General features: G+C 48.7%; 47 protein-coding genes (1 of these 47 running past the window's edge). 21 read left to right on the forward strand and 26 right to left on the reverse strand.

Annotated features, from left to right (window positions below):
• Positions 1–217: 217 nt before the first annotated feature.
• Positions 218–484, forward strand: a complete 267-nt coding sequence (locus G451_RS0100750) for a hypothetical protein (protein ID WP_027182765.1) — start codon at positions 218–220, stop codon at positions 482–484.
• 84 nt (positions 485–568) lie between these two features.
• Here G451_RS0100750 and G451_RS0100755 read toward each other — a convergent pair whose 3' ends face one another.
• The 3 genes from G451_RS0100755 to purM form a co-directional block, all read right to left on the reverse strand.
• On the reverse strand, positions 569–862 hold the full coding sequence (locus tag G451_RS0100755; RefSeq protein WP_027182766.1) for a hypothetical protein: 294 nt from the start codon (positions 860–862) through the stop codon (positions 569–571).
• Between the two features lie 34 nt (positions 863–896).
• Positions 897–1,391: an acyl-CoA thioesterase gene (locus tag G451_RS0100760; RefSeq protein WP_027182767.1), complete on the reverse strand. Its 495-nt coding sequence runs from the start codon at positions 1,389–1,391 to the stop codon at positions 897–899.
• 233 nt (positions 1,392–1,624) lie between these two features.
• The gene (gene purM, locus G451_RS0100765) at positions 1,625–2,695 is read right to left on the reverse strand and encodes a phosphoribosylformylglycinamidine cyclo-ligase (protein WP_027182768.1); all 1,071 of its coding nucleotides are present in this window, start codon (positions 2,693–2,695) and stop codon (positions 1,625–1,627) included.
• Positions 2,696–2,773: 78 nt separating this feature from the next.
• On the opposite strand from purM, the gene G451_RS0100770 reads away from it, so the two are divergent.
• Positions 2,774–3,079 (forward strand): hypothetical protein, encoded by a 306-nt coding sequence (locus tag G451_RS0100770; protein WP_027182769.1) that lies wholly within the window; start codon positions 2,774–2,776, stop codon positions 3,077–3,079.
• Between the two features lie 40 nt (positions 3,080–3,119).
• Complete coding sequence (amrS, locus tag G451_RS0100775) at positions 3,120–4,133, forward strand: AmmeMemoRadiSam system radical SAM enzyme (protein ID WP_027182770.1); 1,014 nt, start codon at positions 3,120–3,122, stop codon at positions 4,131–4,133.
• A gap of 63 nt (positions 4,134–4,196) precedes the next feature.
• Here the strand turns inward: amrS and G451_RS0100780 are convergent, their stop codons facing one another.
• Both G451_RS0100780 and G451_RS26750 read right to left on the reverse strand, forming a co-directional pair.
• On the reverse strand, positions 4,197–4,616 hold the full coding sequence (locus tag G451_RS0100780) for an FKBP-type peptidyl-prolyl cis-trans isomerase (RefSeq protein WP_027182771.1): 420 nt from the start codon (positions 4,614–4,616) through the stop codon (positions 4,197–4,199).
• Between the two features lie 321 nt (positions 4,617–4,937).
• Positions 4,938–6,665, reverse strand: a complete 1,728-nt coding sequence (locus tag G451_RS26750; RefSeq protein WP_034640119.1) for a methyl-accepting chemotaxis protein — start codon at positions 6,663–6,665, stop codon at positions 4,938–4,940.
• 392 nt (positions 6,666–7,057) lie between these two features.
• Between G451_RS26750 and G451_RS33990 the strand changes: the two genes are divergently transcribed.
• A complete protein-coding gene (locus G451_RS33990; protein ID WP_156921459.1) occupies positions 7,058–7,204 on the forward strand; it encodes a hypothetical protein in 147 nt (48 codons plus the stop codon).
• Positions 7,205–7,322: 118 nt separating this feature from the next.
• On the opposite strand, the gene G451_RS0100795 is transcribed toward G451_RS33990, so the two are convergent.
• The 3 genes from G451_RS0100795 to G451_RS32060 all read right to left on the reverse strand — a co-directional run bounded on the left by G451_RS0100795 (position 7,323) and on the right by G451_RS32060 (position 10,291).
• Positions 7,323–7,964 carry a hypothetical protein gene (locus G451_RS0100795; RefSeq protein ID WP_156921460.1) on the reverse strand — a complete coding sequence of 214 codons (642 nt, stop codon included), beginning with the start codon at positions 7,962–7,964 and terminating at the stop codon, positions 7,323–7,325.
• A 28-nt stretch (positions 7,965–7,992) separates the two neighbouring features.
• Positions 7,993–8,511 carry a FlgO family outer membrane protein gene (locus tag G451_RS0100800; RefSeq protein WP_027182773.1) on the reverse strand — a complete coding sequence of 173 codons (519 nt, stop codon included), beginning with the start codon at positions 8,509–8,511 and terminating at the stop codon, positions 7,993–7,995.
• Between the two features lie 79 nt (positions 8,512–8,590).
• On the reverse strand, positions 8,591–10,291 hold the full coding sequence (locus tag G451_RS32060; protein WP_051260983.1) for a sensor domain-containing diguanylate cyclase: 1,701 nt from the start codon (positions 10,289–10,291) through the stop codon (positions 8,591–8,593).
• A 165-nt stretch (positions 10,292–10,456) separates the two neighbouring features.
• Between G451_RS32060 and G451_RS26760 the strand changes: the two genes are divergently transcribed.
• The 7 genes from G451_RS26760 (at position 10,457) to G451_RS0100845 (ending at position 16,993) form a co-directional block, all read left to right on the forward strand.
• A complete protein-coding gene (locus G451_RS26760; protein WP_051260984.1) occupies positions 10,457–10,999 on the forward strand; it encodes a YaeQ family protein in 543 nt (180 codons plus the stop codon).
• 136 nt (positions 11,000–11,135) lie between these two features.
• On the forward strand, positions 11,136–11,465 hold the full coding sequence (locus G451_RS0100815; protein WP_027182774.1) for a hypothetical protein: 330 nt from the start codon (positions 11,136–11,138) through the stop codon (positions 11,463–11,465).
• Entirely contained in the window at positions 11,462–13,216 is a 1,755-nt protein-coding gene (gene pabB / locus G451_RS0100820; protein WP_051260985.1) for an aminodeoxychorismate synthase component I, read from the forward strand. The genes G451_RS0100815 and pabB overlap by 4 nt, the downstream gene beginning before the upstream one ends.
• Positions 13,217–13,365: 149 nt before the next feature.
• A complete protein-coding gene (locus G451_RS0100825; protein ID WP_051260986.1) occupies positions 13,366–13,758 on the forward strand; it encodes a cupin domain-containing protein in 393 nt (130 codons plus the stop codon).
• Positions 13,759–13,791: 33 nt separating this feature from the next.
• Entirely contained in the window at positions 13,792–14,571 is a 780-nt protein-coding gene (locus G451_RS32065; protein ID WP_027182777.1) for an AraC family transcriptional regulator, read from the forward strand.
• A 213-nt stretch (positions 14,572–14,784) separates the two neighbouring features.
• Positions 14,785–16,200, forward strand: coding sequence for an outer membrane homotrimeric porin (locus G451_RS0100835; RefSeq protein WP_027182778.1), 1,416 nt, complete (start codon positions 14,785–14,787; stop codon positions 16,198–16,200).
• Positions 16,201–16,531: 331 nt separating this feature from the next.
• The gene (locus tag G451_RS0100845) at positions 16,532–16,993 is read left to right on the forward strand and encodes a hypothetical protein (RefSeq protein WP_027182779.1); all 462 of its coding nucleotides are present in this window, start codon (positions 16,532–16,534) and stop codon (positions 16,991–16,993) included.
• A 293-nt stretch (positions 16,994–17,286) separates the two neighbouring features.
• Here G451_RS0100845 and tsaA read toward each other — a convergent pair whose 3' ends face one another.
• On the reverse strand, positions 17,287–17,793 hold the full coding sequence (tsaA, locus tag G451_RS0100850) for a tRNA (N6-threonylcarbamoyladenosine(37)-N6)-methyltransferase TrmO (protein ID WP_027182780.1): 507 nt from the start codon (positions 17,791–17,793) through the stop codon (positions 17,287–17,289).
• On the opposite strand from tsaA, the gene G451_RS33995 reads away from it, so the two are divergent.
• The 3 genes from G451_RS33995 to G451_RS32070 all read left to right on the forward strand — a co-directional run bounded on the left by G451_RS33995 (position 17,771) and on the right by G451_RS32070 (position 24,196).
• Positions 17,771–17,962 (forward strand): hypothetical protein, encoded by a 192-nt coding sequence (locus G451_RS33995; protein WP_156921461.1) that lies wholly within the window; start codon positions 17,771–17,773, stop codon positions 17,960–17,962. The two genes, tsaA and G451_RS33995, sit on opposite strands and share 23 nt — an antisense overlap.
• 440 nt (positions 17,963–18,402) lie before the next feature.
• Complete coding sequence (locus G451_RS0100855; protein ID WP_034640122.1) at positions 18,403–18,972, forward strand: class I SAM-dependent methyltransferase; 570 nt, start codon at positions 18,403–18,405, stop codon at positions 18,970–18,972.
• A gap of 247 nt (positions 18,973–19,219) precedes the next feature.
• A complete protein-coding gene (locus tag G451_RS32070; protein ID WP_051260987.1) occupies positions 19,220–24,196 on the forward strand; it encodes a chemotaxis protein CheB in 4,977 nt (1,658 codons plus the stop codon).
• Between the two features lie 209 nt (positions 24,197–24,405).
• On the opposite strand, the gene G451_RS0100865 is transcribed toward G451_RS32070, so the two are convergent.
• The 5 genes from G451_RS0100865 to G451_RS0100885 all read right to left on the reverse strand — a co-directional run bounded on the left by G451_RS0100865 (position 24,406) and on the right by G451_RS0100885 (position 32,628).
• Entirely contained in the window at positions 24,406–26,586 is a 2,181-nt protein-coding gene (locus G451_RS0100865; protein WP_027182782.1) for a glutamine synthetase III family protein, read from the reverse strand.
• 299 nt (positions 26,587–26,885) lie between these two features.
• Positions 26,886–27,731: a glutamate racemase gene (murI, locus tag G451_RS0100870; RefSeq protein ID WP_051260988.1), complete on the reverse strand. Its 846-nt coding sequence runs from the start codon at positions 27,729–27,731 to the stop codon at positions 26,886–26,888.
• A 94-nt stretch (positions 27,732–27,825) separates the two neighbouring features.
• The gene (locus G451_RS26775; protein ID WP_034640123.1) at positions 27,826–28,929 is read right to left on the reverse strand and encodes a transporter substrate-binding domain-containing protein; all 1,104 of its coding nucleotides are present in this window, start codon (positions 28,927–28,929) and stop codon (positions 27,826–27,828) included.
• 237 nt (positions 28,930–29,166) lie between these two features.
• The gene (locus G451_RS32075) at positions 29,167–31,524 is read right to left on the reverse strand and encodes a PAS domain S-box protein (RefSeq protein ID WP_027182784.1); all 2,358 of its coding nucleotides are present in this window, start codon (positions 31,522–31,524) and stop codon (positions 29,167–29,169) included.
• 249 nt (positions 31,525–31,773) lie between these two features.
• Entirely contained in the window at positions 31,774–32,628 is an 855-nt protein-coding gene (locus G451_RS0100885; RefSeq protein WP_027182785.1) for a PilZ domain-containing protein, read from the reverse strand.
• A gap of 196 nt (positions 32,629–32,824) precedes the next feature.
• Between G451_RS0100885 and G451_RS0100890 the strand changes: the two genes are divergently transcribed.
• From G451_RS0100890 to gspD, 3 genes are all read left to right on the forward strand, one after another.
• A complete protein-coding gene (locus tag G451_RS0100890) occupies positions 32,825–33,829 on the forward strand; it encodes a tetratricopeptide repeat protein (RefSeq protein ID WP_027182786.1) in 1,005 nt (334 codons plus the stop codon).
• The gene (locus G451_RS0100895) at positions 33,820–34,485 is read left to right on the forward strand and encodes a type II secretion system protein N (RefSeq protein ID WP_027182787.1); all 666 of its coding nucleotides are present in this window, start codon (positions 33,820–33,822) and stop codon (positions 34,483–34,485) included. The genes G451_RS0100890 and G451_RS0100895 overlap by 10 nt, the downstream gene beginning before the upstream one ends.
• Positions 34,486–34,662: 177 nt before the next feature.
• Positions 34,663–36,657 carry a type II secretion system secretin GspD gene (gene gspD, locus G451_RS26785; protein ID WP_051260989.1) on the forward strand — a complete coding sequence of 665 codons (1,995 nt, stop codon included), beginning with the start codon at positions 34,663–34,665 and terminating at the stop codon, positions 36,655–36,657.
• Positions 36,658–36,726: 69 nt separating this feature from the next.
• Here gspD and G451_RS0100905 read toward each other — a convergent pair whose 3' ends face one another.
• Together G451_RS0100905 and G451_RS0100910 are read right to left on the reverse strand one after the other, a co-directional pair.
• Entirely contained in the window at positions 36,727–37,530 is an 804-nt protein-coding gene (locus G451_RS0100905) for an SPOR domain-containing protein (protein WP_027182788.1), read from the reverse strand.
• Positions 37,527–38,864, reverse strand: coding sequence for an MFS transporter (locus tag G451_RS0100910; protein ID WP_084448292.1), 1,338 nt, complete (start codon positions 38,862–38,864; stop codon positions 37,527–37,529). Before G451_RS0100910 ends, G451_RS0100905 begins: the two co-directional genes overlap by 4 nt.
• Before the next feature lie 1,169 nt (positions 38,865–40,033).
• On the opposite strand from G451_RS0100910, the gene G451_RS0100915 reads away from it, so the two are divergent.
• The 3 genes from G451_RS0100915 (at position 40,034) to G451_RS26790 (ending at position 43,350) form a co-directional block, all read left to right on the forward strand.
• Complete coding sequence (locus G451_RS0100915; RefSeq protein ID WP_027182790.1) at positions 40,034–40,837, forward strand: ATP-binding protein; 804 nt, start codon at positions 40,034–40,036, stop codon at positions 40,835–40,837.
• A gap of 79 nt (positions 40,838–40,916) precedes the next feature.
• Entirely contained in the window at positions 40,917–41,675 is a 759-nt protein-coding gene (locus G451_RS0100920) for an Hpt domain-containing protein (RefSeq protein ID WP_027182791.1), read from the forward strand.
• Positions 41,665–43,350 (forward strand): chemotaxis protein CheA, encoded by a 1,686-nt coding sequence (locus tag G451_RS26790; protein WP_027182792.1) that lies wholly within the window; start codon positions 41,665–41,667, stop codon positions 43,348–43,350. Before G451_RS0100920 ends, G451_RS26790 begins: the two co-directional genes overlap by 11 nt.
• 27 nt (positions 43,351–43,377) lie before the next feature.
• Here G451_RS26790 and G451_RS0100930 read toward each other — a convergent pair whose 3' ends face one another.
• The 10 genes from G451_RS0100930 to G451_RS0100975 form a co-directional block, all read right to left on the reverse strand.
• Entirely contained in the window at positions 43,378–44,529 is a 1,152-nt protein-coding gene (locus tag G451_RS0100930) for a PP2C family protein-serine/threonine phosphatase (protein WP_027182793.1), read from the reverse strand.
• Positions 44,522–47,479: a PAS domain-containing sensor histidine kinase gene (locus G451_RS0100935; RefSeq protein WP_084448293.1), complete on the reverse strand. Its 2,958-nt coding sequence runs from the start codon at positions 47,477–47,479 to the stop codon at positions 44,522–44,524. The genes G451_RS0100930 and G451_RS0100935 overlap by 8 nt, the downstream gene beginning before the upstream one ends.
• Positions 47,479–48,201, reverse strand: coding sequence for a type 2 periplasmic-binding domain-containing protein (locus G451_RS0100940; RefSeq protein ID WP_027182795.1), 723 nt, complete (start codon positions 48,199–48,201; stop codon positions 47,479–47,481). The genes G451_RS0100935 and G451_RS0100940 overlap by 1 nt, the downstream gene beginning before the upstream one ends.
• Complete coding sequence (locus tag G451_RS0100945; RefSeq protein WP_027182796.1) at positions 48,198–49,319, reverse strand: hybrid sensor histidine kinase/response regulator; 1,122 nt, start codon at positions 49,317–49,319, stop codon at positions 48,198–48,200. Before G451_RS0100945 ends, G451_RS0100940 begins: the two co-directional genes overlap by 4 nt.
• Positions 49,320–49,378: 59 nt before the next feature.
• Positions 49,379–50,404: a response regulator gene (locus G451_RS0100950; protein WP_027182797.1), complete on the reverse strand. Its 1,026-nt coding sequence runs from the start codon at positions 50,402–50,404 to the stop codon at positions 49,379–49,381.
• Positions 50,405–50,799: 395 nt separating this feature from the next.
• Entirely contained in the window at positions 50,800–52,326 is a 1,527-nt protein-coding gene (zwf, locus tag G451_RS26795; RefSeq protein WP_051260991.1) for a glucose-6-phosphate dehydrogenase, read from the reverse strand.
• A 198-nt stretch (positions 52,327–52,524) separates the two neighbouring features.
• Positions 52,525–53,433: a phosphogluconate dehydrogenase (NAD(+)-dependent, decarboxylating) gene (gene gnd, locus G451_RS0100960; RefSeq protein WP_027182798.1), complete on the reverse strand. Its 909-nt coding sequence runs from the start codon at positions 53,431–53,433 to the stop codon at positions 52,525–52,527.
• Between the two features lie 15 nt (positions 53,434–53,448).
• Positions 53,449–54,312, reverse strand: coding sequence for a transaldolase family protein (locus G451_RS0100965; protein ID WP_027182799.1), 864 nt, complete (start codon positions 54,310–54,312; stop codon positions 53,449–53,451).
• The gene (locus G451_RS0100970) at positions 54,309–56,138 is read right to left on the reverse strand and encodes a transketolase (RefSeq protein WP_027182800.1); all 1,830 of its coding nucleotides are present in this window, start codon (positions 56,136–56,138) and stop codon (positions 54,309–54,311) included. The genes G451_RS0100965 and G451_RS0100970 overlap by 4 nt, the downstream gene beginning before the upstream one ends.
• A 200-nt stretch (positions 56,139–56,338) precedes the next feature.
• The gene (locus G451_RS0100975; protein WP_027182801.1) at positions 56,339–56,812 is read right to left on the reverse strand and encodes a hypothetical protein; all 474 of its coding nucleotides are present in this window, start codon (positions 56,810–56,812) and stop codon (positions 56,339–56,341) included.
• A gap of 92 nt (positions 56,813–56,904) precedes the next feature.
• Between G451_RS0100975 and G451_RS0100980 the strand changes: the two genes are divergently transcribed.
• Positions 56,905–57,671 carry the 5' portion of a hypothetical protein gene (locus tag G451_RS0100980; RefSeq protein ID WP_156921462.1) on the forward strand. It continues 328 nt past the right edge of the window, so the window shows 767 of its 1,095 coding nt (coding positions 1–767); its start codon is at positions 56,905–56,907; its stop codon lies off the right edge, out of view.

Consider the following 57,671-nt stretch of genomic DNA (forward strand, 5'->3'; position numbering starts at 1 on the left):
CGGAGTGGATACCGTTTGTTGATCGATGCGGTTTCGCATGGTAGTTTATTTTACGTACCAAAGAGTTCTATGGTTTCGATGTCATAGCGATGTCATCATCCAGAAGGCAAAGCGCCTGGCAATACATGCGACCTCACCATGAATCGGGATAGACGGGGGATGTCTTTTGTGCGTCACCCCGGGCAAACAATTCTCTTGACGAGCGAGGCGTCGGGCAATGCAAAAGAAAGTGAGATCCGTGCGAGTACCGGTCGAATTGGGAAGTATTGACCTCTCGGGCATAATGAAAGAATGCGAACAATATTTGCGTGATCTCGAATCGGCAACATTGTTGAAGTCCCAGGGAAACAAAGAAGCTGCAGAGGCTTTGATCCGCACTCGGGAAACTGAACTTGGGAAGCGTATCGGTCGTCTTGTTTATGAAGCTCGTGTGCGCTATGGCGGAGAGAAACGTCGAATCGAAGACGACATCTCTCCGGCGTAACTCGTCGTGGAGTACGCCTCTATCGCTCGACGTGACGACGTCCTGGCGACGCCATATCGCACCGACCGGTAAGTCCATCGTTGTTTATTCCACCGGTTCTTCAAGCCAGCCATTTAAAGCATCAATTATTTTCTGTGCTTGATCGCGGCTGGAAATATTGAATTTGGATTGGCTCCGATATTCATTATTCATTTTTCTGTAGCGTCGGATAATGAACTTTTCGGGACCATAATCTTCCTTTTTCTTATCCCACTGTTGATAGCGGAATATCAACGTCGCCCACGCGCCTTTGGTGAGAACGACTTTGTCGAGTTCTTTAACGATGAGCAAACCATCTTCTTCATAATTCACAGTGAGTTCTTCAACTGTCGAAGCCATACGATACCCGTAAGTTGGAGGTTGATCACCAAAGCTACGCCATGCTGGCTTGGCCTTCGCGTTCACGTTTGCGTTCGGCAAGACGCATTTCTCGACGCATTTGCGCTTCGGCAAAACGGCGGCGGTCCTGATCATTTTCAAGAATGAGTTGTGGAACCGCTGTCGGACGTTTCATCTCATCCAAAGCGACGAACGTCAAATAGGCAGACCCGGCATGACGGGTTTCTCCGCTGATCAGGTTTTCAGACTGGACACGGACACCGATTTCCATGCTTGTTCTGCCAACATAATTGCAACTGGCCATGAAGGTACACATTTCCCCGACATACGATGGCGTTAAAAAATCCATGCGGTCAATAGATGCCGTGACCACGACTTTCCCCGCATGCCGTATGGCAACGATGCTGGCCGTCATATCGATATATCGGAGAATGACCCCCCCATGGACATTGCCGGCTGGATTGGCATCCTGGGGCATCATGCGTTGCGGGCTCACAATTCGGCTGTAGCTTATAGGACGCGCTTGCATACGTTCCTCTCTCTTAGGGTTCGAGCCTCTGTATCCTGGTCTGCATACAAGGAAACACGCAGGTGGGCAATTCGGAATTCTGTATCGCTTCGCGATAAGAATATTTAGTGATATTGTTTTGATAGATATGCAATGGAAATCTTATGGTGCAGTGTCATCTATGAAAACAGCCCCCCGAAATCATTGATGTGTTTTCGGAGGGCGTTTGTAGCGCGATACTGTCGGAATATGACTTAGGCTGGCAAAGTAATATGGACGGAATCGGTGTCGTCTTTGCGGAGATCGGTGTATCCGATGAGAAAGGCCTTTTCTTCTAAGTCATTCAGACGATGTAAAATATCGTTTGTATGCTCTTTACTGACCACCAGAATGTAGCCGATACCGCAATTAAAAATCTGCAGCATCTCTTCCCAATTCATTTCGCCAGTCTCACGTAACCAGTGAAATACGGGGTCAACTTCCCACGTATTCATATCGAGTTTGGCGGAAATGTTTTTGGGAAGTATGCGTGGAATATTGTCATAAAATCCACCGCCCGTGATGTGCGCCATGCCTTTGATCTCAACGTCGCGCAACAGATCGAGCATCGGTTTGACATAGATACGCGTGGGCGCAAGAAGGGCTTCGCCAACGGTTTTTGTGTCTCCAGGGAGTGGATCGTTTGCGGAAAGGCCGGATTTGGCCAGCAACTTACGGATAAGGGTGTAGCCATTGGAATGTGGACCCGAGGATTTAATGCCGATTATGGCATCTCCGGCGCTGATGCCGGAGCCATCAATGATGCGATCGCTATCGACAATACCGACACAAAATCCGGCAATATCGAATTCCCCAGGAGGGTAACAATCGGGCATTTCTGCGGTTTCTCCACCGAGGAGGGCACATTCGGATTGCGTGCAACCTTCGGCGATACCTTCGATAACTTGTGCGGCTTTGTCTACATCGAGCTTACCGGTGGCAAAGTAGTCGAGAAAGAAAAGCGGCTTGGCACCTTGGACTAAAATGTCATTGACACTCATAGCCACAAGGTCGATACCGATGGTTGAGTAGCCATCAAGAGCAATCGTCAATTTCAGTTTCGTGCCCACACCGTCTGTGGCCGATACGAGAACTGGATTCGTGTATTCGGTAGGATTGAGTTTGAACAGGCCGCCGAAGCCGCCAATATCGGTAATAACGCCCTGGGTAAATGTTTTCTGGGCCAGGGGGCGAATGCGCTTGACCAGCGATTCTCCGGCGTCGATATCGACGCCCGCTTCTTTGTATGCTTTGGTGCGGTCGGCGCGATTATCGTGTGCTGACATGTAGGCTCCTTGTACTCTGGCGTTTCGTGCGGGCGTGACTATATTTCGGGCAAGCCTGAAATACAAGGGAGATATATCATGATTCGATTTCCAAAGGCCATAGTTGTGTTGGCTCTTGTCTGCGGTCTGTCTCTCGGGGGAACAATCGTTTTTGCGGATGAGGGACGGCAAGATGGGAAATTGGGGGAACTCGATAATATGAAGATTGGCGTCAATGAAGAGGGCGACAGCGTCATGGAAATCGGGCCGAGGCCGGATATCGATATGACTCCACGGGATGAGGTTCCGATTGTGGTTCAACCATATATTGGGAATTATCCTCCTCGACCGTTTCCGCCGATACCTGGACCTGGTCCTGGTCCTGTCGTGCGGCCCAATGAGTAGTCTGGCGCTGAAGACAATGCCAACAGACAGGAGGTGAACCATGCACCCTGCCCGGTTATGGAAGAAGCGAGATAATTTGCAGGTGCAGTGTCGGTTGTGCGCCCATTTTTGTCGTATTGATCCGGGGGGCCGCGGAAAGTGCGGTGTCCGACAAAATGTGGATGGAGAACTCTATACGCTCGTGTATGATCGAGCTGCCGCCGTCAATGTAGATCCGGTAGAGAAAAAGCCGCTGTACCACTTCTTGCCGGGAACATTGACCTTCTCGCTTGGGACGATGGGATGCAATTTATCCTGTTCATTTTGTCAGAATTACAGTTTGTCGCAAACGCCGAAGGCGGGCGGGGCAGTGAGTGGACACCACGTTACTCCGCAAGTTCTTGTTGATGCGGCTCTTCGGAATAATTGCCAGAGTATCTCTTATACCTATTCCGAGCCGACTATTTTTTATGAGCTCATGTATGATACGGCGGTGTTGGCCAAAGAGCAGGGTCTTAAAAATATTATAGTTTCCAATGGGTTTCAAAGTCCAGAATGTTTGCAATCCCTTGGTCCGTATATTGATGCCGCCAACATTGATCTCAAGGCGTTTACACCACAATTTTATGAAGAATTGTGTGGCGCGAAACTTGAGCCGGTCAAAAAGAATCTGAAGACAATCCGGGAATTGGGATGGTGGCTGGAAGTGACGACATTGCTGATTCCGGGAAAGAACGATGATGAAGACGAAGTCCGTGAAATGGCAAAATTTATCAGCAATGAGCTTGGGGTGGAGACTCCGTGGCATTTGTCACGGTTTCATCCGGATTACAACATGCGCGACAGGGAATTCACACCACAAACTTCGCTTGTTCATGCCTGGGAGGCTGGAAAAGAAGCGGGATTGCATTTTGTGTATGTTGGGAATGTGCCGGGGAATGAGCACGCGCATACCCTGTGTCCGAACTGTCAGGCCCGAGTGATAGACCGGTCTGGTTTCCAGGTGAATGGTACGGATCTTACCGAAGGGAAGTGCACAGCGTGTGGAGCACCTATTGCCGGAGTTTTTTCTTAGAAGGAAAAAGCGCTTTTCGTCGTAACGGAAAGCGCTTTTTCCATGAGATGCGATTTTGAGGCTTTAGGCCGATTTCACCAGTGTTATTTCAAAGGTGAGATCTTTACCAGCCAGAGGATGATTGCCATCAAGGGTGACTTTTTCCTCTTCAATTTGCATGACATTGAAGAACATCTGCTGGCCCTGAATCTCTGCTTGCAGTACGGAGCCAACGGCAATTTCCGGGGGCAGTTCCGTTTTGTTCACTTCGATGACGAGGTGTTCCATATGATCCCCGTATCCTTCTTCCGGGGAAAACGTAACCGTTTTGGTTTCGCCTTCATCCATACCCACAATGGCTTTTTCAAATCCGGGGATAACGGCTCCGGTGCCGACGGTAAAAGACAGCGGATCTCTATCTTTGGAGCTGTCAAAGACCGTTCCGTCATTGAGTGAGCCAGTGTAATGGACCTCAACCTGCGATCCTGCTTGCGCCTTGGGCATAGTTCTTTACTCCACGTTTGCATGGCCAGGCCATGTCGTTTTCTTGTCATAGGGGAATGGCGTCCGACGGGACACGATTCGAAGAAGCCGGCCATGAAGATTCGGCTCCTGGCCTGCCGAAAAGGGTATTAAGAGGCGACTTTTGTCCGTGTACGCGTTTTTTTCGAGAAATGCCAACTGTCCACAGAGAAGAATTTTTATGAGAGGCCGAAAGTGAAATAGGGCACGTGCAAGTTGCTGATTGAAGGAGATTCAAGCGTAGCAACAATAGTCTTCGAAAGACGGGTGATTTTCCGTCTTTCGAAGTCGAGATGGCTTTGTTTATGCTGGCAGGGCGGTCTTGGTCATTTGGGACATAAGGTCGCCCAAACTTTCAGCAATATTTACGACCTGATCGACGGCAGCGTGGGCTTCGGACATGCCATCAGATGTTTCCGTGGCAATGCGGCTGACCTCATCGACAGAACGCGTAATTTGTTCAGCAGAGGCGGATTGCTCTTCTGAGGCTGCGGCAATGGACGCGACTTGCGCTGCCGTATCACCAACGATATCGACAATGGACGTCATTTGTTTGCCTGAGGCGGTCGCTGTGCGTGTGCTGTCGACCACTCCTTTGGCTAAGGCATCCGTGGCACTGATATTGGACTGTGTTTGGTCCTGGATGGCAGCTACGGTTTGACCGACTTCTCTGGTTGCATTCATGGTTTTTTCTGCCAATTTTCTGACTTCGTCTGCGACGACGGCAAATCCTCGACCGGCTTCCCCGGCACGTGCCGCTTCAATAGCTGCATTCAGTGCAAGCAGGTTGGTCTGGTCGGCAATATCGGAAATAACCGTCATGATGCGTCCGATACTTTCCGCATGTTCACCCAGGTTGGCCATGCTTTTCTTCAGCGAGAGAATTTGTTGTTGAATTCTGACGATGGATTTGACCGCTGAGGAAACTCCTTCTGCACCACCGGCAGCAAGTTGTCTGGCTTTGTCCGCGGAAGAAGCGGCATTTCCGGCATTATGGGCGACATCGAGAACCGAGGAACTCATTTGGTCCATGGCCGTTGCCGTTTCTGTCATGCGTTCGCGTTGCAGACTCGCTCCTGATTCAATTGAATCAAGGCGTGAAGCCAGTTCGTGACTTGCATTGATAACTTGAAGGACGAATTCGTTCGCCTGGTTGGCGACATCGTTTAACGACTCGTTGAGCCGTCTGGCTTCTTCTTCATGGAGACGCGCTTCTTTGAGAGCCTGTTGTGCGTCGAGGGCACTTTGATCGGCGGCGCGACTTTTTTCATCGACTTGTTCGAAGGTGTTTTTAAGTTCTTGGACCATGCCTGTCATCGATGCCGTCAGTGTTGCTAATTCAGCGGTAAATCCCGAAGGCGGTTCCGAGTCGAGCCCCCCCGACGAGATGCGTTTCGCGTAGTCAGTGATCTGGATTAATGGTTTAACAACAACTTTGCGTATATTTACGACAACGATTGCGCCCAAAATAAAGGCAACCGTGACAAGCGTGGCTAAAAAAATGAGCAAAAAATCAGCCTTTGCCTCAGCTTGTGTTTGGAATGCCAATGCAACGTCATTGAGCGCACGAACGGTTTTTTGAGCGTTTTGGTCAAGCTTCAAAGCATTTTTTTCGCCATTGGTGTTTCCATCAAGAATGGATTCAACAACTGTCTTGAAGTCTGCATAGACTGTATTGGCTGTGTCTAGGACGGGAACGATATCAGGAGGAGCAGCGGGAAGAACTGCTGTCTTCCCATTTGGATTGAGGGTCAAAGGGGCTGCTTTCCCCTGCTTGAGTGCTTGTTGGGTGTTTTCAAAAACGGCTAAAAGCGACTGTACCTGTTGTTTGACATCATCTGATGCCGTGTGAGCATACACAAGAGTTTTCATTCCAGTCATCTGACTCAACATGCGTTGACGACCGGCAAGGTTAATGACGAGTGCGTTGTCGCGTTGGTCGAGTACCATGAAAAAGGCGCTGGCCGAAGCGGCGACGGTGAGAAGGACAAAACCTGTGACTGATAAAATGAGGCGGGTGCTGATGTTCATGCGTACATTCCTTGCTGTTCTGGGTGAGGACAAACACTTTATAGATTGTTTGCGTAACAAGCAATTACGAGAATGGAATGTAAATAGTATACAATTTTGTTGTATATACATATGTCGTTGTTTTAAGAGCATTTTTGCGTCGTTTGCCACATTGCCTCTCTTTTTTGAAAGCATGTATTGACAAAGAGGGGAAATCGTGTATTTTACACTTGATATCAGCACGAGGTTTTTGTGCTGTGTTTCCGAATCCTTCATCATTTCCGATGGTTTTCAGTAAAAATTTGTGAAATAGCCAATTTCACGAAACTGTCATGACAGACAGAACTTCTCGGTGCATGCTCGGTGTATATTCCATCCTGGAGGAAAGCCGATTGACCATAAGGAGGTTTGCAATGCGAGGACATATGACCTGGGATGAATCGCCCGTTGTCGTCAAAAGCGAATCCGCCAAGAACAAGAAAGTTGCGAAGAATGTCAGAGCCTCAGATTCGCGTCAGGTGCGTGAGACGGTTGTTCTGAAAAGTGCCACACGAAAGTAGTGGCACTGGAGAAGACTCTTATTAGGGTGCATTCCTTCCATATCTTAAAAGAATCCCCGGGAGCAATTCCGGGGATTCTTTTTTGTAAAGGGGCAACGTGAATAAAAAACGATTGTTTTCAAAGTAAAATAAGCCTGAAAATTGAAGGAAGAATCGTCGGATATTGTAAAGAGACAATGTCCGCATTCATGTGCACTTGTGTATAAAAGATCGGTATTCCTCCGATGAAAATGGAGAAGGAGGTAAATGTCAATTCGTGAAGCACAAGCTGCATTTCGTCAAGATGGTGTCCTCTCAAATCCGGATCGGCGTTGAACAGAACTGACTCAAGCTGTTCATCTTCGACGGTTTCATTGAGTGTAACGAATCGGAAAAGGATATACTCGTCGATTCCATTTGTCGCTCGGTTGGAAAACGCAACGAATGCAGAGCCCGCATTAGGTTGCGTCAACGTGAATATTTTTCCGACATCCTCTTGTGTGAGAACAAGGTCTGTAAAGGCTACAGCTGCTTCATCATCCCGATATGTCATGTTGAATGATACAGAACTGATTGCACCGAAGGTCAAGTCATCAAAGGATACCGGTGTGGTCGCCAATATTTGGGCATGTCCAAGGCACGGAAGAAAGAGAAAACCCAACAATACAGCAATACAAAGAAATAGTGGCGTTTTCCTGGATATATTTGCGTGGCGTTGAGCGCATAGTGAGCGCGCCATATGACTTGCCGGACTCAGTATGTCACGAATGGATGGCGTCAAATCCGATATCCTTTGCCATGTGATTGGGTCAGCTATCGATCGGAAGCACAACATCAACCGTGGAGTAAATATCCCCAGTCGCAGGAGCGATCAGTTTTGCGTTGACGTATGTCCGGTTTCCTGTATGTCCGTAGACTCCAGCTACAATGAAATCTGCTTTGTATTGCCGGCCTAACTTTCCAATTTCTCTTGATAAAACGAATTCTCCCTCACGCTTGACTGTATATACATTATAAGGCGAGAGACGTATTTCTTTGACGAGAAATCCTTTTCGCGTAAATCCCGATGCCGTGAATTCGGCCAGCATTCGACCCATGGTCGATGAAGCCTGGAGGTTGGAGACGTCGGCAAACGTTGTGACCAGGATAACATCATCCGGTCTTAAGGGAATCTTGGTTTGAGCCAATAACTGGTCGACAATATAATACCCTGCATCAATGAGGTCGGGAGTAGGTGCTTTGGGTTTTGGATAGCAGGCCGCTACCATGACGGCGAAGCATGCCAGAAGCAGAATTGCATGATTTCGAGGGGAAGACAGCGGGGTCATGGGAACGCCTCCTTCGCTTACAATGGTGTTTCTTGTTCTTTCGCTTAAAGCATGGAATTAGATATGTCTGAATTGTGCTTCAGGCCAGGCTGATTTGGTTCCTGCCATTACTTTTGGCTTTGTATAGTGCGGCATCGGCTCGTTTGAGGAGATTATCGAGGTCGCTATTGTCCAGTTGAGCAACGCCAAGACTGACAGTGAAAGAAAACGGTTCGGGGTGCGCCGTAATGCGCAGGGTGCTGACAGCTCGACGAAGGCGCTCAGCAGCGATGGCTGCTCCATCTTGTGTTGTAATGGGGAGCGCGACCGCAAATTCTTCTCCTCCTAATCTGCCAAAGATATCAATTTCTCGAAGTGATTTCCGTATAATGTCGGCAAAAGCACGTAAGGCTCTGTCACCTGCCTCATGTCCATATGCGTCGTTAATCATTTTGAAATGATCAATGTCGAGCATAATGAGGCTGAGTGGCAAATTGTAGCGTCGAGCCCGCTCTACTTCATGTCGAGCTTGTCGCATGAAATGCCGTCGGTTGGCGATGCCTGTCAGTTCGTCAGTCGTTGCAAGTTCCTGGAGTCGTTGCTCGGCTAGTTTTTTCTCGGTAATGTCTCGAAAAAACCAAACTCTTCCTAAATATTCGTCGTGTTTGTCAAAAAGTCCGCGGGAATGGCGCTCAATGATCCGGTCATCTCGTAATACGAGTTCGGTGTTGACTTCTTCTTCGCTAAGATGATTGTTTAAATAGTGGATGTTGCTGATTACAGCTGCAGGATCACGAAAGACCTGGCTGATATACTCGATAATAGCATGTCCGTCTTGCGTCTGCATAAGATCGTTCGGAATGTTCCAGAGTGTGGCGAAGCGGCTGTTCCATGATGTGATACGCATGTTCCGATTCGTGACGATAATGGCATCGGGAGATGTTTCTTGCTGTGCTGACAAAAGGATGTTTTGGTATCGGAGTTCGGCCTCCGCCTTTTTTCTGTCGGAAATATCATAAAAGAGTCCGACAAGATGATCTTCTGTCGTACTCTCCATTTTACGCAACGTTTGTGCAAACCATTTGTAGGAGTCGTCAGCGACGCGCCAGCGGAAGGCGAGTTCGACAGCGCCGACTGCAGGAAGTTCTCGTAAAGACCGGCGGAGGAGGCGTTCGTCCTGTGGGTGAATACGTGTAATCCAGAAGCGTGGATTCTTCGTAAATGTTGATGGCGGAAATCCAGTCATTTCTTCTATTGTGGGTCCGATAAGCATCATCTCCCATGAACCATCTGCACGCATGGAAAAGGGAGCCACAGGAAGCGCGTCGAGAATAAGAGACAGTTGTTCGGATTTTTCTCGGCTTTCTTGAGCAGCTATTTTTTGAGCGGTCGTGACCAGAAAAAAAACGGCGATTCCTTGGGTAAATGGATGGATACGGATGTCGTACCAATTTTCATACGGTGGTGTGCCAAAGTAGATTTCAAAATTTGAAAACGTTTTATCGCGGAGGGCGTTGAGGTAGCGTGATTCCAGTTCGGTGTCCCGAATTTCAGGAAATGCTTCTGCCAGCTTGTGTCCCAAAACGTCGTGACGTTGCCTGGAAAGAAGGCACTCTGCCGAATTGTTGAAATATAACAATGTGGTATCATTAGATAAGAAAAAAAATCCGTCACGGATGTTTTCCAACAGATTGAGTGTAATATCATTGCTCTCACCGAACAGAGAAGGAGTCAAGCTGCCTTGTGTAAGGCAGGAGATTGGCGCATCAGCACTGGTGTTCTCGGAGGGGTGTTCGGACATCACAATATTCCTTCCCTACTCTTCCCAGGATGAGGGGCGTTCATATTTATAGTGAATTCTCGAAATGCTGCGCCGATTCCTTATGGTATGTGTATAAGAAGACTACCATGTTTTCCTACTTGAGCAAACGCTTTTAGATCTTGGGTTTTAGGGGGGGGAGACAAGGTGAAGTATACTTTGAGCTTGGCGTTGGAAATGGATGACATCCTTATAAAGGACAAGGTGGTTCTTCGTGCTGGACCATCTGAAGTTGTATGGCATATTGCACTAAAAATGCTCGGATATATGCTTTATGCCCAGGATCGGCCGGTTATAGAGCACGGTGTGGGGCGGCATTACAAGCCGGATTTGGTTCGTCTTGCCCCGGATGGCAGTATTGCCTTGTGGATTGATTGTGGCAATATCGCTGTGAAGAAAGTCGATCGTGTTGCGATGTGGGTTGGCACCATCGGTCGATTTGTCATTTTACGGCGCAATGCTTATGAGGCGGCAACACTCCTTGATGCCGGACGCGGACGGTTGAAGCGTCCCGAGCGAGTTACTGTACGTTATTTCGAGGATGGATTTGTCAATGGATTTGCAGGCTGTCTCGATACCGCCAACAGTGTCGACGCTCGTCGGGAAGAAGATCGTCTCTCGTTGAGCATACAGAATCGTCGTGGCCGGAATGTTCTGGAATCGACAGTCTCCACGGCATATTTTGCGTGAAATATACATAATTGCATTTCTACCTTTTCATATGCAGGCAGCCGTCGTAAGATAAAAAATCTCGTACTCTGGTTTATCCAGGGGGAGGCGCGGGGGGAATTTCCCCCTTCACTCAAGGAACTGAAAGGAAATTGCTATGATTGTACGAAAATGGAAATGTAGAGTACCACGTGACCACCGAGAGGGGTTTCTCAAGCATCTTGATAACACGGGCATACGGGATGCCGCAGCTTTGCCGGGTTATCTTGGTGCACAGGTATTTGAACGCGAACGCGGTGTTTTTGTCGAATTGACATTGTTAACATATTGGGAATCATATGATTATATACGGCAATTTGCTGGAGACAATATTGCCGTCGCGAAACTGTATCCCGAAGATGACGCCTATCGTATTGATCCTGATCGAGAAGTGACGCATTTTACTGTCGTACGGCATCAATTTGTCGACAGCTGTCAGCCTTTATGATGCATTCCCCGTTTGCTTTATTTCATTCTGCCGCATTGGATGGTGGATGGTCACGATCGTATTCTTCTCCTGTTGATTGGGCTTTTGCCACGTCGATAGGACAGGTTCGCTCAGTGGTTGAAATGGCTGAGCAAGCAATCGACACGGGGCGACATGCTGTGCTTATGATGTCCTATGAAGCTGCGCCAGCCTTCGATCCTTGTCTTCGTGTCGGGCAAATTGATGAGTTTCCTTTAGCCTTTGCTGCGGTTTTCGAGCATCCCGATACCGTGATGGTTCCTTTCAATTCTGTCGAATATTCCCAGCCTTCTTTTGCTTTCCGTCCTCTTGTCGAACAGACTGATTACAATCGAGCTTTGGAAGTGGTTCGTCATCATATTGAACAAGGAGACACATACCAGGTCAACCTGACCTTTCCCTTGGAAAGTGATTTTAGCGGTGATCCGCTAGAATGTTTTCACTACATGTTTCGCGGACAGAATCCTGGGTTCGGGGTCTATCTCGATATGGGACAATATGTTGTTTCGTCCTTGTCGCCGGAGCTTTTTTTTCAGAAACGCAATGATCTCATCATGGCCCGTCCCATGAAAGGAACAGCCCGGCGAGGACGTTTTCCCGTCGAGGATGAGCGTCTTGCTGCGGAACTCGGTCGGTGCCCTAAGAATCAGGCCGAGAACGTCATGATTGTTGACCTGTTACGAAACGATTTGGGCAAAATTGCCGTCCCGGGCTCGGTACATGTCGATAGGCTTTTTCATGTAGAACGGTATCCTACGGTACATCAGATGACATCAACCATCACGGCCATGTTGAGATCTGAGGTCACGCTTTGGGATACTCTGGCTGGCCTCTTTCCGTGTGGTTCGGTTACAGGCGCACCTAAAGTCAGTACGATGGATATAATTCGTCAACTTGAAACCTATCCTCGTCGTGTATATTGCGGGGCAATAGGTTGGCTTGCACCACAGGGTGAGGCTGTCTTCAATGTCCCCATTCGTACTTTGATTCATGACACGGAAAAGAAGTCTGTCCGGCTTCATGTCGGAAGTGGTATTGTCTGGGATTCTTCGGCTGCAGACGAATATGAAGAATGTCTCATCAAGATGCGCTTCGTGAACAGATCCCTCCCAGAATTTTCCCTTCTTGAAAGTCTCCTTTTGGAACATAGTCATTTCTTTCTGTTGCATGCGCATCTTGATCGGCTCAAGGCATCGGCCCGATTTTTCGATATTCCTGTTGAAATGGATCGGGTTCACCATCACCTTGAGCGACTTGCCGGGCGGCTGGGACGGGCTCGGTATAAAGTTCGCCTGACGGTTTCCCAGTCAGGACATATTGATATCGGTTCTGTCCCACTCTGTGCCCAACCTCGTACGGTCCGAAGTGTGACTATTCATGACGTGCCGGTTGATCCGGACGATGTGTTTCTTTTTCATAAGACCACCCGGCGTCACATCTATCGCGAGGCCGCCGAAGCGCATCCTGATTACGATGACGTTCTTCTCGTCAATACTCGTGGCCAGATTACCGAATCGTGTATAGCGAATATTGTTGTCCAAAAACGAGGTCGTTTGTTTACCCCGCCTCAAGGTGACGGGCTGTTGGCCGGAACCTTGAGGAATCATCTTGTCGCGAAAAAGATTGTCGTCGAACAATCGCTTTTTCCCGATGACCTCATGACCGCCGATCGTCTATTTCTCGTCAATTCCGTGCGGCGCTTCATGCCTATTGTTCTGCATTACGACGTATGATCCGAAGAAATACATGAACGATGTTTGTATTGGACCGTGTATTTTTCGAACCGGTAGCGGTACAATACAAAGCGCAAGATTATTCAATCTTCATGCTTCTCCTTGAACTAGAGTTGCTTGACGCAATGCACATAAGGAGGAAAGAAATCATGGAGATCAGAAACACCATTCACGCATTGGAAACGGCTGCCATTTCGACGACGACCGGGATAGCTCACGTTGCGGATCTACAGTGGAAGCCGCATCCCGTCTTTCCTGGAGTGATGATGAAGACGCTGTTGTCATCGGAGAAAACAGGAGGGGACTTGAGTTGTCATTTGGTCAAGGTTGCTCCGGAGAGTTGCTTGGAAACTCATATTCATGAGCAGCAACAGGAATTGCATCACGTGGTTGCGGGGAGCGCCGATGCCGAAGTCGATGGACGCCACGTTCGCTATACCCCTGGTAATCTGAGTGTCATCGCCACAGGTACTCCCCACCGTGTCCTTGCAGGAACCGACGGGCTGCTGTTGCTGGCGATTTTCACACCGGCTGCAGTGTAACATTATATATAGATCAAAGTCATGAGGCCGGCTATGGCTACAGAACCGAAGCTATTGCTTGACGAGACGACATATCCTGGTGTTGCCGTTGTGCATGCCGTCGGGATGCGTGCCGATGTTCTTATGCATACACATCGAAAATGGGTCGTTGGCGTGTGTCTCGCTGGCGAGCGGTACATTGAGTTTGGTTCTCAGCGTATTGCGGTGTATCCAGGACAAATTTTTGTCCTCGCCCCGCATACACCACACCGCTGCCAATATCATGGAGAAAGCATCTGTTTATGCATAGATCCCAATATGTTCTCCAATGTGGCGAAAGCTTCGGTGCCGTTGGATGGGATTTCATTCCAAAACGGTGTTTTTTTTGAGAGCCTGGCCGGCCTTTGCTCTCCGCAAAATCGATTCGACGCGATATCAGAGTGCCTTTGTCTTTTTGCAGTGCATTATGCACATTTGCACCGGGAATTTTTTCCGATTCGATATCATCCCGCCGTTATGGCAGGGATACATCTCGTCCATGAACGCGCAGGCGAGCGGTTAACGCTTGACGATTTGGCTGCGGCAGGGGGATTCAGTCGGTTTTATTTTCAACGACTTTTTAAAAGAGAAATAGGGGTGACCCCGGTACAGTATCTTCAACGCCACCGAACCCGTCTTGTTGCACGTGCACTTCAGGCCGGTATAGGGGCTGCAGAAGCAGCTCATGAAGCAGGTTTTGCCGATCAAAGCCACATGATTCGTACCTTTCGGGATTACGTCGGTATCTCTCCAAGGAAGTTTTTATTGAATAATCCCTCTGGTGGGGTGCCATGATTTACCTATAAATCCATGGATTGAAAGTATAAAAAATTGTCCGGTAGAGTTTTTTGAACTTTTTTTGGCAAATTCAAGAAAATGAGTAAAAAAATTTTGACTTGTTACACAAGGGCGGGTAGATTGATTTCGACGCCACCTGGAAAGGGCTTTGCCCTGGCGTCATGGTTTTGGTGCTTTCTTTGAGAAAAACGTAAAAGGAGAAAGGTTATTATGAAACGCATTATCATGCTCGCCACCTTGGCTGCCTTCGTGCTTGGCATGTTCGGCGTTGCCAGCGCGGCTACTGAAGTCCGCATGGTCGGTGATGCCCGCATCAGCGCCAACTGGTACTCGAACTATCAGTTCACCGGCTGGAACCGTGCAGGTACTCAGACCGTTGACCCCGTCACCATTTGGGAACGTTTTCGCGTCCGCGCTGACTTCATCGCCAACGAAGCCCTGAAGTTCCGCTTGGGCCTCAAGGTTGAAGACGTTTGGGGTGGTGGCACCTTCACCGCTGACAACTCGGCTGTTTCCTTGCGTGTTTACCAGGCTTTCCTGCAGTTCAAATGGCCTGACACCGATATCGAAATCACCGCTGGTTATCAGCCCCTGAGCCTGCCCCAGAGCTCCTTCTTCAACGGTTCCGTTGTGTTCGACTCTGATGCTGCTGCTCTGGTTGTTTCCTCGCCCCTGGTTGCTGACACCCTGGCCATCAAAGCTGGTTTCATCCGCTTCCTGGACAATGGTCAGACCGACGCTACCACCACTCAGGTTGCTGACGAATTTGACGCTTACTTCCTGGCTCTGCCCATCACCCTTGATGGCGTGACCATCGTGCCTTGGGGCACCGTCGCCGTTGCCGGTATCAATGGTAACTACGGCGCTTTCGAAGATGGCAACGCTGCTGGCCTGGCTTCTGCTGGTACCTTCATGGTTCCTCCCACTGGCTGGGACAACAACCAGAATATTTACTGGTGGGTTGGCGGTGCGTTCGAAGTTGACGCTCTTGATCCCATCAAGTTGTACGCTGACGTCATTTACGGTGAAGGCAATCCCACTGACCGTGGCAAGAGCAAACGTTGGGGTTGGTTCGTCGACGGTGCTGTTGAATACACCGGCCTCGACATGCTGACTCCTCAGTTGTCCGCCTGGTGGAGCTCCGGTGAAGACGGAAGCACCCGCAACGGTTCCGAACGTATGCCTTACCTCGTTCCTTCCTGGAACGCCTCGACCTCCTTCCTGTTCGACGGTGGCCAGCAGTTCAAGAATGGCACGGTTGACGTCAATCCCATCGGTAGCTGGGGTATCACGGCTTCTTTGAACGACATTTCCTTCGTCGAAGACCTGACCTCCCGCATCACCTTCACCTACGCTCGCGGCACCAACTCCAAGACCGCTCTGCGTGATGCCAACCTCGTGCTCGGCACCAACAACTTCTTCATCATGGGCAAGGACCTCACCGTTGACGAATACGTCCTCGGTCTGTCCTTCGACCATCAGTACATGATTTACGAAAACCTGGCCCTTATCGCTGAAACCGGTTGGGCTCACGGTGAATTCGACAAAGACGTTTGGGGACGCCGCTTCTACAATGAAGCCAACGACATGTGGAAGGTCTCCCTCGGTCTGAAATACCAGTTCTAGTTTTCAAAAAGAAAGCATCAAGACGCTTCTTAGCCGGGTCCGCAAGGGCCCGGCTTTTTTTGGGGCTTTTAGACAGTCTTTTCAATGAATACATTATGAATTGAATACATGAGTTCGACGCGCAACCATGAGTCGTTTTTTCTCGAAAAACACCATATTGGGCTGTTTTTTATTCTTATCCGGAAGCAGAAGGAACAGAACCGAAAGAAGGAGAAATGAACATGGTTATTAGTGGTGTAGGCGACACAACGGGCCTCTCTGGGACAAGTACATTCGAAAACCTCAATGGTATACAACTTCCTCCTCATCGGACGACGGGACAGAAGAGCTTATGTCCATGCTGGGCGATACAGTGACCATTTCCGATGAAGCGAAGGAAATGCTCAAAACGAAATTGCAAGAACTGCAAGATTCAGAACAGGAATCGTTGACCGAAGAAGATAAAGAAGAAATTTCCAGTATTATTAAGCAAGGACTGGAAGATGCTTCCGAGAGTGAAGATTCCACGGAAACAAGCACACAGTCCATGGGAACAGAAAGCGATAGCAGCAGCGGAACGTCCATAGCGGCTGGAGGGCAAAGTAGTGGATCGTCCGACAGTGACAATGAAGATGACATTGATGATTTAGAAGATCAAATTGCACAATTGAAGGAAGAAATTAAATCCTTGCAGGCTGAAGCCAAAAGCGATCCCGATAAGGCGAAAGAAGTCAAAGTGAAAGAAATTGAATTAGTCAGCTTGGAAAGCGAACTCGCGCAATGTGTTCATTGCCGTAACCGTAATATGTTGTAAAAGACCCAGGCTTTATCTTGGGTATTTATGCTTGGTTGGCTTTGAGCAGGAAAAACCAAAGTCATCGTCAGAATAATGCAGAGAAGAATACAACGTGTATTCCACAAATAAGACATGCATAGACTCCTCATGAAAGTAGTCAATATAGTGTTGGTTACTATAGTGCCAATAGACATAAAATAAAATATGTTCCGGAAATCAAAAAAACATCCTCACTCCGAGTGGGACACTCAGATGTGAGGATGCTTCAGCCGCACAGTATCGTGAAGGGCGAAAGAGCTTGGTTGGCGTGGCTATTCCTGTGGGCTGACGAATCGAGAGTCGCTTCGCGCTTCGCGAACCTCTTCTTTTTTCCCATCCATCCATCCGAAACAATCGGCTTTACAATCGTCAAAAGCCGCAACATACGGTTTGATGTCGATGATGGGCGTACCGTTGTGAATGTCAATATCTTCAACCGTGACGATATTATCGGTGACATCAATCACACGCAGGATGGACAAACCCAATGGATTGGGGCGACGGGGAGCTCGAGTTGCAAAGACGCCATGTGTCGCGGTGTCGAGGAAGGGTTTGACAAGAAGATCATAACCTTCCGATTTATGAAAGTAATATAAAACAATGATATGAGAAAATCCGTCGAGATCATGCAATCCTTGAGCGAGCTCGGGATCGAGAATCAGACGTCCCTGAATTCCCTTGGCTCCGCGTGGTTGAATAGGCATACCTTCAAGTTTGACATGGGGTGATTCGACAAAACCAATGGGGGAAAAAACAATGTTCGAGTCTGTCTCGGACATGGTGTATTCCTTTATTTCAAAAGAGTTAGAGCCTGCCTTCCTCAACCCCACGACAGGCAACGTGGCGACCATCGCCATGATGAATCAGGGCTGGGGTGTCTTGTGTACACTGGGAATTGGTATAACGGCAACGACATTGAATAGCAGACCTGATTGGGAGGATTCTTGAGGAAGAACATTACGTTTGAATAGATGGTATATGCGGTTGCCATCAAGCGAGAAATAGCCGAGAGGAATGTCTGGGGATATGGATGACCGAATAATAATAAATGTTTTTTTCGAAGTTATTTCGTATACATTGTTCATAGACAACACGGTAATAGTATGACGTCTTCAGCCGTTACGTCCGAAGGTATTCTTTATCCGCAGAGCTTTTTCGAAGTCACAACAAGGGAGTTGACGATAATTTTGGATATGGGCTGTCGTTTGACGTCCTTGGTCAATGCTCTACGATGCATGTTCTAAGTGGAATTTGATGACAACGAGGTTCTTACTGTCGATGTCTTTGGTTTTTTTCAAAGAAGCTTGTCCACAGTACGGCAACCTCGTATGCCACGAAGAACTCGGAACCAATCAAAGAATAATTGAAAAAATGAAGGAGAGAAGATCATGGATGATAAACCGATAGGCGCAGGAAAGAGCAGCTTTGATTTGGTCGATGCCGAGATACTTTTTTCGGCGTTACGCATCGGGTCAGGAATGACTTTGCTCGATTTGGGCTGTGGGAAAGGCAACTATGCATTGGCTGCATGGGAACGACTTGGAGAGACGGGTCGAATCTATGCTGTCGATTTATGGAAAGAAGGTGTGGATGCCCTACGTTCTGTCATCACCATACAGAACATCAACGCAATTCGCCCGATATGGGCCGATGCATCAAAAGAATTGCCGTTGGAGGATGAAAGCGTTGATATCTGTCTTTTGGGCACGGTGTACCACGATCTTGTGCAGGCGGGCAGCCATAAAGCCGTGCTTGCCGAAATACGTCGAGTCCTCAAACCGGAGGGACGTTTAGGGTTAGTGGAATTTAAACTTCTTGAAGGCCCTCCTGGCCCGCCCCTCTCTGTTCGTGTCGGTCCTGACGAGCTTGCCCAGCACACCGCCGGATTTGGGTTTGTTCCAGAAAAAACACTGGATTTAGGCCCGTATGTATATGTAAGTATCTTTCGTCGATCATAGGATGGTAGAGGGATCGTTCGGTTTGTTCTGAATGGCAGGGAGGCCGAATAGACTTTTGGTGCATGAAATTTTAAATGTTTATAGGAAGAAATTGAATTTTTGAGTTTGACGCAAATGTCAGTTCAATGCATTTTCGGGGAAAATGTCGGTGAGATCGCTTTATGCTTTCTGAGAACGATGTTTTTCACAATGGAGAGCATTGAAAATCATGTAACTGCGGGGCGCTTGCTGTGGCAAGGGGGAATGTATGCCGCGCGATGATACAAAAGGCATAACGGCGCAAGAGTTTTCTTCTTCCGAGAATACGCCATCGGACAACACGAACGATGAGCACAGGGCCGACCAGCCCGTGAATATTCCTGTTATTGGTGTTGGTGCGTCTGCCGGAGGCCTCGAGTCCTTGGAAGTATTGTTTTCAAATATTTCCCCTGGACTTGGGGCGGCATTTGTTGTGGTGACGCATATGGCGCCGGATCAGAAGAGTATTTTGAGCCAGATTCTCGCCAAATCCATTGCCTTACCGGTTAGTCAGGCGAAAGATGGCCAAATTCCCGAAGCCGACCACGTCTATATCCTTGCTCCCAACAATGACATTTCCCTTGAGAACGGTTGCCTTCGCGTTACCCCGCGTGATGGAACCGAAGATATTCGCCATCCGATTGATTTCTTTTTCCGTTCATTGGCCAAGGCGATGGCTGAGAGAGCAATATGTATCATTCTATCCGGAACGGGCTCGGATGGCTCTTTAGGACTCAAGGAGGTTAAAGCGGCGGGTGGTATCGTTTTGGTGCAGGAACCAGAAGACGCTCGTTACGACGGCATGCCACGAAGCGCGCTTGCTACGGGGGTAACCGATGCAGTTTTGCCTGCCCGTGATATGGCCGTTGCACTGAGTGGGGTTCTTAACAGCTCCATGCTCGCCATGGAAACGGACGAGGATTCGTTACCTGAGAATTCCGTTCGTCTTCTTGATCAGATTCTGCATCGAATTCGTATGAGCACAGGACATGACTTCAGCGCCTACAAACTCAGCACAATCGTTCGCCGGGTCGATAAGCGTATTCGCATTGCCGGGTGTGATTCGTTTGAAGGGTATCTTGAATTACTCGACAAGACTCCTGAAGAACTTGATGCCGTTTTTCGTGATTTGCTTATTCACGTAACAAGTTTTTTTCGAGACAAAGATGCCTTTGCGTTTGTGGAAAAAGATGTGATCCCTGCTCTTTTTCGCAATAAATCCCCCAATGAGCCCGTGCGTGTGTGGGTGGCTGGCGCATCCACAGGAGAAGAAGCCTATTCCATCGCGCTGCTCATCCGTGAATATATGGATAAGACAGGCGCGGAAGGTCCGGTCCAGATTTTTGCGACAGATGTTGACAAGAATGCTATCGAGCTGGCCAGAGGAGGGCAGTATTCAGCCAGTATTGCCGCTGATATTCCAGAAGAACGTCTTCGAGCATGGTTTCAGTTCCATAATGGTATGTATGTCGTCAAACCGATTTTACGCGAAATGGTTATTTTTGCCCGGCACGACATGCTGGAAGACCCTCCCTTTTCCAAACTGGACCTCATTTGTTGCCGCAATGTTTTAATTTATCTCAAAATTAAAGCACAGCAGCGCCTTCTTTCGTTGTTCTATACATCCCTTCTTCCACAAGGTGTTCTTTTCCTTGGACCGGCGGAGTCCACAGGACAAAATGAACTGTTATATGTTCCGGTGAATAAAAAGTGGAAGATATTTAGACGCAATGAAAACGCGCGTAGGCCTCCGGTTGCTGTCTCTATGCAACCACGCTGGTTGTCTCCAATGGCGGAGCGCATAGACCGTGTGGTGAGACCACAAAATGATCCGGGGCGCCTGCTTGAGCGTCATCTCGTCAAAGCCTACGCCCCTTCTGCCGTTATCATTGATGAGCATATGGATGTATTATCCTATTCCGGCGATACACAAGAATATCTTGTTGATCCGGAAGGCGAGCCCACAACCAATATCATAAAAAAGGCGAGGCGAGCACTCAAAGCGCGTTTACACAATACGATCAAGGAGGTCATGTCGACGGACCAAGGTTCCCGGTTCTCTGTTCTGCGTCCTTCATGCCAAGCGAAATCGGGAGTGACCGTTATCGTCACCTCTCTCGCCGTCAAACCGCCTTCACGACGTCTTTTTAGTGTTGTCTTTGAGCCGATGTCTATGGCGTCGGAAAAAGACGACAGCAAGCGTGAGGAAGGGCAAAAAGAATGCGTTCAGGACATGAATGCGGTTGTGCTGGAATTGGAAGAAGAACTGGTTCTGGCAGGAGAGCAGCTCCAGAACACCGTGGAGGAACTTGAGGCAGCCAATGAAGAGCTCAAGTCTTCCAATGAAGAACTCATGTCCATGAATGAGGAATTGCAGTCTTCCAATGAAGAGCTTGAGACATCGAAAGAAGAATTGCAGGCTCTGAATGAGGAGCTCATTACAGTCAACGCTGAGATGGGCAACAAAGTCGATGAATTACAAGTTGCTAATGAGGACATTGAAAACCTGTTGCGGAGTACGAACATGGCAACGGTTTTCGTGGACAGACATATGGTGATTCGTCGATTCACGCCAGCAGCAGCTTCGGTTTTTCATTTCATTGCGACGGATGTTGGTCGGCCGCTGTCAGATATTGTCAGCACAGTAGATTTTCCCGAGATCGTTCAAGCGTGTCAAAATATTCTTGGAGGAGCTGCAAGCAAAGAGTTTGAGCTGGAAGCCAAAGACGCCACCTTCTTCGCAGCACGATTTTTTCCGTACCAAACATTAAACGGCTCCGTTGAAGGAGTGGTCTTGACCTTCGTCGACATCACCTTGCTGAAGTTGGCCGAGCATCGGCTTGAGACGGAGCGGTTTTTGCTTGATCGGGCAGTTCAAGCCACAGGATTGGGAATTCTTGAGCATGCCATTCCCTATGAAACCGGGCATCTGAATATTTCTGCTCAATGGTGTGCAATCTTGGGGATTGAACAAGAAAATATACCGTCTGTTGAAGAATATGCGGCCTGGTTTACGGAGCTTATTCACCCGGATGATATGAGTAAGGTTGAGCATGCCATGGCACAATTTGTCGCGGCAGATGTTGAAACAATACATTTGGTGATTCGTTTACGTCATGCTTCCGGAGAGTGGATTTTTGTTCAGTGGTTTGCTTATGCCTTAAAGCGAGACAGTGATAGGCGGCCGACCCAGGTGGTCGAGACGCTCATGGATATTACTGAGATTAAATCCATTGAAGCTGAATTGCGAAAACATAAAACCAACCTTGAACTCTTGGTACGCGAGCGAACTCAGGATGTGTGTGAGCGTGAGGAATTGCTATCCTCTGTTTTGCGGAACTATGCTGGAGGGTCGGTGAATGTTCTGGATCGGGATTTGCGATATGTCTTTACCGATGGCCTGGAACTCAATCGGCTCGGTATGAACCGAGATGAAATCATCGGGAAAACACATGAAGAGGTCTTTGGAAAAGCCCTCAGTGACTTTATACTGCCCTATTACATGCGAGCTTTTGCCGGCGAAACCGTGGAATGTGAAGCTGAATATGCCGACAGTGTCTACCTGTGGACAGCGTCTCCCTTTCTTGTTGGGACGTCTGAGACTATTGATCGCATTGTCGTTGTGTCCAAGAATATCACTGAAATCAAGGAAAAAGAACGACAACTTGAAGAAGCTCGCCAACATGTTTTCAATATACTGGAGATGACGACCGATGCGTTCTTTGAAGTCGATCGTGACTTTAATTTCTTGTATATCAATGAAAAGGGGAGAAAGGTCTTTCATATCACCGGAGAAGATGTGCGTGGCAGGAATATGTGGGAACTGTTTCCGGAAGCCGAGCATTCAATTTTCCATGAGCATTATAATCGCGCTCTGCGGGATCAAGTCGTTGTGGAGTTCGAAGCTTATTTCGAACCGTTCAAGACGTGGTATGAATTTCATCTTTATCCGACTTCCAAGAGTCTGTCCGTTTATTTCCGTGTTATTGACGACCGAAAGGAAGTGGAAAGAACCCTGCGCGATGCAAAAGAAAAAGCCGAAGCCGCAAATCGAGCTAAAACCGAATTTTTGGCCAACATGAGTCACGAAATACGCACTCCTCTCAGCGGTATGCTCGGGATGTTACAGGTTTTGGGATTGAGTGAGCTTGATAAAAGACAAAAAGAGCTTGTTCAGGTCGCGACGAGCTCAGGGAAAACGCTCATTCATATTATAAACGATATTCTTGATTTATCTCGAGTAGAGGCTGGTCGGCTTATCGTTGAAGAAGAACCAACCGATATCCGCTCGATTGTGACTGACGTCATGAAACTCTTTCAGGTTCAAGCTACCGAGGGTGGCAATGACATACAGGCCGATATCGATTCGTCGGTTCCTGCGGAAGTTCAGTGTGGCTCCACCCCCCTACGTCAAATTCTCTTCAACCTCGTTGGCAACGCCGTTAAATTTACCCACAACGGAAAGGTCGTGATACGTGCACGGTTGGCTCCGGGGGATAGACCACATCAGGCAGCCTTACATTTATCCGTTGCAGATACAGGAATCGGTATTCCCCAGGACAAGCTGGAAACTGTCTTTGAGCCGTTTGCACAGGTCGACGGAAGCCAACGACGGTCATTCTCTGGGTCTGGATTGGGATTGAGTATTGTCAAACGGTTTTCTGAACGAATGGGCGGAAGCGTTCATATCGAGAGCGTGGAAGATGTCGGAACAACCGTTTCGGTGGTTATCCCCGTCGGTATTGGACATCCGGAAAAAGCTGGTGCCACAGCACAGCCTACGGGAGAAGTTGGGGAACAGCGTCAGAGAGTTTCCATTCTTTTGGCAGACGATGATGAAGTTGGGCGCTTTGCTGTAGGGCGTTTGTTGGAAGAGATGGGATATGCCGTGTATGTTGCCTCGGACGGCATTGAGGCTCTTGACGTTTTACGGCGCCAGAAAGTGGATCTTGTGCTGATGGATATTCAAATGCCGGAAATGGATGGGATCGAAGCGACCAAGCGCATTAGGCATGATCAGGAGTTCGAGCACATCCGGCAGCTTCCTATTCTGGCGCTGACAGCATTTGCCATGTCTGGAGATAAGGAAAAAATACTGGCAGCCGGACTTGATGATTATCTGGCGAAACCGGTTGAACTTGAAGATCTCATTGCAGCCATGGAACGAGCGCTTCGCGGCCGTCGGCGTCAGATTCTTCCACGTTGAATCACCAGCCTGGTCTCAAAGGGGAAATCTCAGTGCACGGTTTTCAGACATAGAAATAAACATGTCGCCGTCTGAAACGTCTGCGAATCCCAAGTGATTTTATTTCGGTGCAGTGATCTGCGCTATAAAAAAACCGCCTCCTTGTGGGGGCGGTTTTTTTATAGCGCGCCAGCCGGAAGCGGCGACGCGGAGCTGGCGCGAGAGTGATTTTAGCGGATGAAGAGCATTTCCTGGTAGCTGGGCAGAGACCAGAGGTCGTCGGCCACGATGGCTTCCAGGGAATCAGCAACAGCACGTACGTCAAGCATGGCGGGCAGTGCTTTTTCGCACAGGTGTTTGGCTTCGTCCAGGGCATCGTCAGCACTGTGTTCCATAACGGTTTCAAGCGCAGCAACTTTGTCCTGAAGGTCGCGCAGTTTGGCAGTAACTTCGTCCAGAGTAGTGGTCTTGAAGTCCTGGCCAATGTTCTTGAGGTTCTGGCAGGTGCGAGCCAGTTCTCCCTGGTAGCGCATGGCAGCCGGGAAAATAATGGTCTTGGCCATACGCAGAGTCAGATTGGCTTCGGTCTTGATGACCATGGAGTACTGTTCCAGGTAGATTTCCTGGCGCGAAGCGAGTTCAGCTCCGGACAGGACATTGTACTTGCCGAACAGTTCAACCACTTCAGAAGATGTCAGAACGGGCAGTGCGTCAGGCGTGGTGCGCAGGTTGGGCAAACCACGTTTTTCGGCTTCAGCATGCCATTCTTGGGAGTAGCCGTCGCCATTGAAGATAATGGCGTCATGCTCGTCCATGATTTTTTTGATAATTGCCTGAACAGCTTCATTGAGCTTGGAGCTGTCGCCACCGGTGGCAGTTTCGAGTTCCGTGGCAATGTAGTCCAGGGATTCGGCCAGGATCGTGTTGATGGCAACCTGCGGTCCAGCGATAGAAGCCGTAGATCCCACAGCACGAAATTCAAAGCGGTTTCCGGTGAAGGCAAAGGGGCTGGTGCGGTTACGGTCGCCCGGATCCATGGGTAACGGGGGCAACGTGTCAACACCAACACTCATGACGCCTTTGGTTTTGCTGCCGCTGACTTTGCCGCTTTTGATTTGTTCGAAAACATCAGCAAGCTGTTCGCCGAGATAGATAGACATGATGGCTGGGGGCGCTTCGTTGGCACCGAGGCGGTGGTCGTTGGAAGCCGAAGCGACGGTGGCGCGAAGCAGAGCACCGTATTTATGGACGGCGCGGATAACGGCCGAGCAGAATACGAGGAACTGAGCATTTTCGTGCGGAGATTCACCCGGATCAAACAGGCTACCCAGATCGGCATTGCCGATGGAGTAGTTGAGGTGTTTGCCCGAACCGTTAATGCCAGCGAACGGTTTTTCGTGCAGCAGGCAGACCATGCCGTAACGTTTGGCAACGGTACGAAGCGTGGTCATAAGGAGTTGGTTGTGGTCGGTGGCTAGGTTGCCGGCTTCGTACAACGGAGCAATTTCGAACTGGCTCGGGGCAACTTCGTTGTGGCGGGTCTTGACCGGAACACCCAGCTTGTAGAGTTCACGTTCAACGTCCATCATGAAGGCGAGAACACGGCGGGGCGTTACTCCGAAGTACTGGTCATCAAATTCCTGACCTTTGGCCGAAGGGGCGCCAAACAGCGAACGGCCAGCGATGAGCAGGTCGGGGCGAGAAAAGATGAAGTTGCGGTCAATGAGGAAATATTCCTGTTCCGGACCGGCATAGCAGGTCACGGGCAGTTTGGTTTCCGTACCGAACAGTTTCAGGATGCGTTTGGCCTGCGTGTTCAACGACTGCAACGAACGCAGCAGCGGGGTCTTTTTGTCCAGGGCTTCACCCGTCCAGGAGACGAACGCCGTGGGGATGCACAGGAAGGTGCCATTGGGGTTTTCCAGAATGAAAGCCGGGCTCGTCACATCCCAAGCGGTGTAACCGCGGGCTTCAAACGTGGTGCGCAGGCCACCAGAAGGAAAGCTGGAGGCATCGGGTTCACCCTGAATGAGCAACTTGCCGCTGAATTCGGCAAGAGCGCCGCCCTTTCCATCGGGAACGAGGAAAGAATCGTGCTTTTCTGCAGTCAATCCGGTCAACGGATAGAAAACATGGGTAAAGTGGGTAGCACCCTGTTCAATGGCCCAATCTTTCATAGCGTTGGCGACGACGTCGGCAACATTGGGATCAAGCTTTTCGCCGAGATTGATGGTCTTTTTCAGAGACTTGTAAACGGCCTTAGGCAGCCGATCGCGCATGACCTTGTCACTGAAAACATTGCAACCGAAGACCTCGGTGGGCGTGGTTTCGTTGAAGTTCAGGGGGGCATGGGCCGGCTTGTAGTTGATGACGGCCGAGATGGCGTTGAGCCGCGCCTTGATTCCGCTCATGGCAACCTCTTTCAATTCTGTTTATGGGGTGTGTCCGTGTTGCGGGCCACCTGAAGAGAAGCCGTCACAACCGGATCGAGGCGATATGCCTCTTGCATGTTTTGTTTGTCCTCTTAAGTGCTTACGCGAAAAAAACGTCTAAACTCCAATCGTCTGACAAATTCGCGTCTGCCTTGGCAGAGTGTGGTAGCACTTCGAAGGAGAATTTTCAATAATGTAAAGTCTCGTTCAAGTCTACAAGGAAATTGACATGAGATTCTCCAAAAAAGTGGAGAAGCGACAAAAAAGGGGAGCAATATTCACAAGTCGACTAAAGAAACATCGTGTGGTGTTAAGGTTCGGCCGAGAAAAATGCTTCCCACGCGTGCGAAACGTTCCGGGCCGTCTGTCGCGAGAAATCCGATGTGTCCGCAAGATGTTCTGTTGGCATAAAGCGCGCGGGTGTGCAGTAAATGCTTTACTTCTTGCGCCGTCGTCGCGGCGGAGTCGATAACCGCGACGTTCGGTCCGACCACCTGGATGATGGATTTGGCTAAGACAGGAAAATGCGTGCAGCCCAAGACAAGGCTGTCGGGAGGTTGGTCTCCGAACCGGCTGAGCAACGGTTCAAGTTGCTTGGCAATGATAGCGTTGACGACGTCACCTTCAGTCCAGCCTTCTTCTGCCAGAGCAACAAACAATGGGCAGGCCAAAGATTCAACATGCATATCGGGACAGAGTTCGAGGATGGCTTTTTGATACGCGGCACCGCGGACGGTGGCTTCTGTCGCAATAACTGCCATACGGCCATTGGCGTTGACGGCGCATGCAGCACGCGCTCCGGGGCGGACAACCCCAACAACGGGAATGTTGGGATAGGCTGCTTCCAGGGCGGGAAGCGCCGCAGACGTCGCGGTATTACAGGCGATGACGAGCATTTTTACACCTCGATCAATGAGGTGTCGTGAGCTTTGCAACGCATAGCGAATAACGGTTTCGGGACTTTTAGCCCCATAAGGGAGCCGTGCTGTATCACCGAGGTAGATATAATCCTCTTCGGGAAGAAGGCGGAGAAGTTCACGCAGCACGGTCAATCCACCGACGCCGGAATCAAAAACACCGATGGGCTGATTGCAGTTGGTGTTGGTCGTAGTTACGGTATGCATAGCAGAGTGTCATACGGTTCAATTCCCGACTTTGACAAGGGGGGAACTCCATACATCCTGACAACTTCAATATATTGTCTGCCGTGAACGAATATTAATTTGTTCCAAGATACGGCCCAACGAGTTGATGCCAGTAATCACGGTCTTCTATTTTGGATAAGAGGGAAATATTGACTGGTTTTCTCAAGGGACTCTCACGTTTGAATGCAAAGCCATAAAGCTGAGGATCGAAAGCCGAATTCAACACGGTAATTTTTCCATCATGCTTTGAGTGAATGGCATATTGAAGAAGGGGTTTGTCATGAACGACGGCCTGCACTCGGCCTTCGGACAGAGCGTCAAGCGCTTGATCCAAATCGGAAAAAAGGATTGGTGAAACAAAAATATGTTTAAGGTAAACCACGCTTGATGCCCCCGCAACCGCTGCTGTACGGGCCCGTACGAGATCCTCGGGGCCATGGACTGTGCCTTGAATGTGTTTCAGTGTGAGAGTTGTCGTTATACCGGCGATAAAAAACGACATGAGGCCAACGGAAACAAACATCCAGGCCAAAGCGAGCATTCGTCCTGCTGGTGACTTGGGGGATAAATCACCATAACCAACGGTCGTCATGGTCACCGCAGCCCACCATAAACCGTCAAACAATCCGAATTTACCGCCGCGAAATTGTTCGGGGTTGGCTCGTCGCTCAATGAGCCATGCGAGGAAACCGACACAGAGAAGCAGCCCGAGAAGGCCGGCAAGGTATCCCATGATTTGCCAGGAAAAAAAGTTGCTAAAGAGGGAGAAGAACGACGTGTCCTGCTTGGCCGGTATGGCGATACCGAGGTGTGATGTGAAAAATGGGTGGGAAAAGTCCATGCGGAGTTCTCTCTCCGGGGTAATCGATAAGGCGGAGACGGCCACATCAATTTCACCGTTTTCCACAGCCGTCAGGAGGTCTTCGAGCGTGTATTCTCGGAAAAGAAGCTGGCGGTTCAAATCTTCAGCGATATCCTTGAAAAGCCTGATGCTGATACCGGTCCATTGATCCGCTTCGTCTTTGAATGCAAACGGCGGTGCAGACTTCACGCCAACAATCAGTGGATTGGTATATTCTTCGCTGTTCTCGACGATGGAATGTGGAGCTGCGGAACTCATAAAAGGAAACGCCACGACAAAACAAAAGAAGACGAAGCACCAAATAACTCGATACATATAAGTACCCCTTACCAGAAAACATGCAGGATGGATGTTTCGGCTTATATGCCGACGCTCCTCCTTCTGGGTAACATCACTCCACGGAGGCAGCATCAGACACGTTGTTTTGCATTGTGGCAAGCGTGAATATGTGATGACCTCAATTGAAGAGCGCCTATGCCTATAATTTGAGCCAGCGCAGCACAATGTGTGGAGTGGTCGGGGGATATGTCGAATAGAAGTTGAATAGCGAAATTACGAAGTATTGGTGGTACCGAATCGCGTGATGGCCATGGCGAGCACGTCCGATAATCCTGCAATGGCAGCGGCGTCGTTTTCTGAATATCCATCGTGTTTTCCCGATAGAGTGATACGTCCCATAACGAGCTGTTTGTACACAGCGGGGATAATGCATAATGCCCTGTCATGACAGCATATTTGCGGTTGATTGCCTGTGGTACGGAGAGCGGAGGGGTTGTTTTCTATAATGATATCGGTCGTTGTGGGAAAAATACACTCAGGATTATGACAACATTCCTTGTCCGAAGCACGTTGCAAAATTGTCTTCAGCTCGCCGTTTTCTTGATGGGTGGTTTGACCACTGAACGTGAGCACCTCTCCATGAGTTGGGGCAAAGCAGACAAGACATCCTTTGGGGCTTCTGGAAAGGGTCAATGCGGTTTCAAGGATAAGTGCCGCAGTTTTATCTAGGCTGAACTCCGGTTGATTGAGTGCCTTGAGTGTTCTCGTCAGTGCAAGTTCCCATTGTTTGCGCAAATTGATGTCGCAGATGGCAATGTTGACCGCTGTTTGGGAAGATGCGGGATCACACAACGGTACAGCGTAAATTTGGGCCCAGAGCGCACTTTCGTTCTTCCGCTGTAATAAAGACGTGAAGTGCAAGGCTGGTGCATTGGGCCCGAGTGTAAGCGCATTGAGGATACGGTGAGTTGCCACTTCCCCAATAAGGTCATTCAGGTGCATGCGGAGGGCTTCGGCGGGTTCGTAGCCGAGAATATCTTGTATATTTGATGTGATAAAAAGGAGCTGTCCAGAGCTATTCACCGACAAAACAACATTATTAAGTTGCTCCGCAAGCACTTTAAACAGTTTTTTGTTATGATGGAATTGCTCTTCAAGGTCCATGAGTGCAGTAACGTCTTGAATCGTCCCGATAGCTCTACATGGTGTACCGTTTTGGTCTGCTGCGACATTACCGAGAATATGAACAACACGCTCTTCTCCTGCTGGCGTGACAATGGGAAGTGTCAGGTTGATGTCGCTCGATGATGATCGAAGTTCTAGTAATTCTTGGAAAATTCTTTCTTTGTCTTCGGCGGGAACACGGCTGAGAAGCGCATGCATACCCGGACGTACTTCTGACGGGGAATATCCGAGTATACGATAGGACTCATCATTCCAGACAACTTCGTCATGAAGAAGGTTATCATCCCACCAGCCGATTTTTGCGACACGAAGCACGTCTTCGACGCGATTGCGGGTGTGAGAGATGGAGTATTCGAATGTTTTCGATTCTCGTATTTCTTTTGGGCTCACGACGACGCCGGAGATGGACCCATCATCTTCTCTGTATGGCCAAAAGCGGATGTTGAGGAGACGTTTGGCTTCGTTTGCCTTGGATAACCAAAGTCGCGCTTCACTGCTTTTTCCGGAAAGGGCAAGGTCCAATTTGGGTTTAATGACAAGCTTGAATGGTTCTTCTCCCCAAATTTCGGCAACAGTCCGACCCTCCACATCATTACGTTCAAGTCCCGTGGCTTTAAGAAAGCTCGCGTTGACCACGACATGGGTATACGTTTTGTCAATGAACGTAATGTTTTCCCTGAGTGCTCCGACTATTTTTTTGTACACGGCAAGTGATTGGACTGCCTTGGTTAATTCATGCTCTTTAAGGCCAAGTGTGTTGATCATCTCGTTGAGCGTTTTGGTCCGCAAGCGGACCAGGTCTTCAAGCCCCTGGTGTGTTCTGGCTAAATATGAACCGAGATGAAAATACTCCGTTGTATCGAGTACACCACAATAAATATGATTGACTCCCCCGTGGGGTGATCGTGCGAGGCTGATAAAGGCGAGGGCATGGCGTATGTTTTTCTTTCGGTCGTAATACCGAAAAGAGAGGGAAGGAATGTCCTCGCCATGGATGAGGTTCCCGGCAACGTTGACAACTCTGTCTTTATCGTCGGGGTGCAGGTGACTGGCCAGTTTGCCGAGGGCGACAAATGGTTTTTCTTTAGAATGCCCAAGGAGTTCTTCAAACCCATCTGTTAAACAAATGGAATCTGAACCGACATCCCAATGGAGTGTCCCAATAGGATGCAGATAGGCAAAAAGATCGAATCCCCCATTCGGAATATCTGTATTTTGTTCCGTGAGCGTACTGCTGGGGCTGGGGAAGAGAAATAGCATTGCCGGTTCGACATTCAGCGCATGACTCAGGGCTTCAATCTTGTCGAACCCCGGTGATGACAGACCTCGCTCAAGCTTACCGACATACTCCTGTGTGATGTTGATCCGTTCCGCAAGCTGAGCCTGGGTGAGGTTGGCCATCTTCCGTAAAAAACGAATACGCTCACCAAACTGCTTTTTGAGCATGTAAGATTCCTTCATTCAAGAAAGTATATCAATTTCTTTCCTTGAAAAAAAGGAATTGAAGGTTCTATACGTTGTGCTTGACTTTTATAGTATCTTGTGAGGCGTCCATAATATTGAGAGTAAGAGGAGGTCACGGTGTTGGGACAAATAAGTCAATAAATTGACCAGTCGTTTTATACCTTGTGCACCGTCACTTAAATAGTGCTATGGTGTGAAAGGAAAAATTTTATAGGTGCGTTATGGGTATCATTATTTGCGCTGTTGCAAAGATTCCAGATCCCATTGACCTGTCCAGCCTGCAACGTCCTCGACAACATAATGTTTCACGGCTTTCCAGCGAATATTTTTTTCTCCAATGAATCCTTGCTGGAGAAATTCGATTCCAAGATCAATGTTGTGGTTTACGGGGTTTGCATACAAGTTATTTACACGGCCTATAAGAAGACATTCCATGACGCCATTGCGAGGAGTCTCGGCAACGGCCAAGCGTAAAATAATCTGTTTTCCCGGTTCAGCATAATGCCGAAGGTTGTGTAGCCGATCGCTTTTAAATCGGACGCGCATCCCTCCAGCCGAAAAATTGATGAGTGAGGCCGATTGATTTTTAAAATCGTCGAGTGTGGCCAATGGGAGATTGAGGCTGAGATTCTTTGTGTTGGACTGTGTGAAAATCGACAGCATAGAAAATTTGGAGAGTGATGGTTCTATACGGACACTATTTCGCCGCTGGTCAAGAGTGAAATTTTCGGGAAAGGACAAGCGCAATGTAGCCCCTTCCAGTACTTCCAAAATGGTGCAGGTAAATTTGAAAATGACAATTCGTGTGCGCTTTTTGGGGCTACGCTCTTGTGTTTGGAGATAGCATAGCACTGGCTGGCCGGCCCATTTAGGTAACGCTTTGCGGATATTGAGGATGTGGACAACCAATGATGTTGAGGACACCTTGACGATTTCGCATTCGATAGATTTCAAGCTGGATATGGCTTCAGTAAAACTAAAACGAAGTCTGGAGCGTAAACCAATGGCTTGATCAAGGATGGTATAGATTTCGTCGGGCGTATAATCGGCCTTGTCTTGTTTTTGTTTGAAAAAATCCCAAATCATGAGCAGTTGCCTATTTTGGCCTCAGCTTTCTTTAAACAGGTTGCAAGGAATGCACTGTTTGTGAAACACGCAGGCGGTTGACGGAGGAGAACTCTTGAGCCTATACTAATTGTATTGAATAACAATTCGAAATACAATGCTTTTTTGACTTTGATTGATGTTTTCTTCCTGCATCGCAAGAAGGCGGCTTTCTATTATGAATTCTCATTGTTTTTGGCGGGGATGGTGCTCTTTCCGGTGGCAAAGAGTCGTTGTAGCCGCTCTTGTTTGTGCTGTAGCTTTAACAGGGTGTGCTTCACAACACGGTGTATCATCGGACAATTCTCTTTTACCTGCGGGAGGAGAAGAAGCGGCGTTGTCCTCGGCTCGCCAGGCGTTCGATGTTGGTGCTTTTGAAAAAGCGTATAGTAATTTTTCTGCTGTTCTGCATATTGATCCAGATAACACAGTGGCACTCCTTGGACGAGGAGCTTCTTCGCTTTCGCTTGGGCAGCCTGAAGCAGCCATGGCGGATTTCGCCCAGGTTTTACAACGGGAGCCGAATAATGCCGATGCCTTCTATAATTTAGGTTTGGCCCTCTTTCAGCTTGATCGCACAGAAAAGGCCGAAACCGCCTTTTCCAAGGCTGTTGAGCGGAATCCGTCTTTTGCTAAAGCCTATAATAATCGCGGACTTGCCCGTGTACGCCTGCACCGAACGGAGGAAGCTATAGCGGATTTCACGCGTGCTTTCGAGCTTCAGGACGAGAAGGCGTTTGAGCCGATTTTCAATCGAGCCGCCTTGTATCAAAACCAGCAGCTCTATGAAAAAGCGTTGGCTGATTATTTAGTCGCGGCACCTCTTCAACCATACAATGTTCGTGTGAAAAATAATCTGGGTATTGTCTACATGCAACTTGGACAATTGGACAACGCGCAACGTACGTTCGACGAGGCCATTGCCATAAGTTCGGATGATCCTGAGGTTCGCTACAATCGAGCTATTTTGTTTGAGAAAAAAAATGATTATAAAAAAGCTATTGCAGAATACGATAAAGCCTTGTTTGATAATCCCAAAATGGCAGCGGGCTATTTGAATCGAGGGATATTACATATGCGTTTACGACAGACGTCAAGAGGATGTGCTGACGTGAGCAAGGCCTGCGAACTCGGTATTTGTGAACTGTACGATACTATGAAAACGAAAGGGATATGCGACTGAGTGCGTTTCGATGGCTGGCTGTTCTTGCCGCATGTGCCGCGTTGGTTGTGTTCGGCGTTGATATCGCCATGCGTTTTTCTTCAGGGGCAGGCAATGTGGCCTCGGGCGTGGCTGTACGGAAGCAGATAGAGCGCGAAATTCAGCCGGTGAAACCACGGGATGCATATGATGTGATTGCTGGCCGTAATATTTTTAAGGAAAAGCGACCGGAACCAGCCGACGAACCTGCTGCAGCAAAAACACCGACAGCATTGGTGGACCCGGGGTTTGGGTTCGAAGTTGTTGGTACAGTTCATGCCAACAGATTAGACGCTAACGTTGCCGTTATTATGGACAAGCGTACCAAAGAGCAGCGCTTGTATCGTGCTGGCGATATGCTGGGCGATGCTCTTGTAGTGGAAATTCGACGGAACCAAGTGGTCATTGAAAATAAAGGCAAGCGTGAACTCCTGACGGTTGACTATGAGAAAAATATGCCAGCGAGGAACCGACCCGTTTATCGTCATGCAACTCCAGCGAGAACTTCAAGAATCACCCCACGTTCCACCCCCTCGGTACGGTCCAAACGAAATCCGGTTCAGGCTCATGTTCTTGCAATGCCCCCGCAGTCGCCATCTGAAGCAGAGGCTGAAAAACAGGTTATGCCTGAAGAGTAGCATGAACGCGCTTATCCTCTGTTGCGTACAATCTCTACGGTGTCCTGGACAGAATATAGTGTAGCACGCTTGCATGGGGATGGCGCGAACATTTTAATATGACATATTGAGAATCGGGGCCGGGTGTGCGACGAGGATAAATGCCTCTGTGGCAAAGCCCCTCTGGTGGAGGTTTTTGTGAATCGTACGCATCGGTTTCTTGTTTGTTTCGTTGTGGGATGCACGATGTTTCTTGGAGGAAATATCTGGAGCGGCCTTCCTCTTTCTGGGGCTGCACGTGTTTGGGCGCAGGTCTCTGCAGCACAAGGTGAGCAGACATTGAGCCTGGATTTTGATGGTGTTGATATCAAAGTCTTCATTCAATTCATCAGTGAAATTACAGGGAAGAATTTTGTTGTCGACGACCGGGTGAAAGGTACGGTGACCGTAATTTCGGCCCGCCAAATTACTGAAGACGAAGCATTTAAGGTTTTTGAATCCGTGCTTGAAGTGAATGGATATACTATTGTTCCAGCCGGAAAGTTCTACAAGATTGTGCCGGCTAAAGGTTCGCGAACGCGCAGCCTACAAACCCTGGATATGCCTGAAAATCTCAAGCCGATGCAGGACCGGATGGTCACGCAAATCTTGTCGCTCAAGCATATCGATGCCACGGAACTCCGGAAAATGTTGACTCCCATGGTTTCTCCCGATGGGCTTATTACCGACTACCCACTCTCTCGAACGATTATCATTACCGACTATAGTTCCAATATTGAGCGTCTTCTTAAAATTATTACTGAAGTCGATATGCCCACCTCGAAGGCCAAGTTAAGTATTTATCGACTGCAATATGCTTCAGCCAAAAATCTTGCCGAGCAGATCAACAAGCTTATGCAGGTGACCGTCAAAAGGGCTCAAGGTCAAGATTCGTCGGTATTCAATGTGGTGCCTGACGAACGCACCAATACCGTGGCCATTATGGCAGGAGCGGAAAATACGAGTCAGGTCGCGGAACTGATCCGTGCTCTGGATCGACCAAGCGACCGCGGTCGAGGAAACATTCGTATCTACGCTTTGGAAAATGCCGATGCGGAAGAATTAGCCAAAGTGTTGAATGAACTCGTCGGGAAGACGACGACGACCGCTGAAGGAAAAAGTGTCCAAGTGGTGACCGAAGGGACCAAGGTTGTTGCCGACAAAACAACCAACAGTCTCGTCATCACAGCCGATCCGGAAAGCTTTGCTGTGTTCGAAGAAACCATCGCCAAACTTGATGTCCCACGGAAACAAGTGTTTGTCGAAGCGTTGATTATGGAGATTTCTTCCGACAAGACGTTTAATTTCGGAGTAAACTGGAATTTTACCGATCGAAGCGATAGCCTTGGGTCTTCTGGCGAAGGGGGACTCGTCTTCGGTTCTTCGAACCCGGGAGGGTTTGTTGACCTCTTTGACGGCGGAACATTTGCTCCCCCTGCCGGTCTGGCTGTGGGGATGGTGACATTTCCCGTCCAAATAGGCGATATTATCTATACGAATATTCAGACGCTACTCAATGCGGCGAAGTCGGACAATAGTTTTAATGTCATTTCAACTCCGCAGCTTATGACCCTTGATAACGAAGAAGCGAGCATTAATGTTTCCGAGAACCGTCCATTTTTAACATCGCAGGATGTCGGGCAGAGCACCACGGATCGCACAGCCCAGCAGTTTGAATATCGAGATGTCGGCACACAACTCAAGGTGACTCCGCAGATCAATGCCGGCAATACGATCAAGCTAAAAATCTATCAGGAAACATCACGTGTGGATCAACAAGTCACCGAGTTGACTGGTCAGCTTCAGCCGACGACACGGAAACGCACGACAGAGACAACTGTTCTTGTTCGTAATGGGCAAACTATTGTTATATCAGGACTTATTTCAAAATCTTCCACAGAAGGGGTGAGTAAGGTCCCTGCATTGGGTGATGTTCCGGTTTTGGGGTGGCTCTTTAAGAACAAAAACGAGAGTAGCGATAAGACCAATCTGCTTGTCTTCATCACACCACGTATTGCCGGCCAAAGCAAAGAAGCCGACGCTATTTATTTTGAAAAAATAAAGGAATTGGAAGAGGTGCAGTTTGGTGGGCACAACGAAGGTGCCCCCATTGAAAAACCGCAAATTCTGTATAGACCGGTTTTGGGAAGCTGATCGTCGACCCCGAAAACGTTATACAACGAGAATGACGTATTCAATGTCGTGGATGATCAGGAGTGTTTCTTATTGAGGGAGGCATTCCCGCTTTTGATCCGGTTCCAGTTTTTTGGCCAAAGCCTCCATGTTCTGTTCGCGTGTGACACGTTGTATACGAGCCTTTGCTTCAGCTTCGGTGTTATACTCGCCAATCGAGACAAAGATATATTTTTGCGCATTTCCGCCTGTTATCAAACAGGCGGAAATGCCTTTCTTTTGTAAATCCTTGATCATTTTGACCGCATTTTCCCGTTTGGTAAACGCTCCAGCCTGAACAAAATATTTCTTTGTATTTTTTGTTTTTGGAGGGATTGGTTTGCCGGTTTCTTTCGTATGAGAAACCGTTTGGGCGGCGTTAGGTGGCGGCGTTTTCGGGGCTGCCTCCGCAACGAGCTGGAGCGTTTTCGATGCTAGAATGGCACCTTCTGAGACAATGAAAAACTGCCAGTCCCCTGGAGTTAAAACAGTGGGCCAATCTGCGGGGCTCGCGCTGTAGGGCGCCAGAATGGTTTGGCCTGGTAATACAGGGAGAAACCAGCTTTGTGTTTCACGTTCTCCGGAAGCGGTTGGTCGCTCCAAACGGACTTCGATCATGGTTGGCGACGTTTCCTCCGGCGACCCGTCGATAGTGAACAGAATGCCGAACGCTGCATCCGGTTTGAGCGGTATGGTATTCGTCGATCTGCTCAATGCACTGCCAGGGCCTGGCAAATGCGTTTGTGGGGGGACGATTCCGGCATCAAGAATGCGTGCAGTCGTGGCGTCAGACCGCATGGGCAGACAGAGAGAAAGGATGACGAGAAAGGCAATAAGGGGAAGAATTTCTTTCATGAGTGAGGGTGTGTTGTAGGCCGAAGGGTTTCCGACTTTATGCGTCGTAAAAAGAAAAGTCCCAGCAGGAAAAAGACGAATAGGACGAGGACAGCCGGGCGTGATGATCCTGTTACTTGGCGAATGAGTGCAAATGCAAATGGACCGAGTATCGCTGAAAATTTGTTAAAAACAGAAAAAAAACCGAAATACCCGGCTGATTCGGTTTGTGGGATAAGGGCCGCATACAGCGACCGTGCCAGGGATTGTGAGCCACCAAGAACGAGGCCCACAACCATGCCCAAAATAATATATTGGGTCGAGGTGGAGAGGACGGCGGCATACCCGGCGACTGCAAGCCAGATAACCAGCGTTAACGATAACGCACGAATCGTGCCGATACGCGCTCCTAAACGACCAAATAGCATAGCCCCCACAAAAGCGACAAATTGGATGATGAGTAAGGTTATCATGAGGGTTTGGTTGGAGAGGCCAAGCTCTTCTTTTCCATAGATCGTCGCCATGCTGATGGTTGTCTGCACGCCGTCATTAAAAAAGAAGAACGCAATAATAAATCGACGTAACGTCGGATCGGCCATAATTCGCCGTCCGTGGCGGAGCGCTTGAGCAACTTCCTGGCGGATAAGGGAACTGGTGCAGCGGCTTTCGTGAGGGGCCGTTCGTTTGTCGGGTTCCGGCAATAAAAAGAATGTTCCCGATGCAAAGGCAAGCCACCATAGGCCCGCTGATGCCATGGCCCACCCCGCCGCTTCGGTCATTGTCAAACCGAGTGCGTCATGTCCGGCGATTAACCCAAGAGCAAGTCCGAACTGCACGCCGCCACCAATATATCCCCACGCAAATCCTTTCCCGGAGACAATATCAAGTTCGTTTTGCGAAGCGATATGTGGCAAAAACGCATCATAAAACGCATTTCCTCCGTTGAAGCCTATTTGTGCGGCAACGAATAATGTTAAAGCAATGCCGACATCTCCGGGGCCGCAACGTGAGAGACCGAGAGTTGAGGCGACACCGAGCAGGCAAAATGCCATGAGGAAGCGTTTCTTCGTGTGGGTTCGGTCTGCCAATGCGCCAAGAATCGGGGCAAGGCAGAACAACATAAGAGCCGCGAACCCAACGGCAGCTCCCCAGAGGCTCGTGGCGGAGACAGTGTGTCCAAAGAGCTCAATACCTGTTGGGCCGACGATGACGCCAGCAAAAAAGGCTGGCAATACGCCCACGGCAACCGTTGTTGCATAGGCTGAATTTCCAGCATCATAGAGAAGCCACCCCAAAACGGCTCTATCGTTTGGCGATGGGATGGAAGCGTGTGGAAGTGGCGTAATCCGCGTCATAGAGCATATTTTACATGCCCACGTGGATGGAAACAAGATAGAATCCGTATTGTCGTGAAAACGTCAGACAAAAAAGAAACTCGAAAAGAAAATGGACAGTCATGATTGGCAAGGAAGTTGAGGTGTATCTCTCGTTCTACGAGCAGAAAAGAACAGAGTGTTTCTCTATAAATCTATCTTCGTACTTTTATTTTGAAAAAATAATCGCGGGGACAGTGACCTGTCCCCGCGATTTGGTTTTATTTTTTGCCTAGATGGAGTTTCTTTATTGACTCAACCCCTGAGCCTTTGGTGTATAAATTTATTTTTTTATCTCAGGCATATCCATAAAAAAACATTATTTTTTGAATTGCAATGTATACTGTATGTAAAATTTTGATTCGTATGTTACAAACATGTTTCATGAATGATCTTTTGTTGTGACAAAATGTTTTTTATTGTGAACATCTCCGTTGTGAGAGAGTGTTTACTATGCTATTTAGTGTATTTATGAATAAATAGAATGTTTATGTCTATCGTGTTGTTCTCCCTGAGTAGCGTACGTCTTTTGGTTTTGTTTTTTGTGTAACGCGGAACATATTTGCTACGACAACACATTCGAAAGAAGCCAAGTACATGTTCGTCAAGTTAAAATATATATAACAGCATCCGGTAAACTCTGCTATTAGGAAAAAGCTGATTTTTTCTCAGGAAATATCTGAATTTTCTATCAGGAGAAAACTGAACATATGGGGTTTATGCATTTGCGTGTAGATAAAGATATTTTGCATTATGAAATGAAAAACGTGATCTTGTATTGGGTAACTTTGTATGAGTGTTCTAAGTATTTGATATGTATAATAGAGTAGTTGGTATGTGAGCTTTGAACGCGGGGATGGTGTTTATGTATATATCAAATAAAAATAATAATATAAGTATGTTGCATGATGGTCTAAGAAGGCGAGATATGGCGTTTGCGTATGCGTACCTGATTGCCTTGACGCAAATAAATTGATGTGCGAAATGATTATAAATGATATATTTTTATAAAAGATATTCTTTGCACGTTCTTTTTATGATAGTTGTTACGATTTTTGGGTACGCTGTCGTAACTCTACTTAGGGGTTGAGAACATCAATTAACGTATTGATGGCAATGATCGTGTTTCTGAATAAATACAGGGGAAGAGTATGCAACTCCACCTTGTCAGCTATCGACTCCAAAACGAAGAGCAGGTCAATGCCATTATTCATGATGTTGAATCGTGGCTTTCTCACTCGTTTGAAACGGAAACGGATCGTGATCTTTTTCTTCTCGCAGTTATTGAAACGGTCAATAATACCGTTGACCATGCTTTGCCGAAAGCATCAACGGATGAAGTTAATGCCCTTTTTGTATCGGGAAAAACTTGGGCTCTTTTTGGGCTCCGAGACTGGGGGCCAGGGTTTGTTCCAAGTATCAAAGACCCCGGGACAGTGAGCGGACCCCGTGGGAGAGGACTTGGGTATATTCGAAATTTTGCAGACGTATTGCTTTTTAACAGCCAAGGAAATGAAATTGCCTTTGTCAAAGGAGTCGCCGCCATGCAAGTCGCCGCCACGAATGTTACAGCGAAACAGTCTGTTTTCCCTCCTCATGTCATGTTGTTTCATGATGTTGTTTTTTTGCAGGCAAAAATCAATATTTCTCAAGGGTTTACGGAGTTATTCGAAGCGGCTGCAACTCTTGGCAAAGGAAGAAAAGTTTTTATCGACATAAAGAACGTTCGTTTGCTGAACAGCATGGCGTGGGGTTCGATATTTGCTGAGTCGGAACATGAAGATGTTGAGAGCATTGTGCTTTTTAATGCTGGAGAGGCTATTGTTCGATCGGCTAAGCTCATGGGCCTCGATGCTCGGCATGGTGAAGTTTATGAGAAAATACAACTTATTCCGGACTGTGGCCGGGCAATGGAAGTTCTCGCTGCTGCCCTTGGGATTGAAGGCGTATCCTGAGGAGATTGCAAGGATTCGTTAACGAACAGTTCTGGCACTGTCGCATACAGTCGGTTGAACGAGGGAAGGGGGCTAGCCCATGTCGGAAAACATGATTGACGAAGAACTCTTTCAAGATTTCTTCGTGGATGTTCAAGACACCTTTTATCCTCAGGTGACGTCGGCGATGGAGGAAATTCGCGCTGGCCGACTTGACTCGGGGGTTGATGGCATGATGCGTCCTCTCCATACAATCAAGGGCACGTCTGCTTTTTTGGGTTTGTCGGAAATTGCCGATTACACGCACAAAGTGGAAGATGCTTTGAAGGCCGTGCAAGCTAAGACACAGACCGCGGAACCGACATCAATCATTCGAGCTGTTGACCTTGTTTTTAATCTGCTTGAGCGCGCTCGAAGCGGTGTTTCCCTCGATGGCGCCGGAAGACAGGCTGCGCTCACGGCTTTAGGGGGGGACAACGGTTTCGCCAAGGTCGTGAGTGATGATATAGCAGAATTATCCGTTACGACACGTAATGGCCTTGTTGTTATCACGGTCAACATGGCTCGTGTGCACCTTCCAAGTCAATATCAACCATTGTTCGATGCATTGAGTTCTGTGGAAAATGGGACACCGGTTGTGTTGGATCTGCATGCTGTACGCACACTCAGTTCTACCGTGTGGGGTGGGCTCGGTCGCATTGCCGGACGTTTGCCATTGTCTGTGGCTGCGATGAGTGAAGCATGTCGCGCGACGTATTATTCTTGGGGATTCGATCGCTTTGTTTCTCATTTCCCGGACGTTGAGACTTTTTTAAGCACCAACCAGCGGAGTGCAACGGAAGAGCGCCATGGACACTGACCGTCTCTACGAAGAGATCGAAGATCGTCTGGGAAAATTGGAGGAAGCTATTCTCTTTTTGGAATCGCAAGGGACAGGGCAGGCCAATGCAGGACATGTGCTTGCTGGACTTGGCTTGTCCCGTGCTGAAGGGCTTGGTCCACATGTTGGTATGCTTCTCGATCTGTTTGCAGACGGTGTCGTTCCCCCTGATGCTGAACTGGTCGATTCCCTCGTTGTTATGGTTGAGAGCCTCAAGCGGTTTTTGTTTGAGCTAATTAGAATGGTGTCGGGCGAGAGCCAGCCTTCGCAAGGTTCCGTCTTTTTACCGTTCTCAGGTGAACCTGTGGGGGAGAGAACATCTCACCCACAGGGGGAGGCCGCTGCCCTTTCTCCAGTCTCTCCAACAGATTCGCCTGTCGAATCGGTGCCTTCTCCTGAAATAAAGAAGCCCACAACTTTTTCAGTCGAGGGAAACTCTTCGGAGAATAATTCTTTACCCATTCGACGAGCTGGCGATGTTGTCAAAGTTGCGACCACGCACCTTGATGAACTTGCCGAGTCATTGAAAGAACTGATCATTTCAACGACCATGATTCGTGGCCATCGGTTGGTCAGCGAGCAAACCAATCGCGAGCTTTTCGATATTGTGCTCGACCAGGCTCGGTCCGTTGAAACAATGCGTCATTCCATTATGGCCATTCGTCGTGTTTCTCTTGGATCACTGTTTAATCGTATGGGGCGCCTGGCCAGGGATGTTGCCACAAAACTCGAAAAGCAGATAGATGTTGAATTTGAAGGCAGTCATGTGGAACTCGACAAAACTGTCGTAGATCGTTTGGGTGATCCATTGGTCCATCTTGTTCGCAATGCTGTTGATCATGGTATTGAGCCTCCAAATGAAAGAACGCAACAGGGTAAAGCGGAAACCGGTACACTCCGACTGATCGCAGAATTCGACGAAGAACATATTATTATTGCACTTTCCGACGATGGACGTGGATTGAATCGGGACGCCATTTTTACGAAGGCGATAGAAAAAGGTCTCGCTGTTTCCGGTCAAAATTTGGCAGATGAGGAAGTGTATGCATTCGTGATGTCCCCAGGATTTTCCACGGCAAAAAATGTTACCGATATTTCCGGTCGAGGTGTTGGTATGGATGTCGTGGGGGAGAGCGTTCGTGATCTTGGTGGACGCATAACCATTGCTAGTGCAGCTGGAGAAGGAACCACGTTTCGTATCATTCTGCCTCAAGCCCGGTCCGTTGAAGGAATTTCCGATGGAATCGTGGTCATGGTCGAAGGACAACGGTACGTCGTTGCCTCAAACTTTGTTGCCGAAGTTGCCCAACCTGAAGCTGGTGATGTCTCCATGACTGGTGGAGCAATGGAAATTTTCCGTTATCGGGGAGCCCCGCTGCCGTTGATTCGATTGCGGCGAGTTTTTCAGTGTCCGCTATCGAGCGATCCTGAAGATGAACAATCAATGATTCTTGTCGTCGATGCATTGGGACATCGTTTTGCTGTTATGGCCGATGACGTGGAAGGGGAAACCCAGGTTGTCATTCGGCCTCTTGATCGTTATCACAGCCTTTTCCAGAATCGTCTTTTTTCCGGCATGACGCTTATCGGTGAACATACCGGTTTGGCCATAGATATGGACAAACTCGTTCTGGAATGCACTGTGAACTCATGAAATTGAGCTGTATTGTAGGTTGCATTGTCACTGTGTTTTTTCGAGAATAACAAGTGTACAGTCATCGTCAGGGGACTCCATGAATGCTTCCCATTCGGCAATGATGGCTTCCCCAAACTCTTTGAGCGTTGTTTTTGAGCCAAGTTCTTTCAATCGTGCATGAAAACGAGACTCAGGAAAACCGAAGAGGTCGCCATCTGTGGACTGTGCTTCCATAAGCCCGTCAGAAAACAGGAGTAATCTGTCCCCAGGATGAAGCTCAATATGACTCGCCATGTAGGGGAGCTGAGCGACGACAAGCGGCGGCCCTCCTTCTTCAATCACTTCCACCGTACCATTTTTTCGCAGAACAAGCGGCCAAGGGAAGCCTGCCCGGGAAAGGTTAAGCCCCGGCATTTCTTCCGATTTGACAATATACACGGCGGCCACGAGGTCGTTTTCAACTAACGTACGTAAACGCTGATTGAGTTCGGCCAGAGCCGTTTCAGGACGCAAATGGCAGCAGCCCACCTCCTGCAATAATGATTTGACAATGGCCCCAAGTAAAGCCGCGGAGACTCCATGTCCCATGCAATCTGCAACGCTTAGAACAAAGCTGTCGTTAGGCAAAGTTTGAACATGGACAAGGTCGCCGTTAACGACGCTGGCGCTGCGACTGAAAAGAAAGCTGTTGTACCCGGCTTGGAGCAGGTGCTCGATCGCCTCATGTGATGGTGCAAAACTATCCTGAAGCTTTTTGGCAAGATCAAGTTCTTCCAACAATTCTTTCTGAAACTCCCGTATCTGGTCTTCAGCTTTTTTGAGCTGAATGAGCGTTTGCACCTGAGCAATGAGTTCATCAATGTCGAAAGGCTTTTTGATATATACATGCGCACCAGCCCGTAACGCGTCCACCATATCACTCGGTGCCGCTTTGGCCGTGAGCATGGCAACAGGAATGGACGCTGTTTCCGGGTTCGATTTGAGTGTGTCGAGCACCTGGCGTCCATCCATGACCGGCATCATGATGTCGAGCAAAATGACGTCAGGTTTGCGAACCGCCACCATATCCAAGGCTTGTTGGCCATCAGCGGCGGTCATGACTTCGATGTCCTCCATTTCCAAGTTCATCTGACAAACTTCACGATTCACTTCATTGTCTTCGACAACAAGGACAAGCGGTCTGACTGTATTATTCATGGGGATTCTCCTTGGTGGCAGGAAGAGTCACGATAAAGGTTGAACCTTTGTCGAGCTCACTTTCTAAACTGATAGACCCATCCATAAGATCGATAAGACGGCGGCATATCGAGAGCCCCAAGCCGACACCTTGTTTATGTTTGGTTTTTTGTAATCGCACAAAACGTCCAAAAATACGTTCTTTATCTTCTTCGCCAATTCCAACACCGGTGTCTTGAACCTCTATAGAGGCGTATTGCTCCGTCTCATCGAGAGAGGCTGAGAGATGAATATAGCCTTGCTCCGTGTACTTGATGGCATTGCTGACGAGATTGACAAGAACTTGAGTCAAGCGTTGTCGATCGGCAAAAACATGCATTGGGTCTGGGGGCAGATCAATGCGAAACTCAATGCCTTTTGTTTGCGCGGCACTCTCAAACGTGGAGATTATATCGGAGAAAATACCTGTAAGGGGAAATACCTCTGGATGAATTTCGAATTGTCCTGCCTCGATGCGTGAAATGTCCATGATATCACTGATAATGGTTGCCAAATGCCGTCCGGAGGTCACAATACTTCCCAGAGATTTGAGCAATCGATCCTGCTCCAGGCGACCCCGCACGGCAAAACGTTCGAGTGTTTGAGCCTGCCCAATAATACCGGTCAACGGTGTACGGAGTTCATGACTCATTGATGCGAGAAATTCGCTTTTGGCAAGGTTGGCCTCTTCGGCGACTTGTTTGGCCAGGATGGCTTCTTCGGCCAGGATGCGGTCTGTCACATCATGCAAGCTGATGATCCAGACGGCGTCATCTCGCCAGGAGAGTTCGATACGATTCATTTCAACAACACCATGATGATTATCAGGAAAGACAAAATTAAGTTCTCGAAAATCGGTTTCGGCAAAATTGGGGATATCGAACGGCTCTCCAAGCATTTCGCTGGGAGGTTTTCCAAAGAACTTCCCCGATGCGGGATTTGCGTACAGTACAATGCCATCTCGACCAAGAATGAACATGGCATCAGGAAGGTTGGAGAGAATAAGATTCAAACGCTCTTCGCTTGCACGTAAGCGACGCTCGCTTTCTTTGAGTTCGGATATATCGGTATGGGTGCCGACAAGACGTGTTGCCCGTCCAAGTTGATTCTGCTTTACGGCAATTCCGCGGTTGAGGATCCAGAGATAATTTCCATCCCGTGTCTTCATACGGTGTTCAATTTTGAATGTCCCTGCTGTATCGATGGTCTCGCGTATCGTCATGATCGTTTGTTCCCGGTCTTCTTCGTGGATAAGTTCGATCCAAGCTGAATATGAAGCGGGGAACGAGTACGGTTCGTAATTCAGCATAGTATAAAGACGCGGCGAAAAGTAAAATGTGGACTCAGGAATTTCCCAGTCCCACAACCCGTCACTTGCAGCTTTGAGTGCGAAGGTGAGACGTTCTTCACTTATGCGTAAGGCTTCTTGAACACTTTTTCGCATGGTGACATCGGTAATCGTGCCGATCATGCGTTTTGCTGAGCCGTTCGTATTCCGTTCCACCACTTTACCGCGCTCAAGAAGCCACTTCAAAGGGCCGCTGCGAGGGAAAAAGCGGTATTCAATTTCGAAGACATCGTCTTTTACCAGAGACTGGGACAGGATGTGCTCAACGTGATCCTGATCATCGTGATGGATTCGGGAACGCCAATTTTCTCTCTTCGGGACAACTTCATATTCATTATACCCCGCAAGCTCGAAGATCCGTGGACTCCAGAACGTTGTATCCGTATTGATGTTCCAGTCCCACACTCCTTCTTTGATGGAGTCGAGAGCCAATGTGAGACGTTCTTCACTTCGTGCCAGTGCCTCTTGCATACGTTGCGATGCCGTGATGTCTTGTTGGTGTTCAATGACAAGCATGGTCTCTCCCGAGGGGGAAAGAACAGGGTATGCATGGCAATTTCGAATGCTGCCATCGGGAAATTGAACATCTTCGAGTCGCATTTCCAGGCCTGCGTGACAAACGAGAGCAATGTCACATGCCAAACCGAATGGATTAGTCAGTGGCCTTTTGTGGTCGTGTGCTTCGTATGCAGGAATAGCTTTCCCAATAAGATTGCTATGTTCCATGGAATTCGTCATGACAAGATGCATGGAGTTATCGATAACGTGGATTGTCTCGTGAAGGGCATAAAAAACCGAAACAAGTAATTGCTGAAAGCGGGCCTGTTCTTCCTCTGCATGGTGTCGTTTTTTTATTTCTTTTTTTAAGTCATCAACAGCCTGCACCAGGCTTGCTGAGGAGCGTTTCGCTTCGCCGTATGCAATACGGGCTTCACGTAAGGCATTATTAACGGCTTGTGCGAGAATACCAAGTTCGTTTCTTTCTCCGCCATGAAGGCCTGTGGGGTTGGATGGAAAGAAATCTAAGGGTGATTCGATATTCAGATTCTGTGCTTGCTTGGCCATAAATCGCAAAGGCTTGGTGACCATCTTGTTGAAGATGAAAAGCATTGCCAATGCAACGCACATGACTTCAATGCATTGAATGAGAAGAAAGATATATGATTCATTGCGCACATCATTATAAATGTCAGACATATCAAGGGTCACAATGAGAAGGCCTATCTCGCGCGTTTCGTCCTGTAAGAGTGGAAAAGATTCAATACGCTCGTTTTCTTTGAGACGTTTTCCGGCCTCAGCCGTAAAAGTGTTATCCTCTGCGACACCGGCCCAAACAATGGGGCCTTGTCCGACAATACTGTCTAAAATCGTCTGGACCATATCGTTATTCGCTCGCCAGACTGCTTTGGTCAGAGGTGGTAACAATTTGGCCGAAGTTTGTTTGAGATAATCATTGAGCTGTTCTTGTGTAGCGCGATATTCCAGGGCATAGCGAATGGACGAAATGATAAGCATTGCCACAACGGCAATGAACATGACGTATATAAATACTCTCCAACCAATGGAATCGCGAGAGTGTAGCATCAGGGATGACCTGTCCTATCTGGATATGAATCATTTTCGTTAGACAAAATTGTTTTATATCGACCGTTGTGTTTCATTTCGAGGAGGACTTGACTCAAGGATTTAGCCAAATCGGCATGACGTTTGTTGAGCGCTACATAAACATCAACTTGTGCAATATGTGCCACCACGGTGAATCCTTCAATTTTGAGGTGCTGCCCTAAAGACAGGCCGGCATCACGACAAAAAACAGCCACATCTATGCGGCCTTTGGCCAGTAAAGCAAAAAGCGATTCTCCCGAGTCGGTCTCAACGACATGGTCATGTCCGACAAGAGGAGAGGGGTCGAAGAGCCCTCGAACATATCCGAAAACGGCTGGCCCCGGTGTTGGATTGAAAGGGGGAGGCTTGATCATGAAGGCTTCGATCGGCATGTCTTCCAATACTGCTTCTTTCACGCGAACAATATTTGGAAATCGTTTTGCGTTGTATTCAAAAAGTGTGCTTTCCCCATCAATGTGGCCGGAATCGACCTCCATGAGGCTTCGTAAAGGGGGGTATTGGATGAATTTAACGGAATACCCTAATGACTCAAGCGCCTCTTTGAGAACATTATCGGCGTTGAGAACACATTGTGGCCCCAAGATACGATTAGTAACCTGGCTGTTGAAGACAAGCGTTTCTTGAGCGTAGCCGGGAGAAGTCAAGCTGGAAATAACCAGGAGTAAGGCAAGAACGATCATTGATTCGCCTCCTGCCGGGGGAGAAAAAACATGAATGTACTGCCGACACCAAGAGTGCTTTTGAGTTCAATATGGCCGCCCATGCGATGTGCGGCACGTTGTGCCAGGAATAATCCCAACCCTGCGCCTTGATGCTGACCTGTTTCATCGAGACGGGTAAAACGATTGAAAATTGTTTGATGATACTGCTCGTCTATGCCTGGTCCTGTATCGTGAACAAAAACAATCACCTCGATGTCGTTCACTTGAAGCGAAATTCGAATTCTTCCTTTTTGAGTATAGATGATGGCGTTCTCAATGAGATGTGACAGAGCTTGATCTAAAAGCGCTTTATCTGCCACAACCATGACTTTTTCATGTTGAGTCGGGAGAATGAGTTCAAGATCTTTCTTCTCACAAACCGGGCGCATATGCTCGCCTATTTCGCGAACAATCTCGGCGATATCAATCAACTCGAATTCTATTTCTCGTGTTGCTTCGTCGTGTGACGTTTCCATAATGTCCGCCACGATAGCGCCGAGTAAAGCGATTGCTTCGGTGGCTTTGGTCAGCAGTTCATTCAATTTGTCCGGAGTGAGGTTGTCGCGTTGGAGGAGGCGTTGGATTGTTTGGAGGAGGCCGAGAGCTTGACTGATCGGCGTGCGCAGTTCATGTCCGACAAGAGAGATGAAAACGTCTTGCAATTTGGTCGTGCGTTCGGCAGCTTCCCGTGCGACATGCGCTTCTTGAATTTGTTTTTTGAGCGAGTGTTGAGCGATAGCCCGTTGAATTTTCAGATCGAGGATGTCGAAGTCAACGACAGGTTTCTCAATAAAGTCGGCGCCACCTGCTTTCAAAAATTCAACGGCGAGCGAGAGACTGCTATGGGCTGTCAGCATGATGGCGGGGGGAGCGGCATCACAAGACTCATACATATATTGAAATGCGTTAAAGCCATCGATACCTGGCATGAGATTATCCATCATGACAAGATCGAAATTTGCACAATGGCTCGGTCCTATGAGCATCGCTTCTTCACCGGAACCGAGACTGGTGACCTCATACCCGCGCGAGGAGAGTGCTTTAGTGATGGTTGTCCGTAAAATACGGTCATCGTCGATGAGCAGGAGTCTCGCCATGACTTTTCTCCTCGGCCGATCTTGTCGATCGTCGAATAATACATTGTGTTGGCTTTAATTCACAATAGGTACTCCCGCTTCATGCCGGTCATTTTTTCTTTTTCTTGAACGGTTGCCAGAAATGCTGGATCAAAAGCGCCTTTCTCACGAGCCGCGAAAAAAACGTCGACAAGGTGGGGATCCAATGTCTTTCCACGTAAAGAGTTCATGATTTCCAAACTCCGCGTCAGTGTAAACGCCTCCTTGTAGGTCCGTTTGCTATTGACGGCATCCCAAATGTCCGCCAAAGCCAAAATGCGGGCTCTAAGCGGGATGTCCTCTCCAACCAGTCCGCGAGGATACCCTCCGCCTCCGAATCGTTCATGATGTGAAGATGCGTTGAATGCTACTTCCTCCCATCCTGGTATCGTGATCTCTGCAAGGATCTGATAGGTTTTTTCTGCGTGGCTTTTCATGTGATCCCATTCGCCTGGACCATCGAGTTTGCCGGGTTTCAGGAGAACAGCGTCACGGATACCCAGTTTACCTACATCATGGACGAGGCTTTCGAGCAGAAGCGAGTGAATATCGTGACCGGAAAAGCCGAGTTCTCGTCCTATAACCATAGCATATATTGCAACGCGTTCACTATGGCATCCTGTGTATTCATCTTTGAAGGAAACGGCTCTGGCGAAACAGCGCGCCATGGACATGGCCATGTCGTTTGGGAAAATAATGTCTGCGGTGTCGCGAAAGTGGAAGGTTCGTTTTATTCGTTCTTCAAGGTCATATAAATCGAATGGCTTGACAACAAAGTCTTCTGCGCCTTCAAAAAAAGCACTGTGGAATTGTGCGAGATCTTTATGTGCGGTAATAAAAATAACCGGCAACCCAGGACGTATGCCATGCATTCGGCGCATTGTCTCAAAGCCGTCTATCCCTGGCATCTTGATATCGAGCAATACAAGATCCACAGGGTTTTCCGTCACATTTGACACCGCTTCAAAGCCATCTTGAGCAATCTGGATATCGTAATCTATTTCCAGAAAACTGGAAATAGCGTCTCGTATTTCTGGTGAATCATCCACAACAAGAATGCGTTTCATCGTTGACTCCTTGTGTTGAGTCTTCATGAACAGCACAATACAATATATTTCGCTGGGGTGGCGTACATCACGAAGCATAACACAATACGGTGATGTCCTAATCCCGCAGAGAAGAAGAGAGGACTGCATGTGTAGTGTTATTTAACTTGCCAGCGAAGAGAGTGTAAGATATTTTTTTATGCTATATGGAACGTTTTTCGTCAAGGTTGGATGCTAGAATTGTTATAAAAATCAATTTGTGGATTTTTTTTGATGGAATTATATTGAATAGTCTTGTGGAATCCTTTTATGTGGTTGCGGTGGCAATAAGAAGGGAAAAAGAGCGAGTTTTCACGTGCTGAATGAGCATACGGATGATTCGTACGATCCGTATGCTCATCGAACAGAGGGGAAGGCTATCGTGACACGTCATCAATGTACCCGCTATAAATCCGGGCTGTTTCTTCCGGTCCCCAAGAACCGGAGGGATAGAATCGAATATGCTTTTCCAATTCTGAGCATTCGTCACACATTTCCAGGATCGGAGTGAGGAATTCCCAACAAAGTTCCACGCTATCCTGTCTCCAGAACAGCATGTGATCACCGATCATGCTATCAATGAGTACCTTCTCATACGCATCAAGTATGGGGCCGGAGACTCCTTCATTGAAATTGAAGTGCATTGACGATGTTCGCAAGCACAAACGGGTATCCGGTTGTTTGACTTGGAACGACATTCGGATGGATTCATTCGGGTAGGTTTCCATAACGAGGCGGTTAGCTGCAATGAAGTCAGGACCAAGAATATCGCGAAAAATGGAATGAGGAACCTGTTTGAATTGCACCACGATACGCGTCACTTTTTTGGGCATGCGTTTTCCCGACGTGATATAGAAGGGAACACCTTGCCATCGCCAATTATCAATATATGCACGCAACATGGCAAATGTCGGTGTGAGTGAGTTGTGTGTGACGCCAGATTCTTCACGGTATCCGACAACGCGTTTTCCTTCGACAACACCGCTCTCATACTGTCCGAGAACGAGATCTTCAAATTGATTTTTAAGGTCGAAGGGGCGCAAGCTGCGGTAAACCTTCGCTTTTTCATCGCGAACCCGGTCAGATTGGAACTTAGAGGGTGGCTCTATGGTCGCCATAGCCAGAAGTTGCATCATATGATTTTGAAACATGTCGCGTAATACGCCGGACTCATCGTAGTATCCTGCACGATACTCCACTCCAAGCCGTTCTGCAGCTGTGATACTGACGTAATCAATATAATGCAGATTCCAAACCGGTTCGAAGATGGCGTTGGCAAACCGGAACAGTAACAAGTTCTGTATGGTTTCTTTGGCAAGGTAATGATCGATACGGAAAATTTGGTTCTCGTCAAAGTACTCATGCAGTGCCGCATCAAGTTCCTGAGATGACTTCAAGTCACGGCCGAACGGCTTTTCTACAACTATCCGACACCAAACATCGTCAGAAGGGCTATTTGCCAATCCTACAGCACCAAGGTTTCGGGCGACGGGTTGGTAGAGTCCTGGAGGTATAGCCAGGTAAAACATACGATTGCCGGGTAAATTCAAGTCCTGTTCAATGGATTCAATAGACGCTTTGAGATTGGCGTAATCGTCAGGTTGCTTATAATCCAGACGGTAATAAAAGAGACGTCGGGCAAAGTCTTTCCAGGCAATGCCCGCTAAAAGACCTGTGTCTTGAAGCGCTTTGCGCATGACGTCGCGAAAGCTCTCATTGTTCATTTCTGATCGCGCAGCACCGATAATGGCAAAACTATCGGGAAGACGACCGACGCGGAACAAGTTGGCTAACGAAGGGATGAGTTTGCGCGATGTCAGGTCGCCCGATGCCCCAAAAATAACCAAGGTACATGGGCTGGGGCGATCCTGTTCGAGACAGGCTGGACCGTTATTCAATATCATTATCTACTCCTTGAGAAAGAGAGTACGGTCATTGTGCAAGGGGGGAGGGGCATCCCGAGCTTCTCAATGCCACAATTTTATTGCAGATAATGTGGCGCAGAGCGGAAATTGATATACCGCATCTCGCCACGGCATGCTGTTTGCTCTTCGAACCGTTTGTGCAACGCGTTGTTGCACAAACGGTTCGTGTGTGTCGGGTTACTTCTTTTTGACGGCGTGACCACCGAATTGGTTCCGGAGTGCGGCCAAAACGCGATCGCCAAAAAAATCGGGTTGTCGTGATCGAAATCGTTCCATCAATGCCAAGGTGAGAACCGGCGTTGGAACAGCTGTATCGATCGCTTCACTGACGGTCCAGCGTCCTTCTCCCGAATCATCGACATAGGCTTCAAGTCCGTCTAAATGCGGGTCGTCGCTAAACATACGTTCGCATAACTCCAGCAGCCAGGATCGGATGACACTTCCCTGATTCCAGAGATGACTGATCTTTGTGTAATCGAAATGCTCACTGTATTCCGATGCGTCGAGGACGGCAAAGCCCTCGGCATAGGCTTGCATCATGCCGTATTCAATGCCGTTGTGGACCATTTTGACAAAGTGACCGGCTCCAGTTGGGCCGCAGTGGAGAAACCCATCCCTGGGCGCAAGGTCGATCATTGCCGGTTCAATGGCTTGGACAGCTTCTTTCGGACCGCCGAGCATGGTGCAATAGCCGATTTGGAGTCCCCAAATACCGCCGGAAACACCAGCGTCGACATAATGGATGCCTTTATCGGTAAACGCAGGAGCACGACGAAGATCGTCTTTAAAGTGGGTATTGCCCCCCTCCACCACGATATCTCCTGGTTCAAGCAAGTCGATCAACTGGTTCAATGCATCGTCGACCGGCTTGCCTGCCGGAAGCATAACCCAGACAACGCGAGGGGCTTCAAGAGCCGCGACAACCTCAGGAAAAGTTTCGACGGCCTGTATATGCTCCTCTGTCTTCGCAATATCTTGTGCTTTGGAAAACGTACGGTTCCAAGCAACCACCTGATGACCAGCACGGGACAGACGTTTGGCCATGTTGCCGCCCATGCGACCAAGGCCGAGCATTGCCAATTTCATACATTCCTCCAGGGTTTAGGCTGTGATGAGATTGTTCCAGTCGCTGGCGAATTTCGCCATGCCCGAGTCGGTAAGGTCATGCATGATGTTGTAGTCTTGCCACGGTTTGTCCAAGGCAATGTTCTGGTAAATGATGGGGGCCAGTCTGGCCGGAACACGGACAGGGTCTGTTGGAACCGGCATCCCGGCATCGGCCCAATCCACAAGAACATTGTGAGGAACGGTGACAATGTCCGGGTTGAGTTTGAGGCAATTGAGGAAGTGATCGAGGCTGCGCACACTGGCGGCCAGAACTTCGACATGCCCGTCACCTGGGGAGTACATTTTGAGAATATTCGCAATGAGATCGAGACCACGCTGGTTGCGATCATCAAGCCGACCGATAAAAGGAGAAACAAACACATCGCCGGGTTTGGCCCCTTGGGTTGCCGTGTATACGGCTGCGGCCTGTTCCTGCGTGAAGCACAACGTCATGTTCACGCGTTTACCTGCCGCTATGAGCCGGTTGGCGGCTTCGAGCCCGGCTGTTGTTGTAGGACATTTGATGTGTGCATTGGGAATCCAATCAAACATCTGAGTGCCTTGGTCAATCATGGCTTGCGCTGTCGTGTTGCTGTCGGCATAGACTTCGATCGAAACGGAACCTTCTGGGATGAGGGAGGAGATTTCCTGGATCACTTTTTTATAAAAGCCGAGGAGTTCTTCTTTTTGAAACGTACCGTCAGTTTTGACGTGTTGTTGGGCCTGTGGGTTTTTGGCCACCAAACTGGGGTTGGTTGTTTGACCATCAAGAAAACCGAGTCGGTCAAGAATATCCCGCGTTTGATCCGGATCGGCTCCATCGAGGAATATTTTCGTGTTCAGATTGTCCGGTCTCATACGATCTCCTGTACTTTTTTGACGATGCTCGTTCTGGAAATGGTTTCGTAGTTGAGGAGCTCGTCGGGTGTGCCGCTCATGGGCATTTTGGATACGGCCAGACTGACAACGTGCAAATCGGTATTCGCCAAAGCCGCGCTTACGGCTTCTCCCAATCCACCAGTCGGGCCATGATCTTCCACGGTGATAATCGGCCCTTGCGAGGCTGCGGCGGCCAATGTCTGACCGTCAAGGGGCTTGACGCAATACAGGTCGATAACTCGAACGGATATGTTTTGTTGCTTCAATTCCTCCCAGGCCGCTAACGCTTCATGTACTGTCAGACCCGCACCGATAATGGTGGCAACATCGAGGTCTGATTGTCGAAGGATTTTGAATCCTCCGATGGGGAAATATTCTGCGTTGTCGTAGAGTACCGGCGTGCTGCCACGCGTGGTTCTGATATAGACAATGCCACCATACTCTGCGGCGGCTTCTGTCAATTTGACACAGGAAACCGCATCGCTCGGATATAAAACGACACTGTCCAAAACGCTCCGAAACATGGCAATATCTTCAAGTCCCATTTGCGAAGGGCCATCTTCGCCGATGGAAACGCCGGCATGGGATCCACAAAATATGATGTTGGCCCCAGAGTACCGGCTCATGCGAATTTGATCAAACGCTCTGGTGAAAAACGCGCCAAATGTTGACACAAAAGGAAGTCGGCCTCTCCGTGACAATCCCAAAGCCATGCCTACCATGTTTTGCTCAGCAATGTACATTTCGAAAAACCGATTCGGATAGGCTTTTTTGAAGGTATCGGCATATGTTGAATTACTGACTTCGGCATCAAGCACAACCATATCGGGAAACGCGTCAGCAATGCGAACGAGGCCTTCTCCGTATGCTTTGCGGGTAGCAATGGGTTCCCCGACTGAATAGGAAGGATGTGGAGGCGGGGCGGAAGGCATCGGCTCGGAGCGGATATCCAGGGGCGCCGCAATGTTACCACGAAGATCGGCAGGAACCTCTCCAAGCGCGGTCAAGGCCTCGTTCAGGCGGTCTTTGGGAATAGGCTTTCCATGCCAGCCATTGAGGTCTTCGGCGAATGGTACGCCTTTGCCTTTGATGGTTTTGGCGATGATCATGAATGGCACTTTGGCTGTGTGGGCTGTGGCTCGGGCATACGCATTGAGGATGGAGTCCATATCATGGCCGTCGATGACACAAGTTTCCCAACCGAAGGCCCGTACGCGTTCGTCATAAGCAGTAACATTGTGACCATACATGGTTTCACCGCGTTGACCCAATCGGTTAACGTCGAGAATGGCAATGAGGTTGTTCAACTTGTAGTGAACTGCGAGCTGGATCGCTTCCCACACAGATCCTTCGGCCATTTCCGAATCTCCAAGCAGGACATAGGTTCGTGTTGGCGCGTTTTCCAAATATTTGGCGCAAAGTGCCATGCCGGCACCGATAGAAAGACCTTGTCCTAAAGAACCGGTCGCGGCTTCCGCTAAAGGAAAACGAGCTGTCGGATGTCCTTCGAGTGGAGAGCCGAAGGCGCGAAATGTCTTCAATTCTTCGTCTTGGATGGCTCCGGCTGCAGCCCATAACGCATAAAATAGTGGCGAGGCATGCCCTTTGGAAAAAATAACCCGATCATTTCCGGGATGTCCCGGTCGACTCGGGTCGAAACGCAGAATACTTCCAAAGAAGAGTCCCGTCATCAGGTCCGTGGCCGAAAGGGAAGATGTGGGGTGTCCTGATCCGGCCGTTGTTGACGAAATGAGAATATTTCGTCGTATCAAGCGGGCAAGGGTGCTGAGTCTGTTGGTATCCATGACGTTTCCTTTATAGCACAAGAGCGAAGCAGACGTTGGCGCAAAGACACGCATAGAATAACGGTATGACGAGGAAGTTGATAAAAGTCAAATGAAGTATCCCTCACGTCAAGCGAGGAAACTTCATCAGGGGATGCGACACAGGATGATGTGTTTGGAAGGCGGAAAAGTGTTATCTTGGTTGGAGACGACAGAGGAGATCAGTCGTCGGGGTAATGTTCGCCACAACAGGACGTGGAGTCAGGAGCATCAAGGAGTTCTTCTGTGGTTGGTCGGGTCAGTCCTCCCAAATGCGACCAAATGGAACAGACGATCTCCAAATCGGGGTCGTCGTCTTGAATTTCTTCTGCAGTCGCGGCAAATGCGAGAAACCGGCCCGCGCCGAGAAATTTCCCGTCTTCATCGAAGACAAGTTCGATCATGTGGGTCGGCTCCATGCCGCCTTCCATTGCCATCCACTCGGTCATGGTCAGACGAAAACCGCTCTCGGCTGTTGGGTGCTCAATGCGCCAAAGTTGCCGGGAATGCACCTCGGGCTCGGGAGCAAACTCCAATGCATAAGCTTGTCCGGCCAGAGCTATACGATCAATTGCGGCAAGAAAGTCTGATTCATGAAAACGTGGTTTCCATTTTGATGGACCGACCTGCTCGCACGTCAAGAATACTTCGTTCATCGTCACCTCGCTTGGAGAAAATTTACATCGGAGTTCTTTCCACGTACAATGGTATGCATATGAACAATCAGCAAACAAAGGACGGCTTTGCCATGACATCGCAGTGCTTTGCAACCCGGTGTATGTATGTGTTTGTTTTATTTGTCGCGTTTTGTATCGCTTCCGGACCGACTGCTTCTTCTGCGTGGGCGCAACCGGAGGCCCGATACTGGAGGATTGAACGATTTGTCATGCCGGGACCGAGCGGTATGAATGCCACCCGAGCACAAACCTTTGTTGGGAAGGTGGTGGAATTCAATCCCAACCCCACATCCGCAACGACCATGTCCTTTGAGGGGGAAACGTGCGCGGTTTCAGTGCTCCCGCGTCGTATTAATGCTGGAGGCTATATTTCCAGTGCATATCATGTGTCACCCAAAGCACTGGATATTGATCCTGCAACGCGCATAACGGTGGTTGAGACCGGCTGTCGCTTGCCTGGTCTGGAACGGGTTATTCAAGTGTCTCCCCGCCGATTGATTTTTATGCGTGACGGCGTTTTTTTCTTGTTGTCACCGGCTCCCAGGCCCAGTGCTCCTCCACCGGTTCCTGGTATGAATTTCAAACAGTATCCCGGTATCGGTTTAACCGTGTCCTATCCTCGTTCCGTTCAGTTCGTTGCCGATGGTCGAGGTCCACGGCATGGACTCGGTATTGCGATTTCCATCACCCCGCTGTCTCAATTGGAGCCTGGTGATGGACCGTTCGATGCTTCCCGAAAAATTGCTTTGGAAGACCGCCAGGCGCTTCGTCAGGGCCAATTCGGAGCAGAGCCACCATTTGCTGTGCCCGCTTCGCAGAGGGTTCGCCCTATTCCCGG

It is taken from the genome of Desulfovibrio inopinatus DSM 10711, assembly GCF_000429305.1.
GTDB classification, from domain to species: domain Bacteria; phylum Desulfobacterota; class Desulfovibrionia; order Desulfovibrionales; family Desulfovibrionaceae; genus Alteridesulfovibrio; species Alteridesulfovibrio inopinatus.

What these genes read in the sequence shown, in the direction of transcription:
- G451_RS0100750 (WP_027182765.1), top strand. Translation starts at nt 218, where the DNA reads ATGCAAAAGAAAGTGAGATCCGTGCGAGTACCGGTCGAATTGGGAAGT.
- G451_RS0100755 (WP_027182766.1), bottom strand. Translation starts at nt 862, where the DNA reads ATGGCTTCGACAGTTGAAGAACTCACTGTGAATTATGAAGAAGATGGT.
- G451_RS0100760 (WP_027182767.1), bottom strand. Translation starts at nt 1,391, where the DNA reads ATGCAAGCGCGTCCTATAAGCTACAGCCGAATTGTGAGCCCGCAACGC.
- purM (WP_027182768.1), bottom strand. Translation starts at nt 2,695, where the DNA reads ATGTCAGCACACGATAATCGCGCCGACCGCACCAAAGCATACAAAGAA.
- G451_RS0100770 (WP_027182769.1), top strand. Translation starts at nt 2,774, where the DNA reads ATGATTCGATTTCCAAAGGCCATAGTTGTGTTGGCTCTTGTCTGCGGT.
- amrS (WP_027182770.1), top strand. Translation starts at nt 3,120, where the DNA reads ATGCACCCTGCCCGGTTATGGAAGAAGCGAGATAATTTGCAGGTGCAG.
- G451_RS0100780 (WP_027182771.1), bottom strand. Translation starts at nt 4,616, where the DNA reads ATGCCCAAGGCGCAAGCAGGATCGCAGGTTGAGGTCCATTACACTGGC.
- G451_RS26750 (WP_034640119.1), bottom strand. Translation starts at nt 6,665, where the DNA reads ATGAACATCAGCACCCGCCTCATTTTATCAGTCACAGGTTTTGTCCTT.
- G451_RS33990 (WP_156921459.1), top strand. Translation starts at nt 7,058, where the DNA reads ATGCGAGGACATATGACCTGGGATGAATCGCCCGTTGTCGTCAAAAGC.
- G451_RS0100800 (WP_027182773.1), bottom strand. Translation starts at nt 8,511, where the DNA reads ATGACCCCGCTGTCTTCCCCTCGAAATCATGCAATTCTGCTTCTGGCA.
- G451_RS32060 (WP_051260983.1), bottom strand. Translation starts at nt 10,291, where the DNA reads ATGTCCGAACACCCCTCCGAGAACACCAGTGCTGATGCGCCAATCTCC.
- G451_RS0100815 (WP_027182774.1), top strand. Translation starts at nt 11,136, where the DNA reads ATGATTGTACGAAAATGGAAATGTAGAGTACCACGTGACCACCGAGAG.
- pabB (WP_051260985.1), top strand. Translation starts at nt 11,462, where the DNA reads ATGATGCATTCCCCGTTTGCTTTATTTCATTCTGCCGCATTGGATGGT.
- G451_RS0100825 (WP_051260986.1), top strand. Translation starts at nt 13,366, where the DNA reads ATGGAGATCAGAAACACCATTCACGCATTGGAAACGGCTGCCATTTCG.
- G451_RS32065 (WP_027182777.1), top strand. Translation starts at nt 13,792, where the DNA reads ATGGCTACAGAACCGAAGCTATTGCTTGACGAGACGACATATCCTGGT.
- G451_RS0100835 (WP_027182778.1), top strand. Translation starts at nt 14,785, where the DNA reads ATGAAACGCATTATCATGCTCGCCACCTTGGCTGCCTTCGTGCTTGGC.
- G451_RS0100845 (WP_027182779.1), top strand. Translation starts at nt 16,532, where the DNA reads ATGTCCATGCTGGGCGATACAGTGACCATTTCCGATGAAGCGAAGGAA.
- G451_RS33995 (WP_156921461.1), top strand. Translation starts at nt 17,771, where the DNA reads ATGTTCGAGTCTGTCTCGGACATGGTGTATTCCTTTATTTCAAAAGAG.
- tsaA (WP_027182780.1), bottom strand. Translation starts at nt 17,793, where the DNA reads ATGTCCGAGACAGACTCGAACATTGTTTTTTCCCCCATTGGTTTTGTC.
- G451_RS0100855 (WP_034640122.1), top strand. Translation starts at nt 18,403, where the DNA reads ATGGATGATAAACCGATAGGCGCAGGAAAGAGCAGCTTTGATTTGGTC.
- G451_RS32070 (WP_051260987.1), top strand. Translation starts at nt 19,220, where the DNA reads ATGCCGCGCGATGATACAAAAGGCATAACGGCGCAAGAGTTTTCTTCT.
- G451_RS0100865 (WP_027182782.1), bottom strand. Translation starts at nt 26,586, where the DNA reads ATGAGCGGAATCAAGGCGCGGCTCAACGCCATCTCGGCCGTCATCAAC.
- murI (WP_051260988.1), bottom strand. Translation starts at nt 27,731, where the DNA reads ATGCATACCGTAACTACGACCAACACCAACTGCAATCAGCCCATCGGT.
- G451_RS26775 (WP_034640123.1), bottom strand. Translation starts at nt 28,929, where the DNA reads ATGTATCGAGTTATTTGGTGCTTCGTCTTCTTTTGTTTTGTCGTGGCG.
- G451_RS32075 (WP_027182784.1), bottom strand. Translation starts at nt 31,524, where the DNA reads ATGCTCAAAAAGCAGTTTGGTGAGCGTATTCGTTTTTTACGGAAGATG.
- G451_RS0100885 (WP_027182785.1), bottom strand. Translation starts at nt 32,628, where the DNA reads ATGATTTGGGATTTTTTCAAACAAAAACAAGACAAGGCCGATTATACG.
- G451_RS0100890 (WP_027182786.1), top strand. Translation starts at nt 32,825, where the DNA reads ATGAATTCTCATTGTTTTTGGCGGGGATGGTGCTCTTTCCGGTGGCAA.
- G451_RS0100895 (WP_027182787.1), top strand. Translation starts at nt 33,820, where the DNA reads ATGCGACTGAGTGCGTTTCGATGGCTGGCTGTTCTTGCCGCATGTGCC.
- G451_RS0100905 (WP_027182788.1), bottom strand. Translation starts at nt 37,530, where the DNA reads ATGAAAGAAATTCTTCCCCTTATTGCCTTTCTCGTCATCCTTTCTCTC.
- G451_RS0100910 (WP_084448292.1), bottom strand. Translation starts at nt 38,864, where the DNA reads ATGACGCGGATTACGCCACTTCCACACGCTTCCATCCCATCGCCAAAC.
- G451_RS0100915 (WP_027182790.1), top strand. Translation starts at nt 40,034, where the DNA reads ATGCAACTCCACCTTGTCAGCTATCGACTCCAAAACGAAGAGCAGGTC.
- G451_RS0100920 (WP_027182791.1), top strand. Translation starts at nt 40,917, where the DNA reads ATGTCGGAAAACATGATTGACGAAGAACTCTTTCAAGATTTCTTCGTG.
- G451_RS26790 (WP_027182792.1), top strand. Translation starts at nt 41,665, where the DNA reads ATGGACACTGACCGTCTCTACGAAGAGATCGAAGATCGTCTGGGAAAA.
- G451_RS0100930 (WP_027182793.1), bottom strand. Translation starts at nt 44,529, where the DNA reads ATGAATAATACAGTCAGACCGCTTGTCCTTGTTGTCGAAGACAATGAA.
- G451_RS0100935 (WP_084448293.1), bottom strand. Translation starts at nt 47,479, where the DNA reads ATGCTACACTCTCGCGATTCCATTGGTTGGAGAGTATTTATATACGTC.
- G451_RS0100940 (WP_027182795.1), bottom strand. Translation starts at nt 48,201, where the DNA reads ATGATCGTTCTTGCCTTACTCCTGGTTATTTCCAGCTTGACTTCTCCC.
- G451_RS0100945 (WP_027182796.1), bottom strand. Translation starts at nt 49,319, where the DNA reads ATGGCGAGACTCCTGCTCATCGACGATGACCGTATTTTACGGACAACC.
- G451_RS0100950 (WP_027182797.1), bottom strand. Translation starts at nt 50,404, where the DNA reads ATGAAACGCATTCTTGTTGTGGATGATTCACCAGAAATACGAGACGCT.
- zwf (WP_051260991.1), bottom strand. Translation starts at nt 52,326, where the DNA reads ATGATATTGAATAACGGTCCAGCCTGTCTCGAACAGGATCGCCCCAGC.
- gnd (WP_027182798.1), bottom strand. Translation starts at nt 53,433, where the DNA reads ATGAAATTGGCAATGCTCGGCCTTGGTCGCATGGGCGGCAACATGGCC.
- G451_RS0100965 (WP_027182799.1), bottom strand. Translation starts at nt 54,312, where the DNA reads ATGAGACCGGACAATCTGAACACGAAAATATTCCTCGATGGAGCCGAT.
- G451_RS0100970 (WP_027182800.1), bottom strand. Translation starts at nt 56,138, where the DNA reads ATGGATACCAACAGACTCAGCACCCTTGCCCGCTTGATACGACGAAAT.
- G451_RS0100975 (WP_027182801.1), bottom strand. Translation starts at nt 56,812, where the DNA reads ATGAACGAAGTATTCTTGACGTGCGAGCAGGTCGGTCCATCAAAATGG.